Raw genomic sequence first — 57,671 nt, forward strand, 5'->3', positions numbered from 1 at the left:
CAGATGCTGTTCTTCCTACAATGGGTGGTCAAACGGCATTGAACTGCGCGCTTGCACTTGATGAACACGGTATTTTAGAAAAATACAATGTTGAATTGATCGGTGCGACCAAAGACGCGATTGAAAAAGCTGAAGACCGTAAACTGTTTGACATCGCAATGCGTAAAATTGGACTTGAATGTCCTCGCGCTGACGTTGCAGAAAGCATGGAACATGCTTTAGAAATTCAAGCACGTTTCGGTTTTCCTGTAATCATTCGTCCATCATTCACGATGGGTGGTTCAGGTGGCGGTATTGCGTATAACAAAGAAGAATTCATCGAAATTTGTGAACGCGGTTTCGACCTTTCTCCAACTAAACAGTTATTGATTGATGAATCTTTAATTGGTTGGAAAGAGTACGAAATGGAAGTTGTTCGTGACAAAAACGACAACTGTATCATTGTTTGTGCGATTGAAAACTTCGACCCAATGGGCGTGCACACAGGTGACTCAATCACTGTTGCCCCTGCGCAAACATTGACGGACAAAGAATATCAAATCATGCGTAATGCATCGATTGCTGTTCTTCGTGAGATCGGTGTTGAAACGGGTGGTTCAAACGTTCAGTTCGGTATTAACCCGAAAGATGGTCGTATGGTTGTAATCGAGATGAACCCTCGTGTTTCTCGTTCATCTGCACTTGCATCTAAAGCAACTGGTTTCCCGATTGCAAAAATCGCAGCAAAATTGGCAGTTGGTTACACACTTGATGAGCTTAAAAATGACATCACTGGCGGTGTAACACCTGCGTCATTCGAACCAGCAATCGACTATGTTGTGACCAAAATTCCACGTTTCAACTTTGAGAAATTCCCTCAAGCTGAACCTGTATTGACCACACAGATGAAATCTGTGGGTGAAGTGATGGCAATTGGCCGTAACTTCCAAGAATCAGTACAAAAAGCACTTCGTGGTCTTGAAGTTGGCGTTTGTGGTTTTGACGAACAAATCGCTGTAGGTACAGAAGGCGCGAAAGATAAGATCTTAAAAGAACTTAAAGTTCCAGGTCCTGAGCGTATTTGGTATGTTGCTGATGCCTTCCGTCACGGCTTTAGCCTTGATGACGTGTTTGAAGCAACCAAGATTGACCGTTGGTTCTTGATTCAGATCGAAGACATCATCAAAACTGAAGCTCAAGTAAAAGCTTTAGGCTTTGGCGACTTGACTGCTGACAATATCCGTTCATTCAAACGTAAAGGTTTATCTGACCTTCGCATTGCGAACTTGATGGGTATTTCACAAAAACAATTCCGTAAGCACCGTTGGAACTTGGGCGTTTACCCAGTTTACAAACGTGTTGATACCTGTGCAGCAGAATTCGAATCTGGCACTGCCTACATGTACTCAACTTACGATGAAGAATGTGAAGCAAATCCTTCAGCGAAAGACAAGATCATGGTGATTGGCGGTGGTCCAAACCGTATCGGCCAAGGTATCGAATTTGACTACTGCTGTGTACACGCTGCGCTTGCAATGCGTGATGACGGTTATGAAACAATCATGGTGAACTGTAACCCTGAAACTGTTTCTACCGACTATGACACTTCAGATCGTTTGTACTTCGAACCAATTACTTTGGAAGATGTCCTTGAAATCGTACGTACTGAAAAGCCAAAAGGCATTATCGTACAGTACGGTGGTCAAACTCCGCTTAAATTGGCTCGTGCTTTAGAAGAAGCAGGTGCACCAATTATTGGTACATCTCCAGATGCGATTGACCGTGCAGAAGACCGTGAACGTTTCCAGCAAATGATTCAACGCCTGCAATTACGTCAACCAAACAACAGCATCGTAAAATCTGCTGAAGAAGGTATTTCTGAAGCTGCGAAAGTGGGTTATCCGCTAGTTGTTCGTCCATCTTATGTATTGGGTGGTCGTGCAATGGAAATCGTATATAACGAAGATGAGTTAAAACGCTACCTTCGTGAAGCGGTTCAAGCCTCTAACGAAGCGCCTGTACTTCTTGACCATTTCTTGGATTCAGCCATCGAAGTTGACGTTGACTGCGTATCTGACGGTAAAGATGTGGTGATTGGCGGGATCATGCAGCACATCGAACAAGCGGGTATTCACTCTGGTGACTCTGCATGTTCGATTCCTCCATACTCGCTTTCTCAAGAAATCCAAGACGAAATGCGCCGTCAAACTGTTGCTATGGCGAAAGAGCTTGGCGTTATCGGTTTAATGAACGTACAGTTTGCGGTTAAAGGCAACGACATTTACATTCTTGAAGTGAACCCACGTGCATCACGTACTGTTCCTTTCGTATCTAAATGTATTGGTGAATCTTTAGCGAAAGTTGCTGCACGTTGTATGGCAGGTCAGTCTTTAGAATCTCAAGGTTTCACCAAAGAGATTATTCCGACTCACTTTGCTGTTAAAGAAGCGGTATTCCCATTTGCAAAATTCCCTGGTGTTGACCCAATGCTTGGACCTGAGATGAAATCTACAGGGGAAGTGATGGGTGTTGGTAAATCATTTGGTGAAGCATTCTATAAAGCTGTTTTAGGCTCAAATGAACGTTTACCAGGCTTACCAACAGAAGGCGAAGTTAAACATGCATTCTTGTCTGTTCGTGATTCAGACAAAGAACACGTGGTTGATATTGCCAAACGCCTTGCTGACTATGGTTTCAAACTGGTTGCAACTTCTGGTACGCACAAAGTATTGAGCGATGCGGGTGTTGAATGCGAACGCGTAAATAAAGTAACCGAAGGGCGTCCACACATTGTAGACCGCTTGAAAAATGGTGAAATACACCTTATTGTCAATACCACTGAGGGCAAACGTGCTCAGTATGACTCAGCTATGATTCGTCGTGCTGCTCTACAAGGTAAAGTGTACTACACAACCACCATTAACGGTGCTGAAGCAGTTTGCCAAGCCTTTGCGATTCAATTACCAATGGATGTATATCGCTTGCAAGATTTGCAAAACTAATTCCTAATCCAATAAGTCCCGTCACCTTATTGGTGGCGGGACTTTTATTTTTTTTAAACGGTATAATCCCATTTCATTTCGAGGGACTAAAATGCAACGTTATCCAATGACGCCTGAGGGCAAAGCAGCTTTAGAGAAAGAATTACAGCATTTAAAAACTGTTGAGCGTCCACGTATTATTCAAGCCATTGCTGAAGCACGTGAACATGGTGACTTAAAAGAAAATGCTGAGTATCACGCTGCTCGTGAACAGCAAGGTTTCTGTGAAGGTCGTATTCAGGACATCGAAGGCAAGCTTGGTGCATGCCAAGTGATTGATGTGAATGATCTTGAGCAGAATGGCCGCGTTGTATTTGGGGTAACAGTGACCATTGAAAACCTTGATACTGAAGAACGCAAAACCTATAAAATCGTAGGTGATGATGAAGCAGATTTCAAAATTAATAAAATCTCGGTCAATTCACCAATCGCACGTGGACTTTTAGGTAAAAATGACGGCGATGAAGCAAAAATCGTCACACCACAAGGTGAAGTCGAATACGAAATTGTAAAAGTAGAATATCTATAAAAATTAAGGAAGTACAATGTACTTCCTTTTTTTAGCTCACTGCTTCGGCATAAACTTCATAAGCTGCATCGAAAGTATTGACATGCAAGGGTACAAGCTCTGCTAAAGGCTGATAACCTCCCGCTAAAACAAACATCAGGGGAAGATTATTTTGTTTTGCCAAAGAAAAAACTAAATAATCTCGCTGCTTAAGTAATTCAGTTGTAAACCAAGCCGAACCAAAACGATCATTTTGATGACAATCCATCCCTGCCTGATAAATAATCAGATCTGCCCCCCAAGCAATCGCATTATTAAAACCCTGCTGAATCGCTTTGGCATATTGTTCAAATGAACCTTCCGCTTTATCAATATGATGCGTCAGACTACGATCATGGTGTGCGCAGCCAAAAGGAATCCCAAAAATACTATAATTAAATAAGTTCGTTAATCTCAAGGTAAATTCCGCAGTGCCATTCCCGCCATGCTGATCACAATCAAGGATAAAAATTTTCTTTTTCGGAAAGTGCTGTGCCACCAAAGCCAGACCATTAAACGTGCAATATGCCAAACCACGCTCATACACAGCATGATGGAAACCTTGTGCAATATTGGCAGAGATTCCATCTTGGAAAGCCAGTTCTGCTGCTGCTAACTGCCCTCCCTGAACACTCAACACGGCATCACGTAGTTGCTCATTCCAAGGTTTAAACCCTTGCGCACTTGCAAGCGGTTTTTCACCTTGTATAAATGCCTCAACATAATTAGGCTCATGCAATTTTTTGAGCAAATCCACATCGACCAATTCAGGTTCAACCAACTCAATATAGCTCTTGCCGTGTAAAACCTCAGCAACAGCAGTTAGTTTTTCCATGCTATTAGTGTGTGTCTTGGCATAATACCGCGAGGAATAACACACACGGATCTTTTTAAGCATCATCTAAATTTGCTCATTTGCAATATCAACCAATTGAGACAATCTGGTTGTTTCTGGACTAAAAAGGTTATTGTCAATTTGCTGTTTAAAATGTGTTGTGAATGTTCTTTGTCGATTTTCAGGACTCACCGCCAATGTAGTTAATCTTAAAAACCAAAACTTTACAGCATCCACAGGAATGACGTGCCCTCTCACCTTTTGGTTTGGGCGTTTATTTTCAATCTGTTCAAGATCATAGTCTAAAGAGAATAAACTGCCTGCGGGAAGGCAAACACCATTCATGAGTACAGGGGCCAGACTGATACAAGAATGGTTATCTCCCATATTCATTTTTTCTAACAGAATGGGGCAATTATTATGATCAACAAAAATATTGATCGACCCCTGACGTAAAATACGATGGTGAGCAATCTGTAAAAAGAAATCCTCCGCCATTGGACAAGACCCCACTTTAGGCTTGTCTTGAGAACATGTCAGTTCCACATATTCATGTTGCTGATTATTTTTCGGCAAAACAATATCCGCGATTAAACGACAGATCAGTTTACTTTCCTCTAGCACTGCATTTTCATGAATCTGACGCAAGTTCTGCTGAAACTGGGTTTCCTGAAATAATAAATTCGTAGCCGCATTTCCATCGGCGTGATGCGTGTTCAGATAGTTTTTAACTTCAGGAGATTCATCCAGATTTCTCCAGTCATCTAGTTCTAAACCCTGTTGTTTTAAAATCGGAAACTTTGCTTTTAAGTTAGAAACTTTATAATCGCTAAAAATTCGATAATCCTTATTGTCCTCACTCTCTCTTGGCTCATTGATGAACTCTGCCAGTAATCGTGTGGCCTGCGTATAACCACAACCCCGACGCTCACTTTGATGACTAAAATGCTCATTGAGCATTTCAGTTAATTTTCCTGAGAGTGGAATCAGCTTTTCTTTAAACAGCGTAACAACTTCGTGATCTTGTTCTTGCATGACTTATCATTATTTTTAAATATTTCCCTTGTTGTATCATATCGTTCCGTGAGTGAAAAGCACTTCACGTGATACAACTTAACTTTTGTCTTTTATAGTACCCACTGATATTGACTCAGTTTAATTCGCCCCTGAATCACCATAACACCTTCATCAATTAAGCGCTGAGCCTGAATATTTTCACCATGTTCATTCATTTGATTTAAGCTAATTTTCCCTTGTGAATTAATCACTCGATGCCAAGGCATATCGCTATTTCCATCAAGATTTTGCAAAACTTTTCCAACCAAACGTGCATGGCGCGGTAGTCCAGCCATTTTAGCAACTTGCCCATAGGTCGCCACTTTGCCATACGGAATGCTGGCAACAACTTCCAAAATTTGGCGATATAACTCAACTTGCATAAATGCCTCATATTAAAAAGCCATCTGGACGATGGCTTGAATATTTAGAAATTTCGCGGATTTTCCAACTGGTTACGCTCAGTCATTTTGCTTGGATCATGCAATGCAGCCACACCATCATCCGCCTTAACATCGGTAATCTGTTCTGGGTTATAAACGGTAATGGTTTCATTGCCGTTTGCATCTTCCCCCACAATATACTTGATTCCCTTACGATTCATTTTATGGCATACACGCTGATACCAACCTTTAAAACCATCTGTTTCTTCATGCGGATTATAGTAAAAAGCATTCATGACCGCAGGTAAACCTAACCCACAGACTAGACCTGATGATAGTACCGTAATAAACGTATAACCAATTAATATACTGCTATATGGACTTAATGCTGGATGGTTGGCAACAGCCAGAATTAATGCCAGTGATAAACCACCACGCACCCCACCCCAACTTAAAATCGTTAGACTGCCATTGTAGCTATTCTTACGAAAGCTTGGGAAAAAGGCAAAAGACAGGAAGTTTGCAGCGAAACGGGAAATATGCAGAACAATAAAGGCAATAATGCCACCCAAAATCATGCTGGCATTGAGATCTAAAATAAACAGTTCCAGACCAATTAAGGTAAACAGGAATGAGTTAATAATGCCTTCTACTGTATGCCAGAAATGATTAATTTCACGTGTCGAACTTTCAGGCAAAATATCTTGCCAACGATTTCCGACAATCAAACCGCCAATCACACAGGCGATCGGTGCAGATGCATGGGCAAACAAAGCCACCAAATAAGAACCACAAGCCAACAATGCTGTGGTCAAAATCAAAGATTCTGGTTCATGTTTTCCACGAAGTAATCGCAAAATAAATTGACCAAAAGCCCAGCCAATTAATACCGCAACGATAATCTCGTAAAAGAGTGCATCCAATGTGCCAATTAAATTAAAGTTCTTGCCTTGAATCACATTCAACAAGGTCATAAACACGGCAATACACATGGCATCATTAAATAGCGATTCGCCTTCAAGCTTCACAATCAAATGATGTGGTGCACGAACAGAACTCAATACACCTTTAATCCCAATCGGGTCAGTTGCACCTAAAGCAGAACCAAGCAATAACAACACCACAATAGGAACTGGATGTCCGACCAAGATTTGAAAACCAAAAAGCATTCCACCAAATAATAAAGCACATAACACCAAGGAAATACTGGCAAGAATGCTGATGGGTTTCCAATGGTTACGTAAATCAGAAATCTTAAATTTCAGCGCTGACGACGTTAAAATAAAACAAATCACACCGTTAATTAAAAAATCATAAAAGTCGATGTGACGAACTGCATTCTGAATGTTATGAATATTAATCGTGATAAAGTTATTACCACTGAGCAGGCTTGCACCCCATTGTAAAATAAAGACAAAAATGGCTGATACAATTGGCACACCAATCGCCTGAGGGAAACCTAAAACACGTTTATTGAAAATTGTAGTGGCAATAGATAGGGCAAAAACGACTGTGAAAACTTGTAAAATAAAATAGCTACCCATAAACACCCTACTGACAAATAATGTTGTTTTACATAAATAAAAGCTCTACGACGAAAAAATACGTCAGATGTATTTTACAATTTTTTGGACTTTTTTTCGATAAAAATTTCAGTAAAAACTTAAAGAATGAAATTTTTAACTCAATTTAGATTAAATAATGAAATAAAAATTATATTTATAGATTTTCTTTATTCATACTACATCAGTATATAAACATATCTATTGTTTACGATGCTGTTTCAAAAACTTCCAGACCGCCTCTGTCGAATCAAACTGATTTGCATCTTCAGCCTCTACCCACGTATGCCCTTCCTCTTTCAATAGATAAACCTGGAGATCTGCTTTACAAGATTTGTAAGACCAGACTTCAAACTGTTTAGAATCCGATTGTGTTTTCGACTGACACTGATTTGTTTTTTGCCAACGCTCTAGGGTTTGATTTAACGACAAAAATGGCTGGGCTTGCGCACGAGCAACAAATCTCATCTGACTCATTCCACCCTCTATAGGTACAACACGATCTTTCAAACCATGCACAATCAGTAAAGGCATACTAGCTGGAGGTTGTTCCTGTCCCACAAACATGGCAGCAGAAACAACAGCCGCAGCTGCAAATGGCGTTTTCTTCTGAGCAATCAATTGATAGGTCAGCATTCCCCCGTTTGAGAAACCGACCATATAAATACGATGTGAATTAACTGGATATTGCAGTTGTGCAACCTGTAGAACCGACTGAAAAAAGCAGCGTCAGCACTTTGCTGTTGTTGAGCTTGACCACAACATCCACCAGCATTCCAAGTAGCCGCTTGTGCATTGGGCGCAATGACAATCAAACCTTCGCGTTCAGCTACACTTTGCCAACGCTTAAGCATACGTGAAGCATTGCCACCACCTCCATGTAAAACCAACACCAAAGGTGCAGGCTGCTGCTGATGATGTGCATCAAGTACAAGATATTCTCGTTCAATACCTTGTATCTGTAAATGCCGTTCAACTGGCTGTTGCGCCATGACCTCAGAGGAACCCCAAAAACCGAAACAGATCAACAGCAGAGTGACCCAACGCATAAGGGTATACCTCTTATAAGCTTTGCTGAAACGTATCACAGGCTGATAAGTCCTGTGCATGTAAGCCCTGCTGGAACCATTTAATCCGTTGCTGACTTGTCCCGTGAGTGAAGCTGTCAGGAACAATTTGCCCTTGGCTACGCTTTTGCAGATAGTCATCACCAATTTTTTCAGCAGCATCAACTGCTTCCTCAACATCGCCTTGTTGCAAGAAGTGTGTTCGCTGATTGTTATATTTTGCCCAAATACCAGCAAAACAGTCAGCTTGTAACTCTTGTTTGACTGAAAGCTGATTCGACTGTTTTTGACTCATCTGTTGGCGCTGTGCGTAAACCTTTTCAGAAATACCTAACAGGTTTTGAACATGATGACCCACTTCATGCGCAATCACATAAGCCATCGCAAAATCTCCAGCCTGATCCTGCCTTGAGAGCTGAGTACTGTTTTTCTCACCAGAAACCCCCAACTGTTGACGCATTTCAACAAAGAAATCTGTATCTAGATAGATACTCCGGTCTGAAGGACAATAAAAAGGCCCCATCGCAGATTGCCCAGTCCCACAGGCTGTTGGTGTAGACTGACGATAAAGCACCAATTTAGCAGGGGTATATTGTAGACCTTGCTGCTTGAAAATGACTTTCCAGGTATCTTCCGTATCAGCAAGGACAGTAGACACAAATTGTTTTGCTTCTTGTTGCTCGGCTGTTGGATTTTGGATGGTTTGAGAAGAAGCTGGCTGCTGCTGTGTAGTCAATTGCTTGGTTACCTGATACGCCTGCTGCGGATCTGCACCAAAGAATTTCCATGCCACAAATGCAACCACGAGTCCCAGAATACTGATTCCACCCGTTTTCGCTGCCCCACCACCACGACGGTCTTCTACATTGTCACTTTCTCGACGTCCTTTCCATTCCATAGCAACACCTTTTATTTAATTTGCACGACGAAAAATCTTGCTGATTACGGTCATTGCCACAAGGACAATCACTCCAGCAATCATGCCGATACCAAAATTGAGTAGCATAGGAGTAATGCTTCCCAAAATTTGTCCAACAGTTGGGATCACTTCAGCCTGATTCATTGCATGTTCAGTAAAATGATGGGCAAAAGGAACCGCATGACTGATAATGCCACCACCCACCAAAAACATGGCAATAGTCCCAACAACAGTCAATGTTTTCATCAACCTTGGAGCAAATGCCAATAGCAGATTTCCTATATACTGTTTTGCCGCTTGCTCTTTTTGAGTCAAATACAAACCCAGATCATCAATTTTAACGATTACAGCAACCAATCCATAAACCCCAAGCGTCATGGTAAAAGCAATCAAACTCATCACAATAATTTTATCTAGGAGAGGAGCTGTCGCGACAGTTCCAAGTGTAATCACCACAATTTCAGCAGATAAGATAAAATCAGTACGAATTGCACCTTTAATCTTATCTCTTTCATAAGTGACAAGATCTTCTGGTAATTCTGGAATTTCACTGACATCAGTATGTTTTTTGGTTTGCAAAGTATGCAAGACCTTTTCCACACCTTCATAACATAAAAATAAACCACCCAACACCAAAAGTGGATTAATAATCCAAGGTGCAAAAATACTGACAATCAGGGCCACTGGCACCAAAATACATTTATTGAGCAATGAGCCCTTTGTCACAGCCCAAACAACTGGAAGCTCTCGTTCTGCCTTTACCCCTGACACTTGTTGTGCATTCAGTGCAAGGTCATCCCCTAAAACACCCGCTGTTTTTTGTGCTGCTGTTTTACTCATTAAAGCAACATCATCTAATAAAGTTGCAATATCATCTAATAGTAGTAATAAGCTACTTGCCATAAGTGGTCCGATATAAATTATTTTCTTGCATTGTAAAGTGTTTTTAAGATGCAAATCTAACAATCTTGATGAATTGCCTGACTTTGGCATAAGACATCACTTCGCTTATGCCTTACAATAACTGCATTTTTGAAAAACGATCAAAGCACAGCGTTTAGGATATCCCATGACAACAGCAGATCAACGCCCAATTATTTTGACTGGTGACCGCCCAACTGGACAACTCCATTTAGGTCACTTTGTTGGTTCACTTCGCTCACGTGTTGGTTTACAAGACACACATCATCAACACATTTTATTAGCTGATGCACAAGCATTGACTGACAATGCCGATAACTTTGAAAAAGTTCGTCGTAATGTCATTGAAGTTGCGACAGATTATCTAGCAGTCGGTATCGACCCGACTAAAACAACGATTTGTGTTCAGTCTCATTTATCTGCTTTAAATGAACTGACCATGCTGTATTTAAACTTCGTGACTGTGGCACGTTTAGAACGTAATCCAACCATCAAATCTGAAATTCAGATGCGTGGTTTTGAGCGTGATATTCCCGCAGGTTTCTTATGCTACCCAGTGGCTCAAGCTGCCGACATCACTGCATTTAAAGCGACAGTTGTTCCTGTGGGTGAAGATCAAATCCCCATGATCGAACAAACCAATGAAATTGTTCGTCGTGTAAACCGCCAAATTGGCCGTGATTTACTCCCAGAATGTAAAGCATTGCTATCAAATGTTGGTCGTTTACCTGGATTTGACGGGAAAGCTAAAATGTCAAAATCTTTGGGTAACACCATTGTGTTAAATGCGACAGACAAGGACATTAAAAAAGCTGTTAATGCAATGTATACAGATCCAAATCACTTGCGCATTGAAGATCCAGGTCAAGTTGAAGGCAATGTGGTGTTTACTTATTTAGATGCCTTCGATCCAAACAAAGAAGAGTTAGAGGAGTTGAAAGCATACTATCGTCGCGGCGGTTTAGGTGATGGTACGGTGAAAAAACGTCTTGAAGGTATTCTAAAAGATTTGATCGCTCCAATTCGTGAACGCCGTAACGAGTTATCTAAAGATCCTGACTATATTATGGATGTTTTGAAAGCAGGTACTCAAAAGTGTCAAGTGATTACCCAAAACACTTTAGATGAAGTGAAAGATGGCCTTGGAATGTTCCGTTTCTGAGCAAAATGTCAGAAAAACCATCCCAAAAGTGACCATTTTTGTTAATTTCAAACAAAACGTGCAACAAATAGTGTCGTTTTTTTACGTTATTTAACACTTAGTCTATATAAAAGCCTATTAATTTAGTCTGCTTTTTTATATACTAACTCTATAGCGTTTAGTTGTTACAACTAAATGACATTTCTCCATTTTACGGAACTGTTTTCAGTTTTTCGTTGTTCTACGCAGTGGTCACCCCAACCATTGCGTATTTTTTTGTCTAAAAATCCTCAAAAAAAATCAAGTTTCCACTTTCATGAAAACTTGATTTTTAAACTTTAGAGAAATTACAACTTAAACCAATTTTTTCTCTTTTAAGACTTCCAGCATGGTCGCACCAATTTCTGCAGGACTACGTGTATAAGCCATACCTGCGCGCTCAAATGCCATAAATTTCTCTTCCGCAGTCCCTTTACCACCAGAAATAATCGCGCCTGCATGCCCCATACGTTTACCTTTTGGTGCTGTCACTCCTGCAATATAACCAACAACAGGCTTAGTCACATTGGACTGGATATATTCAGCAGCTTCTTCCTCGGCCGTTCCACCAATTTCACCAATCATAATAATGGCATCGGTATCTGGATCATCTTGGAAAAGTTTTAAAGCATCAATTTGATTCATACCTGGAATCGGATCTCCTCCAATCCCAATACAAGTCGACTGCCCAAGTCCTAATTTTGTGGTTTGAGACACTGCTTCATAGGTCAAAGTACCTGAGCGTGAGATAATACCAATCCGCCCAGCTTGATGAATATGACCTGGCATAATCCCAATTTTACATTGGTCAGGTGTAATAATACCTGGACAGTTTGGCCCAATCAGACGTGTATTCTGACCACATGTTTCCAAATAGCGTTTTGCTTTTAACATATCCAGAGTTGGAACACCTTCCGTGATCACCACAATCAAACCAATCCCTGTATCAATTGCTTCAATTACAGAATCTAATACATAAGGTGCAGGGACATAAATGACTGAAGCATCTGCCTGAGTCTCATTCACAGCATCTTGCATGGTATTAAATACAGGTAGGTCTAAATGTGTTTGCCCACCTTTACCTGGTGTGACACCACCCACCACTTTCGTTCCGTAATTTAAGGCTTGTACCGAATGGAAAGTTCCGTTTTTTCCTGTGAAGCCTTGCACTAAAACTTTTGTATCTTTATTGATTAATACGCTCATGCTGAAATTCCTTAATTATTGTTATGCTGTAATGTTGCAACGACTTTTTGTGCTGCATCGGCCAAACCATTTGCAGAAATAAGTGTCAATCCAGATTCATCCAGAATTTTTGCACCCAACTCAGCATTATTTCCTTCTAAACGTACAACAACTGGAATATTGACATGGACTTCTTGAACAGCTGCAATAATTGCTTCAGCAATCATGTCACAACGTACAATTCCCCCAAAAATATTGATTAGAACTGCTTCAACCGAACTATCGGCCAAAATAATCTTAAATGCTTCGATCACGCGTTCTTTAGTTGCACCACCACCCACATCAAGGAAATTCGCAGGTTTCCCACCATAAAGCTGGATAATATCCATGGTCGCCATTGCTAGGCCTGCGCCATTGACCATACAACCAATATTCCCTTCGAGAGCAACATAGTTTAGATCATGCTCAGAAGCTTTAAGCTCTCTCTCATTTTCCTGTGTCTTATCTCTCAGTGCAGCAATATGAGGAAGTCGAAATAATGCGTTTGAATCAATACCAATTTTGGCATCGACACATAAAATTTCACCATTTTCACGGATTGATAGCGGGTTAATTTCAAACAATGCAAAATCATTTTCGGTAAATGCACGATAAGCACCTTGCATTAACTTCGTAAAACTATCAATTTGTTCTTCAGACAACTTTAAAGCATAACCCACTTGACGAGCTTGAAATGGCAACAAACCCACTAAAGGGTCAATACTAATTTTAATGATCTTTTCAGGTGTTTCTTCTGCAACTTTTTCAATTTCAACACCACCTTCAGTCGATGCCATAAACGTCACGCGACGTGATGAACGATCAACAACTGCCCCTAAATACAATTCACGCTGTACAGGATAAACATCCTCACAAACCAAAACACTATTTACAGGTTGACCCAAGGCATCCGTTTGATAGGTCACCAACCTCGTTCCTAAAATCTCACCAGCATATTCAGCAGCTTCATCTTTGGATTTTACAACTTTTACGCCACCAGCCTTACCACGCCCACCTGCATGGACTTGGGCTTTCATGACTGCAAACTTTCCAGCAAGTTTTTTATATGCAGCCACAGCTTCATCAGGTGTAGTCGCTAAAATTCCTTCTTGAACAGGTAAACCATATTGTTTGAGTAAAGCTTTTGCCTGATATTCGTGTAAATTCATTCTCGTACCTTTTTACTTATTACATTCACTTATTTTTAAAATCCATCTCGATGAGCGAGCTACAACAGCATCATGCTGAAGTCTAATTGTAGTTGTATTAGAAATTTGTCCTGAACTCAACTCTTTACTACAAATTAAACATAATTCTCAAAAATATCGCAAAATTTGGTATTTTTTATATAAATAAAAATACAATTTACTAACCATTAGTATTTATTTATCAATATCTTAAAATAAAAAGAGCGACCAAAATGATCGCTCTTTTTCAATTAAATTATTTAACTAATCTAATTATTTACGCTTACGCTGAATCGCATGAATTGCACGACCATCAACAGCAAGTGCAGCTTCATGTACAACTTCAGAGAATGTTGGGTGACCAAAAGTCATTAACTGAAGATCTTCAACAGAAGATACAAACTCAAGTGCGATCATACCTTGGTGAACGATATCAGACGCAGCAGGTCCAATCACGTGCATACCCAATAAGCGGTCAGTTTTTGCATCCGCAACAAACTTCACGAAACCTGCATTTTCACCAGCAGCCATTGCACGGCCATTTGCAGCGAAACCAAATTGACCAGTTTTAACTTCATGGCCTTTTTCTTTCGCTTGCTCTTCTGTTAAACCTACCCATGCCGCTTCAGGGTGTGTATAGATTACAGAAATGATGGTGTCATAGTTCACTTGTGCAGCATGACCATGAATACGTTCAACAGCCATTACGCCTTCTTCCATTGCTTTATGCGCAAGCATTGGACCACGTACCAAGTCACCAATTGCATATACACCTTCAACAGAAGTTGCACACCAATCGTTCACTTCAACCAAACCACGTTCAGTCAATTTAATGCCTGAATCATCAGCCAATAAACCTTCCGCATAAGCACGACGACCAACACAAACGATTAATTTATCGAAAGTTTGAGTTTTTTCTTCGCCACCTTGCGTGTATTTAACTGTAACTTCACGGCCATTTACTTCAGTGCCAGCTACTTTAGCGCCAACACGAATATCTAAACCTTGTTTAGTTAATACTTTTTGGTATTCTTTAGCCAATGCTTTATCAGCCATTGGTAAGAATGCATCCATTGCTTCAAATACAACAACTTCAGCACCTAGACGACGCCATACTGAACCAAGTTCTAAACCAATTACGCCAGCACCAATAACACCTAAACGCTTAGGAACTTCTTGGAATTCTAAAGCACCAGTTGAATCAACAATAATATCTTGATCAACAGGAGCTACAGGAATATTTACAGGCACAGAACCAGTTGCAAGAATCACATATTTTGGCTCTAAAATTTGAGTTTCACCTTCATGAGAAACAAACTCAACTTTTTTACCAGCAAGTAATTTACCAGTCCCTTTTAACCATTCGATACCGTTACCTTTAAGAAGGCCGTCGATACCCATCGTTAATTGATTGACGATTTTATCTTTACGATCAAGAAGTTTAGCCAAGTCAAACTTCACTTCACCTGTTGTAATACCGTGATCATCTAAATGATGAACTGTATCTTCATAGCGGTGAGATGAGTCAAGCAATGCTTTAGAAGGAATACAACCCACGTTTAAGCAAGTACCACCTAAAGATGGCTTACCTTTGTGAATACGTTTTTCGATACACGCAACTTTAAAACCCAACTGAGCAGCACGAATTGCCGCTTCATAGCCACCTGGGCCACCACCAATTACAACAAGATCAAATTGTTGAGACATGTTTATCTCCAAATACAGGCTAAGAGGGTCACTCTAAGCCTGTTATTTTTATTCTATAAATTAAAGGTCAAGGATTAATTTAGCTGGTTCTTCTAACAATTCTTTGATTGTTACCAAGAAACCTACTGCTTCTTTACCATCGATCATACGATGGTCATAAGAAAGCGCTAAATACATCATTGGCAAGATTTCAACTTGACCATTCACCGCCATAGGACGTTCTTGGATTTTGTGCATACCCAAGATACCTGTTTGCGGCTGGTTCAAAATTGGAGTTGAAAGCAATGAACCGAATGTACCACCGTTAGTAATGGTGAATGTACCGCCAGTCATGTCTTCGATGCCCAATTTGCCATCACGTGCTTTATACGCATAATCACGGATGCCATTTTCAACTTCGGCATAGCTCATACGGTCTGTATCACGAAGTACAGGAACCACTAGACCACGTTCTGAAGATACGGCAACACCGATGTCATAGTAACCGTGATAAACGATGTCATCGCCATCAATTGATGCATTCACTGCTGGGTAGCGTTTTAATGCTTCTGTAGCAGCTTTAACAAAGAAAGACATAAAGCCTAAACGCGCACCGTGACGTTTTTCAAAGATGTCTTTGTATTGCTTACGCATTTCCATGACTGGTTTCATGTTCACTTCGTTAAACGTTGTCAACATTGCAGTTTGTTGAGTTGCTGCAAGCAAACGTTCAGCTACACGTTTACGCAAGCGAGTCATTGGAACGCGTTTTTCAATACGTTCACCAACAGCCACGCTTAACGGTGTTACGTTAGCAGCAGCTGGTTTAGTTTGGTGATTCACAACATCTTCTTTCGTAATGCGACCACCACGACCTGTACCTGCCACATCAGCTGCAGCAATACCTGTTTCGTTTAATGCTTTACGTACTGCTGGTGCTTGATCTTGAACTGCTTGAGCACGTTCAACCACAGGCGCAGCACCTGCTTGTGTGTTTGCAGCCGCTTGTTCTACTTTTTCTTCGCTTTGAACAGCTTCAGTCGCTGCAGCGCCAGAAACAGCACCTTCTTGGAATTGAGCAATCACTTCGCTAGAAAGAACGGTCTCACCTTCACCTTTCACAATTGCAACTAAGCTACCATCAGCAGGTGCAACAACTTCCAATACAACTTTATCGGTTTCAATATCACAGATCACTTCGTCACGTGATACTGCTTCGCCCACTTTTTTATGCCAAGTTGCAATTGTTCCGTCTGCTACAGACTCTGGGAATACCGGAGCTTTAATTTCGGTTGCCATTATACTAGTCTCTCCTGATGATTAAGCTTCAATCGCAAGCGCGTCTTGAATTAATTTAGCTTGTTGTTTTGCATGCAAATATGGTGAACCACATGCTGGGGCTGCAGAAGCGTCACGACCTGCGAAGCTAATGCGTGCTTGTTTGCCTACATTTGACACTGAGTCATATAAAAATGGGGCAATAAAGTGCCATGCACCTTGGTTCTTCGGCTCTTCTTGACACCAAACAACGTCTTTTGCGTTTGGATATGCATTAAGAACTTCAGCAATACGTTGTTCTGGGTATGGGTACAATTGTTCTACACGTACAATTGCAACATTTTTCAATTCAGCTTCACGACGTTTTTCAAGCAAGTCGTAATACACTTTACCACCACAGAACACAATGCGATTCACATCTGCTTTGTTGATTTGATCAACTTCATCAATCACAGTTTGGAATTGACCATTCGCCAATTCATCTAGATTAGATACTGCAAGTTTATGACGAAGCAATGATTTTGGTGACATTACGATCAATGGCTTACGAATTGGGCGTACAGCCTGACGACGTAATGCATGATAAATCTGAGCAGGCGTTGTCGGTGTAATCACTTGCATATTGTCTTCTGCACAAAGCTGCAAATAACGCTCTAAACGTGCAGATGAGTGCTCAGGACCTTGACCTTCAAAGCCATGTGGTAACAACATGGTTAAACCACAAACACGTTCCCATTTGGTTTCGCCAGATGCGATAAACTGGTCAATCACCACCTGTGCACAGTTTGCGAAGTCACCAAACTGAGCTTCCCAAACGATCAAACTATTTGGCAATGTAGTTGCATAACCATATTCAAATGCCAAAACAGCTTCTTCAGAAAGCAGTGAATCCCAAAGTGCAAAACGCGGTTGGTTTTCTTTGATGTTACAAAGCGGAATGTAAACTGCGCCATCTTTTTGGCTATGTAGTTTAGCGTGACGGTGTGAGAATGTACCACGACCAACGTCTTCACCACTAATACGTACCAAGAAACCTTCATCTACCAAAGTGGCATAAGCGAGAGTTTCAGCCGCCCCCCAGTTTAGAGGAACTTCACCAGTTTGCATTTTCAAACGTTCGTCAATCACTTTAGAGACTTGACGTTGCATTTCAAAACCTTCTGGAAGCTCACGCATTTTGGTACCTAACGCTTTTAAGCGGTCGATATCAAATGAAGTATCCCAGTTGTCTGTGTAATCATGGCCCAAGTACGGTGTCCAATCCACAAACATTTTTGTATTTGGCTCAAGTACTAGTGCATTCGCAACATGGTTACCTGCTTCTAAATCAGCACGGTAGTCTTCAACCATTTTGTCCGCTTCAGCGCGATCCAAGATTTTTTGTTGAACCAATTGATCAGCATAAAGCGTACGAGTCGTCGCTTTTTTGTTAATCACTTGATACATCATTGGTTGAGTTGCAGATGGCTCATCTGCTTCGTTGTGACCACGACGACGGTAACAGAACAAGTCAATCACAACATCTTTACGGAATGTATGGCGGAAATCATGCGCAAGTTGTGCCACAAATACAACAGCTTCAGGGTCATCACCATTTACATGGAAGATTGGTGCCTGAACCATTTTTGCGATGTCAGTACAGTATTCTGTAGAACGCGCATCACGTGGATCAGAAGTTGTGAAACCAACTTGGTTGTTCACTACAATGTGAACTGTACCACCAACGGTATAACCGCGGGTTTGTGACATTTGGAAAGTTTCCATGTTCACGCCTTGACCTGCAAATGCAGCATCACCGTGAACGATCACCGGTAACACATCATCACCACCAATGTCTTTACGACGTACTTGGCGTGCACGAACAGAACCTTCAACTACAGGCCCAACGATTTCTAAGTGCGATGGGTTAAATGCCAATGCCAAGTGGACTTCACCACCTGGAGTCATTACATTTGATGAGAAACCTTGGTGATATTTAACGTCACCAGAACCTTTTTTGTTGAGGGCTTTACCTTCAAACTCACCAAAAAGGTCTGCTGGGTTTTTACCCATAATATTCACAAGCAAGTTCAAGCGACCGCGGTGTGGCATACCAATAACCACTTCTTTACAGCTCACTGTACCTGCACGTTGAATCAGCTCATTCACCATTGGAATGAAGGTTTCACCACCTTCCAGACCAAAGCGTTTCGCACCTACATATTTATTACCAAGGAATTTTTCTAAACCTTCAGCGGCGGTCAAACGCTCTAAGAAATGTTTCTTTTGCTCTGCCGTAAAGCTAAATTGACCACGCTCACCTTCAAGGCGCTGTTGAATCCAACGCTTCTCTACTGTGTCTACAATGTGCATATATTCAGCACCGATAGACCCACAGTAAATTGCTTGCATGGTGTCAACCATTTCACCAAGAGTTGCTTCATCTTTACCAATCGCCAGATTACCTGTGTTAAATACAGTATCTAAGTCAGATTTGGTCAACCCATGTGCATTTAATTCTAAATCTGGAACGTCTTCACGCTTAGCCAAACCTAATGGGTCCAACTTCGCTTTTTGGTGTCCGCGGTTGCGGTAAGCAGCAATAAGTTGCAAAACACCGATTTGGCGTTTTTCATGCTCAGTACTTACAGTGCTTTGAACAACAGACTGTACACGGTTTGAATTACGACCAAGTAATAAAAATTGTTCACGCACAGTTCCGTGTGGTTGGTCGCCTTTTGGGAATTTATCGAAATATTGACGCCAGTCTTCACTGACAGAGGATGGAGAAGTTAGGTACTGCTCGTATAGTTCTTCAATATACGCTGCACTATCAGCGGAAAGTTCAGTATCGAGACGCAGTGCGTCAGCAACTTCTTGCATTTGTGGACCCATTTCCTATTGCAAAAATATTACAGATTACTCAGTGAAGCAATCCATGATCAATAATGTCAGATTGGTAAACATGACATCATGCCCAATGACTTTCATCATCAGGAATATTTACGCTTATAAAATAGATATAACCTATTTTATAAGCACAATAAACCATAACACCCATACCTGGCATTATCGTTCATCATATACCCGACTGGAAGTCGAGCAATTTTTTGCAAATCGTCTTAGATAAAGATAAATTCACGATTTAGCTTTTCTAAAACATTTACGCGTTTTTAAATCACCATCATTTTCTCACATAATGAAAATAATAGCTCTTTTTTTTCATTATTTTTTTCAATATGGTGACTTGCTAAATGCTAACATGTTCTCCGAAATGATTTAATTTTTTTCCCACATACCCCCCATAAATCATAAAAATATATAAATACAAAACAAGTATATATGTTGATCAATCTATCAAAAATAATCCTTACATTTCCCCAACCAAACACATAAAAAAAAGCGCACATTAAATAATGTGCGCTTTCTATACATATAATTAGCCCGCTTGGTCTAACAACATGCTACGAATGTGACCAATTGCCTTAGTCGGGTTCAAACCTTTAGGACAAACAGAAACACAGTTCATAATACCTTTACAGCGAAATAGACTAAATGGGTCATCTAAACGAGCCAAACGATCTTGAGTTGCTGTATCACGCGAATCAATAATGAAACGGTATGCATTCAACAATGCTGAAGGACCCAAGAATTTATCTGGGTTCCACCAGAATGATGGGCATGAAGTTGAACAACATGCACATAAAATACATTCATACAAACCATCTAAATGTTCACGCTCTTCAGGAGACTGCAAACGTTCTTTTGGCGGTGCTGGCTGACTATTAATAAGGAATGGCTGAATCTTGTTATATTGATCATAGAATTGGTTCATATCAACAACCAAATCTTTAATCACAGGCAAACCTGGTAGTGGACGAATCACAATTTTTTCAGGTAAATCGTTCAAATTCCACAAACAAGCCAAACCATTTTTACCGTTGATATTCACACCATCTGAACCACAGATCCCTTCACGACAAGAACGACGGAAAGTTAGTGTTTCATCTTGAACTTTCAAAGCAAGCAAAGCATCAAGCAACATACGGTGCTTATCTGTCAATTCAAGCTTAAAAGTTTGCATGTACGGTGCTTTATCCTTATCAGGATCATAGCGGTAGATTTCGAATGTACGAGTACCTCTACTCATCTTTATACTCCCGATTAGAATGTACGTGGTTTTGGTGGAATAGCATCAACAGTAAGCGGTTTATAGCGTACTGGTTTGTATTCCAAATGGTTGTCAGATGAATACCACAAAGTATGCTTCATCCAGTTATCATCACGACGACCATATGGATATTCAGGATGATCTGGCGGTAACTCATAATCAACAACCGTATGTGCACCACGACATTCTTTACGTGCAGCTGCAGAAATCAAGGTCGCTTTTGCAACTTCATACAAGTTTTCAACTTCAAGCGCTTCAACACGAGCTGTGTTAAATACTTTCGATTTGTCTTTCAAATGAATGTTACGAACACGTGACTCAATCGCAAGAATTTGTTTTACGCCTTCATCAAGCAATGCCTGAGTACGGAATACACCTGCGTGATCTTGAACGATATCACGAATTGCATCAGCAACGTCTTGTGCATTCTCACCCGTTGTTGAATCATCCAACTTACGAACACGTGCTAACGTGTTTACAAGTACATCAGTTGGTAGTGGAGCATACTCATCGCCATGATGTTTAGTTACATAGTCAATGATATGTTCACCAGCAGCCTTACCAAACACAACCAAGTCAAGTAACGAGTTTGTACCTAAGCGGTTTGCACCATGCACAGACACACAAGAACATTCACCAATCGCATAAAAACCTTTAACTGGTTTTACAAAGTTACGCTGGTTATTAGCATGATAAGTTTCAGTCGCTTTGTCATATGCAGCTTCAAGCCCTTCAGCAGTCGCTACTTCAGGAAGCACAACCTGACCATGCATGTTCGTTGGAATACCACCCATTTGGTAATGGATTGTTGGTACAACTGGAATCGGCTCTTTGGTGATGTCCACGTTCGCGAATTTTTTACCAATCTCAAATACAGATGGTAAACGCTTCATGATGGTATCTACACCCAAGTGAGTCATATCTAGCAAGATATAATCACCTTTAGGGCCACAACCACGTCCTTCTTTAATTTCTTGGTCCATAGAACGTGAAACGAAGTCACGTGGTGCCAAGTCTTTTAAAGTTGGTGCATAGCGTTCCATGAATGGTTCGCCATCTTTGTTACGAAGAATCGCACCTTCACCACGGCAACCTTCCGTCAAAAGAACGCCCGCGCCAGCCACACCTGTTGGGTGGAACTGCCAGAATTCCATATCTTGTAATGGAATACCAGCACGCGCAGCCATACCTAAGCCGTCACCAGTGTTGATATAAGCATTTGTTGATGCACGGTATACACGACCCGCACCACCAGTAGCAAACAATGTTGCTTTTGCTTGGAATACTGCAATGTTACCTGTTTCTTGGTCAATTGCCGTCACACCAAGCACATCACCTTCTTCATTACGGATTAAGTCAAGCGCAATCCATTCAACAAAGAATTGAGTACCCATTTTCACGTTGCTTTGATAAAGCGTATGTAAAAGCGCATGACCTGTACGGTCAGCAGCAGCACATGCACGTGGAACTGGTTTTTCACCATAGTTTGCAGAGTGACCACCAAATGGACGCTGATAGATCGTACCATCTTTGTTACGGTCAAACGGCATACCTAAATGTTCTAACTCATACACAACTTTTGGTGCTTCACGACACATGAATTCAATTGCGTCTTGGTCACCTAACCAGTCAGAACCTTTTACAGTGTCATAAAAGTGGTAGTGCCAGTTATCTTCTTGCATATTACCAAGAGATGCACCGATACCACCCTGCGCCGCAACAGTGTGCGAACGTGTTGGGAATACTTTAGTTAATACCGCAACTTTCAAACCAGCTTGAGCCAGCTGATAAGCAGCACGCATACCAGAACCACCACCACCAACGATAACTGTATCGAAAGTTAGGTTTTGGATATTTGAATAATCTTCTTTAGGGGTTATAGCGCCCATGATTTTTTCCTATCAATTCGCCCAGAAAATCTGGATACCCCAGATTGCATATACAAACACAGCAATAATTACTGCACTCGTTAATACTAGGCGCAAACCTTTAGCAGATGGACCCATCTGACGAGTAGTAACATAGTCTGTAAAGACTTGCCACATACCAATCCAAGCGTGCACAACCAATGATAAAATTGAAAGCAATGAAAGAATTTTCATTGGCAAAGTCATCATAAAGCCAGACCACTGTTCAAAACTAAAGCCGCTATGGAATAGAATCCAACCAAAAATCACGACTGTATAAACAGATAGAATGACCGCACTCACACGTTGGAGAAACCAATCGCGAGAACCTGAACCCGTTAAACCTGTAGCACTTTTCATTAGAATACAATCCATACAAAAGCTGCGATAATTGCTACCACAGATAGAACCAATGAAATTGTAGCTGCAACTCGACCACTTTGTAGTTCTTCATTAAAACCAAGGTCTGCGAGTAAATGTTTAATACCATTAATAAAATGGAAAATTAAACCTGCTACAAAAACCCAAACAATGAATCGTACTAAGAAATTCCCAAATATTTGTTCTTTCACATAAGTAAAGCCTTCTGGCGAAGACAGTGACTTATCTAATATCCATAAAAGTACTGGAACCAACAAAAATACGATGACACCAGATAAACGGTGCAAGATTGATGCAATAGCCACGGGAGAGCGTAAATTAACCGCTAACACCTGCCCCATGGACAAATTGACAGGTCTGTTGCTTTTCACAGCGGGCATCCTGTAAGTAGAAACTCCGTCCGGAGTTTGTTTGATTAATTCGAAGGAAAGCTGGCATCGTTAGGCGAGCAAATACCTAAACTTTTAAACGACACTCGATTATAGAACGCAAACAGACAAAATTCAAACAACCTAAGTGCATGCTATTTCAATATTTTTTCATAAATAAGAATCATTTACAAATATGTAAGGCTTAATATTTCCTGTATTTTTCACTATTTATTTCCTATGTTATTATTTTTATATAAAAAATTTAAAAATTAAAGACAAATACAGTTCATTCATTCAATTTACCACCTACAACCAAAGACCAATATTATGCAAAATAATAAGGAATATTTATTAAATGAAATATACAACCAACTTTTTGCATACCTTTTCACCAATTCCCCTTTAAAAAGTCCAGAATCGAGATAATTTATTAAAAGAATGAGTATTTCGAAAATAAATAATGGTCTGAAACAAACTTTACCAATTTGTCGCTTTTTATCATTGTTATTTTCCATGAGAGTGCGTAATTTGATCTAAATTGAGCTAAATATGTGATGTAGCGCATGGCTTTCCATTTTTTATTATGACTTTTTACCAATAAATGTTTTACTAAATATTTCGAGAGCAAATAACCGTGTTTTATAGGCTTTAATATTTTTTTTGTTCATTTTTTAGACTTCTTTAAGCTTTTTTGCCTCTTTTTTCACACGATTGTTGCAATATGGACTGTATTTTTAAGCACTGCTTGCTGTACATTTATGTCGGGCAAAAGAACGTGCTACCTTTTTGCATGCGTACATCACAAGTTTGGATTAATGCAGCGGTCAAAAGTTAATCCATAAGTATTATTGACATTTTTGTAGTAACGAATAATCTTTGTCCGTGTTCATCCCCCTGATTACGTTCATTAAAATACAATTAATACGTATCAGATCAACATTCACCAGGACAGGAGATCTATTGAATGTCTGAAGCAACTGGCAAGAAAGCCGTTTTAAAACTTGATGGAAAAGAAATTGAATTGCCAATTTACAGCGGTACATTAGGTCCAGACGTTATCGACGTTAAGGACGTATTAGCCGCAGGTCATTTCACTTTTGATCCTGGTTTTATGGCTACCGCTTCTTGTGAATCTAAGATCACATTCATTGATGGTAACAAAGGTATTTTATTACACCGCGGTTACCCAATCGATCAATTAGCGACTAAAGCTGATTATTTAGAAACTTGCTACTTGCTTTTAAATGGTGAATTACCAACGCCAGAACAAAAAGCAGAATTTGATGCAAAAGTTCGCAACCATACTATGGTGCATGACCAAGTAAGCCGTTTCTATAATGGTTTCCGTCGTGATGCTCACCCTATGGCGATTATGGTTGGTGTTGTTGGTGCGTTGTCTGCGTTCTATCACAACAACTTGAACATCGAAGATGTTAATCATCGCGAAATTACAGCTGTTCGCCTGATTGCAAAAATTCCTACACTTGCAGCGTGGAGCTACAAATACACTGTAGGTCAACCATTCATTTACCCACGTAATGATTTAGGTTATGCAGAAAACTTCTTACACATGATGTTTGCTACACCTGCTGACCGTGATTACAAAGTAAATCCAATTCTTGCAAAAGCAATGGATCGTATCTTTACGCTTCATGCTGACCATGAACAAAATGCATCGACTTCAACTGTTCGTTTAGCTGGTTCTACTGGTGCTAACCCGTATGCATGTATTGCTGCTGGTATTTCTGCACTTTGGGGACCTGCGCACGGTGGTGCAAACGAAGCAGTTCTTAAAATGCTCGATGAAATTGGTAGCGTAGAACACGTTGCTGAATTCATGGAAAAAGTGAAACGCAAAGAAGTTAAATTAATGGGCTTCGGTCACCGCGTTTATAAAAACTTTGACCCTCGTGCTAAAGTAATGAAAGAAACTTGCGACGAAGTTCTTAGTGCGCTTGGTATCAATGATCCTCAACTTGAACTTGCGATGGAACTTGAACGTATTGCATTGTCAGATCAATACTTTATTGACCGTAACTTGTATCCAAACGTAGACTTCTACTCAGGTATCATCTTAAAAGCGATCGGTATCCCAACAGAAATGTTTACTGTGATCTTTGCACTTGCACGTACTGTTGGTTGGATCAGCCACTGGTTAGAAATGCACAGCGCTGCTTACAAGATTGGTCGCCCTCGTCAGCTTTACACTGGCGAAACTCAACGCGACATCAATCGCTAATTCCACGAAGGGAAGTAGCAAAACGACAAAAAAGACCGCTTTCGCGGTCTTTTTTAATTGGTCAATTAATATGTGAGATAGCGAACGACAAAGCTTGGATTTTGAATAAAAAGCTTCAATAAGGTCTGCGCTGCACTCGAAGGTTGACGTGTACCTCGCTCCCAACTTTCCAAAGTTCTTACCGAGACACCCAGTATTTGTGCCAATTGCAATTGTGTGATTTGAATCCGCTTGCGTGCCAAAACAATTTGCCGAGCCAATTTCAAATCTTGTATTTGATGAATGGATTGGTTTTGGATATACATTCTTTGCATCCCCACCTATTTTTATAATGTGATTAGAAGTATCGATAACTATTCGTTCTCAACATCACAGGTGGTGCGCGCCCTTGTGGCAATAAAAAGACGCCAACCCAAAATATTTCAAAAAATCGCCTGACATTGTTGACCAACATCAGGATTCTAATTTGAATTCCATCCACAACAGCTTGAATACTAAGCCCCAAAGCAATCGGTAGATGTCCATAAACAAAACAATATAAACAAGTATGCTGTTTTGAGTTGTCCTGCACAGGTAAATGCTGCATACGAGAATGTTCTGCAACATTCATGACCATCACACATGCAGGTTCTATCTGGAACTTTTTCGGCAATAAAGGCTGAGCAAATACTGCGATTTGACACAGGATTGCAAACAGCCCTAAATATGCAAAAGTTAAGCGAAACGTCCCTTTCTTATTGCTGTTTAACCGCGCTTGCTGGCGTATCATGATGCATGTTTGCCATATCTTGCTCACTCATTTTCGACATATCCATATCTTTCATATTGGACATATCATGCTGCATTGAAGATGATGATTCATCTCCTGTTGAACGCCATTGTTGTGAATAGCGGTTGATATCATTACTATCTGAAGCAACGCTGTAATATAAAAATCCTAAGAATACAATGCCTAAGATGACAGCAATAATAACGCCACGCCAGCCATTTGAAATTTTCTTTGGTTGAGAATTTTCCATAAAAAAATACCTTAAATTAAGAGGTGAAAAATCTAGAGAGATTAAAATTTAAAGCTCATGCGTGCCCAATAATTACGCCCAATACTATCAAATTGTGTATCTGCGGCATAACCAAAAACACTGGCTCCTGCTTTGTTCAGATGCTCGGCATAAGCTTTATTAAAGAGATTGTCTACACCCAGAGACAGATCAATTCCCGAGCTCAGATGGTAAGTCGCATTCAGGGCAACTGTGGTAAAGGCCTTACTTGGCCCCATGTCATAACCCACAACATTTCCCTCATATAAGCTATAGCGGTTCTGTTGGGCAACTGAACGGATTAACATTCCCAAGGTATAACGATCTTGGATATAACGTACATTCAAACGCGCTTCTAAAGGTGCAATTTGCGGTAATGGCGTATGATCTGTGGTGTTCTGCCCCCATGCATACATCAAATTTAGATCAGTCTGAACATGCGGCGTAAACTGATAACCTACACCAGCCTCGGCCCCTGCGATTGTTGCATCGACATTGCGAACCGTTGGATAAGACTGTGAACTACTTGGATTGGCGTATTGCATTAAAATAAAATCTTTCACGACACCCGCATAAGCTGACACCCACGTATTCCACTGCCCCTGTTGCCACTGTGTCCCAAGGTCGAGCTGTAAGGTATTCTCGGTTTTTACAGCATCCATGTTATTGATGGTATATGCACCCGAGGTTAACGATGTGCTATATAACTCCCAAAAATCTGGAACACGCTCAACATAGCCCAGACCTGCATAATTTTTTAACCCATAGCTCGGCTGATTATTTTCAATCCGAATAAATGCACTAGGTACAGTTTCAGTACGTTCACTTGGATTGGTAATCACATTGGTTTTTGATGTCGTCATTGCTACGTGATCAAAACGTGCGCCTGTCACCAATTGGTTATCTGCACTCAAATGATAAGTGAATTCACTAAAAGCCCCATAAGACTGATATTTCATATTGCGCATATATGGCTTGTTCATGGTCATCATCGTGCTTTGCATTTTCATATCACCGCCATGATTCCAGTGCTGCGAGTCTACACCGCTGACAATGCTCCATTTACCCCATTCCGTGGTGATTGCCAAACGTGAATTCAGGGTTTGACGGGCAAGCTCCATCGAACTTTTAGTACCCGTATTCACACGGTAACTATAGTTATCCATGACATGATCGTTGTCGGTATAGTCAATTTGCGCTTCAATTTTCTTAACATGTTCAGTCAAGTTTTTCTTTTCGGCATGAAAGCCCAAGCTCTTACGCTTGAATTGTGCTCCATCCATTGAACGACCCGCATATTCAGAATAGCCATCACCTGTGCCTGCATTCAGCTCAAGCCATGTATCATCATCAGGCGTCCAACCCATCGCCACATCGGCAGTCCAGCGCTCCCAAGCTGATGGTACTTTATTGCCATCACCATCTTTATAACTGTTAGATGTAGATCGACTAGTAGTCAGACGTAAGTATTTGGTTTCATCCCCCAAAGTCCCATCAAAGTTCTGATCTAAACGGCCATATGACCCGACCAAAACACTTGCTGTTCCTTGATATGGTTTCTCACTGCTCAATTTAGGTGGTGTACGTTCAAATGAAACTGTCGCTGCTGAACCTGGAGTTGGGTAAAGTACAGTTTCAGGCCCTTTAACAACGGTGATCTTGTCATAAGTTTCTGGTGAAATATAAGAAGTCGGTGCATCCATTCGCGCTGGACAGGCACCCAACTTTTCAGTTCCGTTGGTCAGCATTTTAATACGCGAACCAAACATCCCTCGAAAAGTAACGTCACCATTGGTTCCACCGCTACTAATCGCATTAAATCCCATAATACTTTTGAGATAATCTGCACCATCGGTTGCAGGGACAGGCTGAATCGGTTGTTTTGGGTCTGCAACAACGATCAAGCCATTGGCCTGATTGCCTTTTTCTGCAGTCACCACAATCGGAGCAAGCTGAATTTCATCGGTTGTTACTGATGATGGGGTGGTGGTTTCTTCTGCGTGAGTCAAATTTGAAGCAAGTGCAACTGCAACCGCGAGCGACTGTAAAATAAATTTCGGCTGTGACATGAATTTTCTCTTTTATGCCATAAACAAAATTCCTGAGTCTTTACTCAAGAACATAGCGTTTGTATTTAAAATTTTGTTTAAGCAAAAAGAGGGGGTGCTCGCCCTTGGGGCGTAAGAAAAAGTCGTTGTAAAACAAAATAGATATGTTTAAAGGCTTTTTGGAAAGCAATTAAACGAATCTGCAAGCGTTCAAAAACTTCTTTAATGTCAAGATCAAGAAAAGCAACGACATGTCCATACACTTTACAATAAATACATTCATGATTTGGGTCATGTTGATGTTGCTTATCGTGGGAAGTGGCATGTGCCATGTACATACCTTGCATATGGGACATCTCTGGCATATCCGCCATCGACATTTCCATTGGGGCAGCATTGTTATGAGTGGTTAGCGCTAAAGCATCAGAAATAGTGGCACACACCGGAGAAATCTGAAATTTTTCCGGCAGCAACGCCTGTAAAAATACGGCGACTTGTAACAACATTGCACAAAGTGCAAGTACAAATCCTGTTCTTAACAAATTACTTTGTCTCTGCTTTGGTTTAACCCTAAAAAGTGCAGTTAAAATGATCAACCGCAAGAAAGTCCGAGGCAGTCTACTATATTCTTGGCAGTTTGACCAAAAAATACATCGATGCTTGCCTGAGAAACCAATCCATGAACTGCAAAATATCAGCAGATCATCGCGATTTCTTTTTTTTGATTAAAACAGAGTAAAAATGTTGGTTTTTCTGTATTTCCAGTAGAATTTTTTAATATTTAAGATCAATCCCAGCCATGTTTCGTATATAGTATGACTACTCAAACACCGCCATATATCACTGTTGTATTTTGCATTGTACTGAACAACTAAATTTATAAATCAGCCCAATGCATGCGCCCTATAGGAATAGGATTTTATTTGAATGAAAAATTTTAAAATTGCCCTTGCTCAATTCTCTCCGCATATTGGCAATATTGAAAACAACACCCAAAAAATGATCGAACAGGCCAATCAAGCCAAACAACAACATGCTGACATTATTCTATTTCCAGAACTCAGCATGATTGGCTACCCTGCCGAAGATCTTTTTTTACGTCCAAGTCTAAAAAAACGCACCGAAAATGCTTTTGCTGAACTTCGTGCTGTCAAAGATATTGTGATGGTCTTTGGTTTTGTCCACCATAGTGAAGATGGTCAGCGCTTTAACTCTGCTGCCGTGATGAAAGATGGTGAAATTCTGGGAATTTACAACAAGCAGAATTTGCCAAACTATAGCGTTTTTGATGAGAAACGTTATTTTGCAACTGGCCATCAACACTTAGTTTTTGAATATTTAGAACATAAATTTGGTGTTCTAATCTGTGAAGACATCTGGAGTCTCAACACAGTTCAGCAACTGAGCCAATTGAATGTGGATAGCGTTTTAGTCCTCAACTCATCGCCTTATGAAGTGGGTAAACCGCAACACCGTTTAACCACGATGGCTCACCTTGCAAAAGAGCTGAATCTTAACTTGATCTACAACAACCAAGTGGGTGGTCAGGACGATTTAGTCTTTGATGGTACAAGCTTTGTCATTAACCGTAATGGTGAACTGGCACTTCGTGCTGAGAGCTTCAAAGAAGAAGTTTACTATGTTGAGTTTAATGCTGAACAAGCAGCTTACAACAAGCAAGCTGCTGCGCCTGAACTCGATACAATGGCCGAGATTTATCAAAGCCTGGTCATGGCTACACGTGACTATGTACAGCGCTCAGGGTTCCCTGGTGTTATCTTGGGTTTATCGGGCGGGATTGACTCAGCTTTAACTTTAGCCATTGCAGTAGATGCTTTAGGTGCAGATAAAGTTCAGGCAGTGATGATGCCATATACCTACACATCACAAATCAGTGTGGAAGATGCGGCTGAACAAGCAAAAACGCTTGGCATTACTTTTGGAATCGCGGAAATTCACCCGATTGTAAATAGCTTTATGCAAACGCTCTATCCATTCTTTGGTGATCGCCCTGCCGATGCAACTGAAGAAAATCTTCAAGCACGTGCACGTGGTACTTTGCTGATGGGCTTGTCAAACAAATTTGGCAACCTCGTACTTTCAACAGGCAATAAGTCTGAGTTGGCTGTGGGTTACTGCACACTGTATGGCGATATGGTTGGTGCTTTCGCTGTCCTGAAAGATGTTTATAAAACCATTGTGTTTGAATTGGCAAAATATCGTAACAGCATCAGCGAAACTCCTGTGATTCCTGAGCGTGTGATTACTCGTCCACCTTCAGCAGAACTTCGCCCAGATCAAAAAGACCAAGACTCTTTACCTGCCTATGATGTTCTTGATGCAATCCTTTATGCTTATATCGAAGAAGATAGCAGCCAAGCCGACATTATTGCACGTGGTTTTGAGCAAGAAATGGTTGAGAAAGTCATTCGTCTGGTTGACCGTAATGAATATAAGCGCCGTCAGGGTGCGATTGGCCCACGTATCAGTTCACGTGCATTTAGCCGCGAACGCCGCTACCCAATCGTAAATGGCTGGAAACCTGGCATCTAATCTTTAGAATGCTCTAAAAACCCAAACACACGTTTGGGTTTTTTTATGATTTAAATTTTTTCTAGGCACAAAAAAAGAAACCATGCAAGGATGCATGGTTTATAAAAATGGTGGCTATGACGAGACTTGAACTTGTGACCCCCGCATTATGAGTGCGGTGCTCTAACCAACTGAGCTACATAGCCGTAAACTGTGGGTGCATTATCTACAGATCTATAATGTACGTCAACTCTTTTCCAACCCATCTGATCATCAAATATGCAAAACCCTGTTTTTTGACTATAAATTAGCTTTTTTACCATTAAAGTCCGAATTTTTATCTCATTTAAAAGATGATCTTAAGCCAATATATGAAATTGCCAGTTTGCGGATATATGGGTATTTCAAAGTAGATGAGTCAAAAACATTTTGCCCAACACTAGGTTGGGCAAAATGATCAAAGAAAAAATGTATGCTAAATTCTTATGTCACTGCTCGCTATTTTAAGCACCAGCACACTCAGGTTTTTTTCCACATTCCACTTTATTCAACAACTGCTGCAAATGCTCGACTTCGCATGGCAAACCAACATAATTCTCTGCCAATGTTGCTTGACCAACTTCTGAACCAAGAACATAGTTCAATTCTGCCTGTTTAAGCTTTTTCTCAAATGCAGTATCCGTTTCAAAGTCATGCAAAAGATTAGTCATCCACCAAGAGAAACGTTCCGCTTTCCATACACGCTGTAGACATTTTTCCGAATACTGTTCAATACCTTGTACTGAACCTTGTTGATAGTACTCAATTAAAGCACTTGCCAAATATGCAATATCGGAAGCTGCAAGATTCAAACCCTTCGCCCCTGTTGGTGGCACAATATGGGCAGCATCTCCTGCCAAGAATAATTTACCGAAACGCATAGGCTCAGTCACAAAGCTACGCAAAGGTGCAATACTTTTTTCCAGTGATGCGCCTGTAACCAGTTTCTCACGACTTTCAGGATCTAAACGGCGTTTCAGTTCTTCCCAAAACTGCTCATCTGACCAGTTTTCGACTTTATCGGTCAAGGGTACTTGTAAGTAATAACGACTGCGGGTATTTGAGCGCATACTGCACAGCGCAAAACCACGCTCTGACTGAACATAAATCAGTTCATCCGCTACAGGAGGGACATCAGCCAACAAGCCTAACCAGCCAAAAGGATAAACTTTTTCAAAGGTTTGAATTCGATCTTCAGGAATGCTGGCACGTGACACACCATGATAACCATCACAACCCGCGATAAATTCACATTCGATTTGATACTGCTCACCCTGAAAGTCAAATGTGACTTTCGGAGCATCATCAAAATCATGAATCTGAACATTTTGTGCTTCATAGAATGAATTGAGCTGTGCCTGTTGGCGTGCCTGCATCAAATCTTTGGTCACTTCAGTTTGACCATAAACCGTGACTTGTTTGCCATGGGTCAGTTCAGACAAATCAATACGATGCTTTGTCCCATGTGTGAGGATTTCAATCCCTGAATGCGGTAAGCCATCCCGATTGAGATGCTGATCCACACCAGCGATTTTGAGCAAATCAACAGAAACCTGCTCCAAAATGCCTGCACGAATACGGGCTGCAACATAATCTGCGCTACGTTGTTCCAGCAAAATATGCTCAATGCCTGCTTTATACAACAATTGTCCAAGTAATAGACCCGCAGGGCCTGAACCAATAATCACAACGTGTGTACTGAGTTTTTTCATGATGATATCCCTATCAATTTCATATCCTGAGAATAAGTTAAGCTGTTTTTTTAACTTGCTCTATGCTTAAAATAGGAAAATGACCGATATACAATCAATTTGTCCGAATATCGGACAAATTCACATTAGGATTAGTTTGCCATGGATCAACAGGCAATTCTCCAATCAGCACATGGAGAACAGATTTCACAAGAAGATTACATTGCAGGGTTGGCAAAAGGATTATTGGTACTTGAAGCCTTCGGTGTCGAACGACAACGTCTGAATATCACCCAAATTGCACAACGTACAGGGATTAGCCGTACAGCAGCACGACGTTATGCCAAAACCTTAAAATTTTTAGGTTTTTTAGATACCGATCAACATTATTTCTGGTTAACGCCGAGAGTATTACGTTTCTCAAGTGCTTATCTCAGTTCTGCACATTTACCCAAAGTTGCTCAACCTCTGCTGAATTTACTCAGTGTACAAACCAATCAGACCTTCTCTGTGGTGGTGCTCGATGAACAGGAAGTCGTGCCGATTGCTCGTGGTTTTTTACCGCAAGCTGACAGCTTACGACTCAATCCGTATGGTATGCACTTGGGACATCGTTTGCCTGCACATGCAACATCAACAGGAAAACTACTCTTGGCACATTTAAGTTCAGATGAGCGGCGAGCATGGGTAGAACGTTATGGCTTAAAACGTTTAACTCCATTTAGCATTACCGATGAAGCGACATTTTTGCAGGAACTCGAGAAGATTGCTCAGCAAGATTATTGCATTTCTCAGGAACAGCACGAGCTAGGCATCATTGCGATTGCTGTGCCGATTTTTGATGCTCAAGGTAAAGTGATTGCTGCACTGAATTGTATTGCACAACAACAGCGAGTCGATGAAGCCTATCTTTTAAAAAGCATTTTGCCATTACTCAGACACTGTGCCCAAGAAATTCGCAATATGATCTAAACAAAAAAGCCAGTGATGACACTGGCTTTTTCGATGTGATCTTACCAAATATCGGTATCGATCTTTTTCTTGAATTCTGGATGATTATCTAACTTAAATACAGGCTCTTTCACGCCGCGATTGAGCTGTGAACGATAGTCTTTTAGCATCATACGCAAGAATGGCATCAGTAAGAGAATCGCAATCAAGTTAATGGTTGCCATGATACCCATCGACAAGTCAGCCATTGACCAAACTAATGGAACGCTGGTAATCGCACCGAAGTACACCATAAACAACACCATCAAGCGGAAAATAAACATCACCACACGACTGTTATTGATGAACTGGACGTTACTTTCTGCGTAAGCATAGTTACCTAAAATCGCAGAGTAGCAGAACAAGAACAAAATGAATGCAAGGAAGTCACCACCATAGTGTCCAATCTGGGTTTCTAGTGCATGCTGAGTCAGCTCAACACCTTGCAAGCCAGAATTGGTATAAACACCTGAAATCAAGATGATAAGTGCTGTACTGGTACATACCACGAAAGTATCCACAAACACGCCCAACATTTGAACCAAACCTTGGTTTACAGGATGGTGCACATCAGATGCTGCAGCAGCGTTTGGCGCAGAACCCATACCCGCTTCGTTTGAGAACAAGCCACGTTTAATGCCTTGCATCATTGCCATAGACACCATACTACCGAAGAAACCACCTGCAGCCGCATCAAACTGGAATGCTTTGCTAAAGATCAGATAGAAAATGTGCGGAATAATGTCGTAATTGCTGATACAGATATAAAATGCAATTGCCAGATAAAGCCCAGCTTTAAGCGGTACGAACATTTCAGCAAAATGTGCAATACGCTTGATACCACCAAAAATGGCCATTGCTGTAATGGCAACCAATGCTAAACCGACCCAAGAAATGGTCAGGTTCAAACCACCAAGTGGTAGCACAATATTGGCTTTGTCCCAACCCCAAGCATGTGATGAAGCATCAATCATGGCATTGGCTTGTACCGAGTTAAATACAAAACCGTAAGCCAAAATCATCGCCAAGGCAAAAATAACACCGAACGGTTTGCTCTTTAAGCCTTTAGTGATGTAGTACGCAGGGCCACCACGGAACTGTGCGTTATTTTCATCACGGATTTTAAACAACTGTGCCAACGAGGACTCAACGAATGCTGAACTCATGCCCACCAATGCAGTTACCCACATCCAAAAAACCGCACCTGGTCCACCAATTGCGATCGCCATTGCAACCCCGCCGATGTTACCCACACCAACACGGCTCGCTAAACCTGTTACAAAAGCCTGAAATGGGGTAATCCCATGTTCATCTTCTCCTGGCTGGCGACTTTCTTTCATTACTCGAATACTTTGTAAAAACATTCGAACTTGAACACCACCTGTTACAACGGTATAAATCAAGCCGACCGCAAGTAGTAAAATTACCAAGAAATTCCATAATGGGTCATTAAAGTATGAAACCCACTGCATGAGGAATGCATTTAATTCCGAATTCATTCAAACGTCCTTCTAGATTATACGGGATCACTCGTTCTGGACAATTCAGCCATCCTTCTCCATTTAAGCCGTATGACAAATGGGTATCCATGAAAGTCTAGCTCAATTTCCCCCACAAAGCCTGAGTGATGGTCAGCATGAATGAGTCAGTACTCACCATGAAGCGCCGCAACTAAATTGTGCTTCACAATAGAATTGCTTAGCCCTCAACAAAAAATTTTTGACTGGCACAAATTAAAATCATAAAAAATCTTTAGAAAAGATTAAGAATAAAACAGTATGAAGAATTTTCCACTCTGCAAAATTGCACCAAAAGAAATCTTTTGCACTAAAAAAAACACGATTATACTCATCCCAACCTTAAAACCAACTTATTTTTTTATTTTTGCACCATTTTAGTGATTATTTTTTAAGCGTGTTTTTATCATTATTTAAACAATCAATTCATTTATTTAGTATAGATAAACAACAATTTCTTAAATTTTAAACCTCATGTTCTTTAATTTTCTTTACGACAACAATTATTTAAATTAGACCATTTAGTCCAACAACACAAAAGACAATTATTCGTCAATCATCCATACAAATGATTTGTGCTTTTGCTAGCCACTGCCCTGTTCTATCGTTTATAGTGCTAAAAAAATCATTAACTCATCAGATTACAGGAGTACTTATGAACTTGGAGCAAGTTCGCCACGTCGATGACGCCATTACTTCACGCCATTCAGTACGTGCTTTTCTAGACACCCCTGTTGACCCACAAATCATCCGTGACATTTTAAGCGTTGCTAGTCGTGCACCTTCAGGCACCAATACACAGCCTTGGAAAGTTTATGTCGTTACAGGAAAAAAACGTGATGCCATGGTTGAACGAGTATGTCAGGCTCAACTTGAAGTGAATGAACATCCTGAGCTTGCAGAAAAATATAAAGAAACCTTTGCGTATTATCCTGAAAAATGGATTTCACCATTTATTGACCGTCGCCGTGCCAATGGTTGGGGACTATATGGCTTGTTGAACATTCAACGCGGTGAAAAAGAAAAAATGGCAGCTCAGCAGTTGCGTAATTTCAAACTGTTCGATGCACCTGTCGCCCTTTATTTCACCGTCAATAAAGCAATGGGTATTGGTTCAAAAATGGACATTGCCATGATGATTCAAAATGTGATGGTGGCTGCTAGAGCGCGTGGTTTAGACACTTGCCCACAGGCAGCGTGGAATCATTTTCACCCAATCGTGCTTGAAGAAATTGGTGCACCTGAAGATGAAGAGTTGGTGTGTACTGTGGCTTTGGGTTATGCAGACCCAGACGATATTGTAAATACCTTCATCACTCCGCGTGAACCTGTAGAAAGCTTTAGTGTGTTTATTGAAGAATAAATACAGGGAGTTATAAAAGGTCATCGCGTGATGGCCTTTTTATTTTAAAGATAGATCACTTAAAAACTGGCACTTTGAACTGCGCCCTGAAAATTCAGGCAATCCAAAACTCTTTTTTGCTGGACTTCAGTCAGTTGTGAAATTTCAAACCAACGATATTCGGAATGTTCATCACTCAGTTGAATTTTTGCCTGTTCAGGTAAAGAACAGCGAAAAATAAAAGCATGTGAATTCACTGCTGCGTGATAATACACACCACTCAAATAAGCAATCTCGACATCGCAGCCCAATTCTTCCTGACATTCTCGAAGTAAAGCCTGATGAATGGTTTCTCCGACATCCAAGCCACCACCTGGCAAGCCCCATGCCTGATTCGTATAAGTTGCTTTAAGCAATAAGACTTGCTGGCTGTCATTGGTGATGACTGCATGAGAACTCATGCGATACAAATCCTGAAAACTCACTAAGATGCCTGCTGAACTTTTGCCAAACCAAGGTCAATGTCAGTCATTTTCCAATTCCAGCCATCGCGGGTGAAAATAAACTGCGTATCGGCACCTTGTAGATGTACCACATGAATCACAAAATGATTTAAATCTTGATAACCCGCATGGTACTGCAATTCATTACTTGATTCTGTCGGTGCAGAATCAGATGCCGTATGGCTCATATTGGCCTGCATGACGGTTGAACTTGCATCGGCTTGACTATGTGCGAGTGACTGTGAAAACTGTTTACCCTGTAACAGTAAAATCATGGTTTTAGGCGTCACCACCCGATCCAAAATCGCATTGGTAATTGGTTCACCAATATATTCACCAACCAGATGTCGCCAAGATGGACGCTCTCCCTGATTCAGATCTGCTCCAAACCAACGGGCGTTCATTTGTGGCTTGAGACTTTCTTTCACTGCGTGATAATCAATATATGCAGAGATCTTTTCAGGTTGATTATTTTCATAAGCTTGCTTGAGTTGGTACATCATCCAATATGGCGATGCCAACCATGCCAACACACACATAAACATTGCCACGCCAAGCGCAAGAATAAGCTTTTTCACTGAACAATTGCCCTAGATCTTTTTAGCACTGATGAAAGTCGGCTAATTTAACCGATAATTCGGCGATATGTTGTACAAGCTTTGCTGATTTATGTAGCAATTGCTTTATTTTTCGACAAGGCTAATCTCTTTTTTTGCTCAGTCTTTATTCATTGAGCTGATGAATACATCTTAAGTGCAGAAACATAACAATGGATGGCTGAATTTTTTAGCAAAATCCGCCACAATAGACCGATAGTAAAAAGCCTGATTTTTGAGAAAAAGATGAGTGATTTAGCTTTTGTTCAATACCAACTCAGTGGTGTTGATGCACAGAAATTCCTGCAAGGACAAGTCACCTTGCACGTTGAACGTCTTACCGAACAAACTCCACGCTATACCGCGATTTGCGATTTAAAAGGTCGTATCCAGTTTGGTCTATGGCTCAACAAGTTAGATGCTGAAAATTTTGAATTGGTGGTTACACAAGACCAGAGTGATGAATTTGCCAAACATATTAAAAAATATGGTGCATTTTCTAAAATGACGCTGACTGTTGTTGGTGAAGTTTATCCAACCCTGACAGCTGATTCGACCAGCTTTGCAGCAGAAGTTACAGATATCCAAGCATGGCAACAACAAGCCATCGCACAGGGTCAAGCCTACATTTGCCAAGCCACGGCACATGAGTTTCAACCACAAGAACTACGTTTACATCAGCGTGAAGGCGTACATTACGATAAAGGCTGCTATATCGGTCAAGAGATCGTGGCACGCTTATGGTTTAAAGCAAAACCTAAACACTGGTTGCATTTAGTTGAAAGCACTGGCGATGTGCCTGCTGTTGCAAGCAAACCTCATGCTGACGTTGAAGTTGTGAATAGTGTTGCTACTACAACAGGTTTCCAAGCTTTGGTGGTTGCAAAACCTGCTGCACTGGCAGAACTGGGCTGGACAGTACTCGATTTACCTGAGCCATTAAATGGGGATGTTGCTCGCCCTCAATAAAATTCTATTTAACTTTGGGCAAATCAATACTTTGCCCAAAGTACTGTATTCAAAAATCACACAAATTACGCTCGTTTTTTTCTCATATTTTATAGACAATAAGTCACATTTCACTTAACACACATCGAGTTACTTTATGAAAAAACTCATTGCCGCATTTGGATTAAGTCTAATGACAATGGGGCTAGCACATGCTGATATTGCAACGCTAAAAACCAATTTACAAAAAAATTATCCAGACATTACCCCACAATCCATTCAACCTACACCTGTAAAAGATATTTACGAAGTGTATATGGATGGTCAAATCGTCTATACCAATGACGAAGCACGCTATTTCTTTATTGGTAACTTGGTTGACTTAAAAAATAAAGTCAGCCTGACCGAAGAGCGTATGCAGGAACTCAATAAAATTGATGTCAAAACATTACCGCTAAATCAAGCGATTAAACATGTAAAAGGCAATGGCAAACGTGTGATGTATGTGTTCAGTGATCCTGATTGTCCATACTGTCATGCTTTGGAAGAAGAACTGAAGCAAGTTGATAACGTCACGATTTATTTATTCTTGTATCCATTAAAAAATTTGCATCCAAATGCAGAAGCGATGGCGCAAAAAATCTGGTGTTCAAAAGACAAATACAGCGCATGGGAAAACTACGTACTCGATCGCAAACAACCAAATGGTAAAGAAGGTTGTGCCACCCCTGTACAGAAAAACCTAGCATTGGGTGAAAAACTCAATATTGATGGGACGCCAACGTTCTTCTTAAAAGATGGTCAGCGTATTTCGGGTGCACGTAGTGCCGATGAAATTAATAAATTACTGGATTCAGTTCAGTAATTTAAAGCACCTCAGCATAGAACTGAGGTGCATTTTTAATGATTATTGATCGTCTAACGATTCATCACGCTGAGCAAAACGGCTCGCCAAAATACCACACACAATCAATTGAATTTGATGAAACAACATCAAAGGCAACAAGATCAGACCAATCGGCTGTCCTGCAAAAATAATCTTGGCCATTGGCACACCACTCGCCAACGTCTTTTTAGACCCACAAAACAAAATTGCAATCTGGTCTTTCTTTTTAAAGCCCAAAGCACGGCTCGAATAGTGAATCAGCACCATTACAATTGCCAGTAAAACACCACACACCACAAACAAACTCAACAATGTTTCAACCGAAACCTGATGCCAGATTCCTTCAATGACTGCTTCACTGAAAGCCGCATAGACCACCATCAAAATTGAGCCTTGATCGACAACTTTAACCATCGAACCGTGTTTTTTAATGAGGGGAAAGAGTTTTGACCGGCAAATTTGCCCCAAAATAAATGGCACCAGTAACAAGGACACAATATTGAGCACCGCATTCGATGAACCTGCATGATGCTGTGACAACGACTGACTAATAAAAATACTGACTAAAAACGGCGTAATAAACATACCAAATATATTGGATGCAGAAGCGCTACATAACGCAGCAGGCACATTCCCTTTTGCAATTGAAGTAAAGGCAATTGAGGATTGCACAGTCGATGGTAACAATGCCAAATATAAAACACCTAGATAGAGTTGATGCCCTAATAATGGCTCAATCACGGGTTTAAGCAATAAACCGAGTATTGGAAATAAAATAAAGGTTGCTGTGAAAATACACAGATGCAAACGCCAATGCGTTAAGCCATCCATCACCGCCTGACGAGATAACTTGGCACCATGTAAAAAGAACAATAATGCAATCGCAAAATTGGTCAGTTGACCGAAGATTGTAGCTGCTTGACCATGAATCGGCACAATACTGGCTAAGATCACCATGCTAATGATCATCAGGCTAAAATTATCGGGTAAAAAACGTGGTCGAGCCATTACTGTTCCTTTTGGTCTATTCGCCACAATCATTTTTTGCGAAATAGATAAATTTCAAATGAATTTTCATGTATTCAAAAGAGATATTTTTAATGAGACGACTTTGCATTATGACGAAGCCCTCTGAAAAATCACTTAAAAATATGCGAAGCATAGTAAACCAAGCGCATTTCTTTGGTCAATCTACCACCAGAAAGCGATCAGTATACTGATTCCTATAAACCCCAAAATCGTACTTAACATCAGTGCAGCAATCGCTCGTTGTTCCAAACCATAGACTTGTCCTAAAAGACCAAACACGATTGGCATGGGTAAAGCGGCAATCAAAGTCGCTGCATGTTGCATTTCAAGTGTGACCGAAGCTTGTGGCATCAAAAAGAATAGACTGAAAATAATGCTCGGCATCAAGATCGTTTTCAGCAATGCAAGTATGGCTGTCTGTCTATCTAAAGCCTTCAAGCTTAATGTGACCAAGCTTCCACCAATCACGAACAGTGCAAGTGGCGGTGCAGTCTTGCCTAATACATTTAATAAATCATCTAGCCGTGCTGGGAGTTTGATTTGAAAAATCACCGCGATCATGGAGAGTACAATAGCAATGACCAGGGGATTTTTAATCAAACTCGTACATGATTTTATTAACATGGAAGATGTACGGTTTTGGACTTGTAAGCCTGCTTCAGCTAACAGCAAAACCATGGTAATCATAACCAGATTTTCAATCATCAAGGTCAATGATAAATACACGACCGCATGCAGTGGCATGATTAAAGGTAAGATTGCACTTCCTATTAATCCTGTATTGGACATCGCTCCACCCATCGACATGACTGCCGACTGAGTCAGACTATATCGAAAATGATGTTTGTAAATCCAATAGGCCAAACCATAAACCAACAGCGAGCCACCCGCATAAGCAAATAAATAAGGCGGCAACCAAATTTCGTGAAGGTTTTTACTGGCTAATGCATGCAAGATCAGAGCTGGTAGCGCGATTTTAATCACATAACTGCCTAAACCCTTAATTTGCTCAATGGTGAGCAAGCCCAACTTGACACTGCAATACCCTGCGCCCATGAGCAAAAACATAGGCAGTAAGATATCAAAAATCAAGACATCATCACCTGAATGCTAGATTACGTTATTAGATTTCAAAGACATGAAATAGGTTTTTAAAGCCATGTGGCTGGCAACGCAAATATTGTGGTGCAATCTGAATACTCTCACCCAAAGATGCAGCCACATGCCACGGCCAGCGTGGGTCATATAATATCGCACGAGCAACCGCAATCGCATCTGCCTGATGATGACGCACAATCAATTCAGCTTGCTGTGCTTCGGTAATCAATCCCACCGCAATGACAGGAATCTGGACGTGTTGTTTAATTTCTTCAGCAAAAGGAACCTGATAGTTCGGTTCAATATCAATCTGCTGCTTTTCATGCAAACCACCGCTTGAAACATGCACATAAGCTGCGCCCACTTTTTCAAGTTGCTTGGCAAGCTCTACACTCGATTCTAGTGTCCAGCTAGCATCTGCTTGTGATTCCATCCAGTCGGTTGCAGAAAGACGTACGCCAACGGGGAATCCTTGTGGTACAACTTCCAAAACTTCAGCAAGCACTTCAAGAGTCAAACGCATGCGATTTTCCAAGCTGCCGCCATATTGGTCTTCACGCTGATTCGACAATGGTGACAAGAACTGATGCAACAAATAACCATGAGCTGCATGAAGTTCAATCAAATCAAAACCTGCATCAACAGCACGCTGCGCTGCTGCAACAAAGTCCTGTTTCACTACCTGAATTTCTTCTATTGTCAAAGCATGTGGTGCAAGGTCTTTTTCAGCAAATCCCACTGTACTTGGTGCAACAGTTTGCCAACCATGCGCATGTTCAGGTGCAAATTGCCCACGACCTAACCAAGGTTTATCGGTTGAAGCTTTACGACCTGCGTGTGCCAACTGCACACCAAACGGCATTGGAGAAAGTGTTTTCACTTTTTGAAGTAATGTCTTAATTTGATCGCGTTGTTGATCATTCCACAAACCGAGATCCGCATAACTAATCCGACCTTCAGCCTGTACAGCCGTTGCTTCAACAATACATAAGCCTGCACCTGACAACGCATAACTTGCCCATTGTTGCTCATGCCAATAAGTCACTTCACCTACGTCAGTCGCAGAATATTGACACATGGGTGCAACGATAATTCGGTTGTTTAGTGCAAGATCACCAAACTGAATTGATTCAAATAATTTTGACATTTAAAAAACTGCTCCCCTGTTTCATTAAAATTGTTTGGTAATACTTAGACCTGCGCTCCAATTGCGCCCTTCTGCTGGTTCAAAATACCGTCCATTGCCATCATTCACAATCACTGAACCAATATAATTTCGGTCAAATAAATTATCGACACGGGCATAAGTATTGATTGCCCAGTCCTGCATTTTCCACTTGTAACCAACATCTATGGCCGCAACGGTATAGCTTGGTGCTGCATCAGAGTTTGCATCATTGACATAGATTTTATCCATATAATGTGCTTCAACACCTGCAAAAGCCCCAGTTTCAGGCTGCCAAGCTAAACGTGCAAAAGCCTGATTTTTTGCAATGCCTGGAATTGAATTCCCTTTTTTGACCGTTCCAGATGATGAGGTGAAATCTGCATCAAAGGTTGCATCTAAGTAGCTGTAACTGGCCTGCGCTTTTAAATCTCGCCACAGATTTTTATTCCATGAAAACTCAATACCTTTACGCTGAGTTTGATCAACATTTTGATAAGTTGCCCGACCATTCACCGTTGCATACGACACAATGTCATTTTTAGTGTTAATTTGGAAGGCTGCCAAGGTGAAATATCCCCAAGGATTTTCAGACTTCAAACCCACTTCATAGTTATCACTGCTTGAAGGTTTTAAATCAAAGTTAAACCCTGCTGCCCCATCTGGTCGATAAGCCATTTCGGTAAACGTTGGGGTTTCAAAACCTTTGGCATAACTGGCATAAGCCAACAATTCAGGTAAAATCTGCCAGCTTAAAGTCGCTGAAGGCAAGGTTTTAGCATATTCCGTTTTACCGCTATCATCACCATTACTTAAATAATGGTCATCTGACTTGTAATGCACATTGCTGTAACGAACACCTGTATCTAAACGCCAAGTCGGTAAAAACTGCCAAGATGCTTGCAAGTATGGATCAATATTCCACAAGGTATTGTCTTCATTACGGCGTAAATTGCCTTTGACACCATAGTTGCCTGCAGCATCATAGTTTTCATAACCTTTCCGGTCTTCATCCATTGCATCGAGCGCAACACCCGCACTAATTCGGGTATTTGGCAGTAAATCTTTGCCTGTCCAACGGAAATCAGCACCATAATAATTACGATCAAAATCAATCACACCACCAGCCTGATTCACATTGGCCTGAGTCGATTTTGGAATTGACTGGTACTGCGTCACATGTCGATTTCCAATATAGGTCATGGCATACAGTTCATTGTGATCATCTAAGGGTTTTGTCCACGTCACCCCTGTTTGAGTTTGTTCAATTTCTTTACGGGTGTTATAAGTGTCCGCATTACTCACGGCTTGTTTTGGGTTTTGCTCCCATAAAGCACGTGTCAGCCCCATCGGGTCATCGGCATTAATCTTAACGTAGTTGGTTACCCAGTTAATTTTACTGCCATCGCTCAAATTCCATGTCAGCTTGGCATTATTCAGCACTTTGTCCGCAGCACTATGATCACGATAACCATCGGTATTAAAGTAAGATGAACTAATCACATAACTCGGTTCATTTTCCGCATGTGCGCCACCTTGCAGCACAATTGAGCTATTGCTGCGTTGGTCACTTCCCCCTGCATATCCCATGGTTACTGAGTCTCGACCCTGACCTTCTTTGGTCGTTGCCAAAATTGCACCGCCTGACGAGTTACCATATAAAGATGAGAATGGGCCTGTGAGAACCTCTAAATGGTCGAGGCTTTTTAAATCAATATTGGAAGTTTGTCCCTGACCATCAGGCATGGTGGCAGGAATACCATCGACATATAAACGAATACCACGCACACCAAAGGTCGAGCGTGCACCAAAACCTCGCATGGAAAGTTGCAAATCTTGCGCGTAATTTTCACGGTTATTCAGCTGTAAACTTGGAATTCCCTTCACCACTTCGGTCAGGTTCACACCAATATTCTCCTGCTGCTTTGGCGCGTCTACACGAAAAATCGAAGCTGGCGTTTTCGCATAACTGGTACCCGTATGGGTTGCCTCCACTTTAATAGTGGGCAAATCCTGTACTGCCGAATCATCTTCAGCATAAAGACTTTGACAAATACAGGCTGTGAGCAACAACAGCGTGCTTTTTACCGTCACATGAACATGCAGATTACGCATTATTTACATCCTAAATCTTATGGAGGGAGAGCAATGGTGGGCATTCAAAAGTTCAAGCAAAAATAGGCTTGTGGAGTGCCAAAAGTCAGTAACCTGACAAATTGATGTTCAAAATCATAAAAATATAGGGGCTATTGTAGTAATGCATTTCACTGAACACAAGTTGCGGATATACCTGTTTCAGTGTGCGTGCTAAAGTATGGGTTTGATCGTTGTTGTTACTATCCCGTTATGCCTGAATTACCCGAAGTCGAAACCACCAAAAATAGTCTAGCACCCTTGCTGCATCAAACTGTTCAAGCTGTTCGCGTGCGTCAACCTCAATTACGCTGGGTAATTCCGCAAGATGTTGACAAATTACAAGGTCAAAAACTGATTGGGTTACAACGACGTTCCAAATATATACTGGCCGAGTTTGAACACGACACCATGTTATGGCATTTGGGGATGTCGGGCAGTTTTCGGATTTGTAAGGCGCAAGATGAACTGCGTAAACATGATCATTTCATTCTGGATTTTGGGGAACATCAGCTACGCTACCATGACCCACGCCGCTTCGGTTGCATCGTCTGGCTCAATGCAGATTCGCAGCATAAGCTGCTTGACCCACTTGGGCCTGAGCCACTAACAGACGCATTTAATGCAGCGTACCTGACTGACAAGCTCAAATCCAAGCAAGTTGGTATCAAAGTTGCACTTATGGATAATCATATCGTGGTAGGTGTAGGCAATATCTACGCAACCGAAAGCCTGTTTAATTTAGGCATTCACCCTGCCCAGCCTGCTTCAAGTTTAAGTCCACAACAGGTTGAAGCACTGGTTGTTGAAATTAAACGTATTTTAAGTTTTGCTATTGGTCTTGGTGGTTCAACCTTACGAGACTATACCAATGCGATGGGGGAAAATGGCTACTTTCAACAAACCTTACTCGCCTATGGGCGTGCTGGCGAAATGTGCGTTAACTGTGAAACAACTCTAGAAAATATCAAGCTGGGTCAGCGTGCCAGTGTCTTCTGTCCGCAGTGCCAGCCACTTAAAAAAATAGAAAAACAAAACGGTTAGGAGGCTAAAACTATGCAAACTGCAATCGTACGACATATTTTGGTGAAAGATAAAACACTGGCTGAACAGCTCAAGAAAAAGATTCAGTCGGGTGCAGACTTTTCCAAAATTGCCAAAGAGTACTCAACTTGTAATTCTGCCAAGCGTGGTGGTGAGCTGGGTGAAGTTAAAAAAGGACAGCTTGTGCCTGTCATTGATAAACTGGTCTTTAGCGCAGCCGAAAGAATCTTACACGGGCCAATCAAAAGCCAGTTTGGCTTTCATTTGCTTGAAATTAAGTTTCGGATGGACTTCTAAATTAGTAAGATGCCAAATACAGATTTGGCATCTTACTTCACTTTCAACCCTGCTCAGATTTGGCAGTCGGGTGCATCTGGTAAATCCATGCTTGGACTATATCACCTGACTCCAATTCCACATCCACAATAACGCGCTGATATTGAAAACCTTCAAAATCATCGAGCATCTGCCAGTGATGCGCCAGTTCCTCACTCGAAAATAATAATCCCTCGACTTGTGCTGCTTGAGCATCAATGACCAACGCGGGCAAGCCTTCATCAGGCCCCCAATCTAACGTATGCACCACCCCACACACATAAGCTTTTTGCCACTCGCCATCCAGATCACCCAAAATATGTTGATTGGGTTGTCCTGGGCGCAACGTACCATACGCAAATAATCGATTCATGAAAGTATCCAATCAAAAAATAACGCTGATCATCAAATAGAGTTTTTTTGATAGTACCTAGATTTTTTTATACTCGCCATATTCAACATAATATGAGCTGTTATATTGAATAAATATTTTGCATAAATTCTTTGTCTTCATCTTGCATGACATGGAATACATTTCAATTCTACTTAGCATGAGACATAAAAAATTCCAAGCAATCAAAAGTGAAGTCGTAAAGTTACCGATACTGAGAAGTAGCATCAAAACATAAGTTACAGATAAAGTTACTATTATTTTTCCAACTTCATATCGATATGTGGAATGTCATCTTCCAAATACATCGCCGAGGTCGCTATAAATCCATGCTGCTGATAGAATTTAGACAAGTGCTCTTGAGCACCAATTTCAATCGACTCTTTAGGCCACAACTGATCACATGCACCTAAAGCCTCTTGTACCAGTAGATGCCCTAAACCACCTCCACGATGACCTTTTGCAATCGCCACACGACCAATACTGACTGAAGGGTAACTCACTCCCTTTGGCAATAAGCGTGCGCAGGCGATTAACGTGTCGCCTTGATAACCCAATAAGTGGTAAACATCTTGAAGGTGATCTTTGCCATCCAGTTCTGGATAAGGACATTTTTGCTCAACCACAAACACATCAACTCTCAGTTTAAGGAGTTGATAGAGCTGCATTGTGCTGAGTTGGGAAAATAATTTGAGTTGCCAAGTCATCATTCTATTGCTGTTATGCTATGGATGAACTCTGAAATGTAGCAAGGTTTGGGAATATGAGCATTAACAATTGTTAATTCTGGCTACGCTTTTTGATACGACTTAGACTAATCGAAGTAATGCCGAGGTAAGCCGCAATTTGATAATCGTTGAGGCGCTCTAGCAAGTTGGGATACTGTTGGCAGAACAGCTCATAGCGCTCTTCAGGAGTATAAATCAGCATAAAGCGTTCTTTGTTTTCCTTATACATCAGTTGCGTTTCAAGCAGCTTGAGATAAATACTGTGCTTTTGCGTACGCCATGTTCTTAATGTTTCAATAGGTAGAGACAAAATAGAGCACTGAGTAAGAGATTCGAGCTGGTAAGGTGAAGGTTGTTGATTGATTAGGCTTTCAAAACCAATGATCCAATCACTTTCCCAATAAAACTGTTTGCTAAACTCCTTACCCTTGTCCGTCAGATAAACAGCATGACAGATTCCCTCGCGTACAAAGAAAATTTCTTTTGCAACTTCACCCTGACGGAGCAAGATATGCCGCGTCGGTAATTCAATTTGTTTTGCTGAATGCCTTAGTTGCTCGATCTCTAGTTGAGTAAAGTCATTTTGTTGTAATTGTTGCTGGAAAGCGTCAAACATAATGTGTGGTATCTAGGTCAGTTTCTTTAGCTAGTCTTTTGGAAATGTTGAATCATAATAATCAACTGACCAAAACAATGAAGATGAAACAGCATCATGCAGAGACAATGTGAATGGCCGTACCCGTTCTTTGTTCTGCTCAAGTAAAGAATCTTAGTAACAGACCTGAACCAGGTTAAACGGCTTGAGCATTTACTCTAATGCCCCTACTGTGCTTACTCATCCTATCTGACTCACTTGTATGGATGTGATGATTTAACGATAACGATCTATTTTCATTAGGCGAAATAAAAGATCTAATGAATAGATCTTTTATTTACTGCCAAGTACGATTAATCGCACTTAAGTACAGCGTTAATGATTAACGACGTCTATAATCTTTAGGATTCATGGGTTGACTGTGTTTCCATAAACCACGTTTACGCTTTTTGGCATCATCCTGCAATTCATTGAGGTATTTTAAGCGTTTTGAATGCCTTACATAATCTGCATAAACCCATGCAATCCCATCTTTAATCAAGGTTTCACTGACACTTTCACACCCTAAATAAATATCTGCAACAACTCTGCCGTAACGATCTTTATCTGCAACATTGAGTGTAACGATTCGTCTGTGCAGCATTTTTTTAAGATATTTCTGTGCATCAATGCCAAATTGTTGTTTAGATTCAGGTGCATCAACATAGGCTAAGCGCATTCTTTTACGTTGCCAGAAATAAAATATACGCCGACAGTCAATCGTATCACCATCAATAATCGCCAGCACCCGACAGCGATACTTACGACCTTTTTTAAATGGATTCAAGACTTTTCTTAAATAGGCATTCAGCCTTTTAACAGCAATCCAGAGCATCCATAGCGCAATAACAGCAAAAATCCACGGTAACCATTTTATCCAATGTTCAAAAGCAATCATCATCTATTCAATATATCAAGGAAACATCTGCCATCATTGCGAGTCAGTAACACACTCAAATGGGCATAAAAAAAGGGGTAAATATACCCCCTTTTTCAATTAAAACAATTATTTCTTTTTCAGCTCATCACGAATTTCACGTAACAACTGAATATCTTCTGGCGTTGCAACAGGTGCTGGAGCAGCCTCTGCTTCCTGTTTACGACGCAATCGATTAATTAATTTGACCATGATAAATACAACCCACGCCAAAATAATAAAGTTAATAAGAATAGTGAGGAAGTTACCGTAGGTTAAAACATTGACGCCTGCCTTTTGCAATTCTGCTAAAGATTGCAGGTTATTTGGATTATTACCCAACACGATAAATTTCTGGGTAAAGTCGACACCACCGCCAGTGATTGCCGTGATAATCGGCATAATGATGTCTTTGACTAATGAATCAACAATTTTACCAAATGCGCCACCGATGATCACACCGACAGCCAAATCAATCATGTTACCCTTGACCGCAAACTCGCGAAACTCTTTTAAAATACTCATGGATGAGAACTCCAGTGGTTATTTACGTTGTTATTTATTCGGTGACAATTGACCGAGTGAAATCATGTAATGTGCTATTTAATTTAGCAATTTTAATGAAAAAATCTTGAATATTCACGGTATTACAACAAAAATCTTCTCTATGTACTCACCTTGTATACAGATTCATTTTCTCAAAACAATAAAGCCACCCGATTGGGTGGCTTTATCTTTACGACTCAGAGCAATTAGCTACGAGAAGCACGTTTACGTTCATTTTCAGTCAAGAATTTCTTACGAATACGAACTGATTTAGGTGTAACTTCAACTAATTCATCATCTTCAATAAATTCTAAAGCTTGTTCAAGCGTGAATTTAACTGCAGGTGTTAACGTTAATGCTTCATCTGTACCAGATGCACGCATGTTGGTTAATTGTTTTGCTTTAGTTGGGTTTACAACCATGTCGTCTGAACGAGAGTTCATACCCACGATCATACCTTCGTAAACTTCTAACTGTGGTTCAGCAAATAGACGACCACGGTCTTGTAGAGTGAACAATGCAAATGCCAAGCAAGTACCGTTAACCATAGAGATCAACACACCGTTTTGACGTTTCGCAACTGTACCCTGTTTTGCAGGACCATAATGCGAGAAGCTTGAAGTCATGATCCCTGTACCAGAAGTCATGGTCAAGAATTCAGAACGGAAACCGATCAAACCACGTGAAGGAACAGTTGCTTCAATACGGATACGACCTTTGCCGTCAACTTCCATATTGGTTAACTCGCCTTTACGGTTACCCATTTGTTCCATTACAGAACCTTGATGTTGTTCTTCAACATCAAATGTTACGTTTTCGTACGGTTCTTGGATTTCGCCATCCACTTCACGCATGATCACTTGTGGACGAGAAACACCCATCTCGAAGCCTTCACGACGCATGTTTTCAATTAAAACTGAAAGGTGAAGTTCACCACGACCAGAAACTTTGAAACGGTCTGGACTGTCAGTGTCTTCTACACGAAGTGCTACGTTGTGAATCAGTTCACGTTCAAGACGTTCACGGATGTTACGTGAAGTCACGAATTTACCTTCTTTACCAGCAAACGGTGAGTTGTTGACTTGGAATGTCATCGAAACTGTAGGTTCATCTACAGACAATGCAGGTAATGCTTCAACATTTTTCGGATCACAAATGGTGTCTGAAATGTTCAGTGCATCGATACCTGTAATACATACAATGTCGCCGGCTGATGCTGAATCAACATCAATACGCTCTAAACCGTGGTAACCCATGATTTTCAAGATACGGCCGTTACGTGTGTTGCCGTCTTTGTCAATCACAGTCACAGGTGTATTGGTTTTTACTGAACCACGTTGAATACGACCAACACCGATAACACCAACGAAGCTGTTATAGTCAAGTGAAGAAATCTGCATTTGGAATGGACCATCAACATCAACTGCTGGTGGTTCAACGATGTCAACAATTGTTTCGAACAACGGAGTCATGTCTTCCGCTAATTCTTCTGGTGCAGGACCAGCAACACCGCGTAAGCCTGAAGCATAAACGATTGGGAAGTCTAACTGTTCGTCAGTTGCACCCAAGTTATCAAACAAGTCAAATACTTGGTCGATTACCCAGTCACAACGCGCGCTTGGTTTGTCAACTTTGTTGATAATCACGATTGGCTTCAAACCACGAGCAAACGCTTTTTGCGTTACGAAACGAGTTTGTGGCATTGGACCTTCTTGTGCATCGACAAGAAGCAATACGCAGTCAACCATAGACAATACACGTTCTACTTCACCACCGAAGTCGGCATGTCCCGGGGTGTCCACGATGTTGATACGGTAAGTTGTATCTGTACGTTTGTCCAACCAAGTGATAGCAGTGTTTTTTGCAAGAATGGTAATACCACGCTCAGATTCAAGCGCATTCGAATCCATTACACGCTCAATCTCGCCCGCGCGATCACCAAGAGCACCTGATTGTTGTAAAAGTTTGTCTACAAGAGTCGTCTTACCATGATCGACGTGCGCAATGATGGCAATGTTACGGAGAGTTTTGATATCTGACATGTAAATTCGATACGCCTAAAGTTTGAGGGCAAATTATACAGAAAAAATATAGATTTTAGTAGTGACAGTTTCTTGACAGCAGCATTTTTTTCATCGGTCAAACCGATTTTTAGTTTGTAAAGGGATGTAACTCGATTAGAATAGCCGCATCTTGCTTAGTATATTCCCCAAAATTCCATGTCGGATTTAGATCACTCACCCCATTCCCACTCTCAACCCGATTTATTGTTAGGGCTTGATGACAAGCCAAAACCGCTCATTGCATTCTTTGCTGCCTTACAACATCTTCTTGCGATTCTTGTCCCGATTTTAACGCCTGGTTTACTGATTTGTGGTGCTTTAAAAGTTCCTGCCCATGAAACCACCATGATTTTATCGATGTCTTTGGTGATCTCAGGGATTGCAACGTTCTTGCAATCGAAAAAGGTTGGCCCATTGGGTGCAGGCTTACTGATTGTTCAAGGTACAAGCTTTAACTTCATTGGCCCGATCATGGCGATTGGCAGCATGATGATTGCCAATGGTACGCCTTATCAGCAGGTTATGGCTGCGATTTTTGGTGTGGTGATTGCGGGCGCATTTATTGAAATGGGTGTATCACGTATTTTACCGTGGGTTAGAAAACTGATCACTCCACTCGTCACAGGTGTCGTTGTCCTGATGATTGGTCTGACTTTAATTAAAGAAGGTCTGATCAGTATGGGTGGCGGTTATGGTGCGATGGCAAATGGGACATTCGCCAACAGCGATAACCTGATCATGTCGAGTGTCGTCCTTGCAATTATCATCGTGCTCAACCGCATTCCTGTGGTGTGGATTAGAAGCTCAGCGATTCTACTGGCTTTGGTGATTGGCTATATTTTGGCGGGTTTTATGGGTCATCTGGATTTCACGGCATTCCAGCAAGCCCCCGTTTTTCAGTTACCAACACCGCTGCATTTTGGGATCAGTTTTGACTGGTCATTGTTTTTACCGTTTGCCTTTATTTACTTGGTCACTTCACTTGAAGCGATTGGTGACATTACTGCAACCAGTAAAATTTCCAAACAGCCTGTGACTGGCGAAACGTGGATGCAGCGTATTAAAGGCGGTGTACTGGTGAATGGTTTTAACTCACTGATTGCAGGGATTTTCAATACTTTCCCAAGTTCGGTGTTTGCCCAAAATAATGGCGTGATTCAATTGACAGGTGTCGCAAGCCGCTATGTCGGGATTTGGATTGCAGCATTGTTGGTTCTACTCGGTTTATTCCCAAAAATTGCAGGCGTTGTACAGGCTGTCCCTGAAGCCGTACTCGGTGGTGCAGTCATGGTGATGTTTGGCGCAGTCGCTGCATCGGGCATTAATATTTTGGCAGGAATTAAACTGGATCGTCGCGCCTTGCTGATTATTGCAATTTCTTTAGCACTTGGTCTTGGCGTTGCACAAGTTCCTGATTTCTTAAAGCATATGCCTGAACTTATGCGAAATATCTTCAGTTCTGGTGTGGCGACAGGTGGTATTGCTGCACTGTTATTGAATTTAATTTTGCCTGAACAGTCAGAGCAGTAATTTTTTAAAACAATGTCCAATCCCTGTTGCGGATTGGACATTTTTATTTTTGTAGGGTGTCATCATGGATCCTCGAAGTGAAGTCGTCTTGCGTCAACAAGACCAACTCAAAGGTCGTGTGTTATTTATTCATGCACCTCAAGATCAATTGCTCACTGAACTCAAAGACAGTGTAGAGGGTTGTATCTGGATATGGAATTTTGCTGATCATCAAGCGCATTTGGCACAAGGTTTAGACAGCCATTTTTCGATTGAATTTCCAGCGCAGACTTTTGATCAGGTTGTGATTTTTGTTCCCAAATCCAAAGAGTTGCTGAATTATATTATTCATCAAGTCGCCAGTCATATGCAGATTGGACAATCCATTTTCTTGGTGGGTGAGAAAAAAGGTGGCGTAGAACGTGCAGCCAAACAGCTCCAAGCTTATGGCAAAACACTCAAACTCGACAGCGCTCGTCATTGCCAATTCTGGCAACTGGTTTTACAACAACAAGAAACACTTAAACCACTAGAAGTATGGCTGAAAACCTATGACATTCAAGTTGGTGAACAACAACTTAAAATCTGCGCCCTGCCTGGGGTGTTTAGTCAAGATCATTTGGATGTCGGAACAGCCGTACTTTTGCCATACCTCAACCAAGTAAAATCGGGTAAACTCGCCGACTTTGGCTGCGGTGCAGGCATTATTAGCTGCTATTTGGCAAAGCTGAATCCACTGAATGTGATCCATGCGCTTGATGTCGATGCATTTGCATTAAAGTCGACAGCATTGACCTGTCAGCATAATGCGATTCCCGAATCACAAGTGCAAACCCATGCGGTCACAGGCATTCAGGATGCCCCGACAGATTTAGATGCTTTAGTGAGTAATCCGCCATTTCATCAGGGTATTCACACGTCTTATACCGTCAGTGAAGATTTGTGCAAACAGACCAAGCGTCACTTGCAAGCGCAAGGCGAGCTCTGGATTGTAGCCAACCGTTTTTTAAATTATCCGACTTTAATTGAGCAGCATTTCGGGCATTGCGACACGAAAGCTGATCAACAAGGCTTTAAGGTGTTATATGCCTGTGCAACTGCAAACAGACAAGGAAACTAGATGAGCGAAATGAATGAACATGCGCACTTACAACGCAGGTTAGGTGCTCGCCATCTGAATATGATCGCGATTGGTGGTTCAATCGGAACAGGGTTGTTTTTAGCTTCAGGCTCAACCATTAGTACCGCAGGACCTGGAGGCGCATTATTGGCCTATGTCCTGATTGGGATTATGATTTACTTTTTAATGACCAGTCTCGGTGAACTTGCCACACACAATCCAACTTCAGGTGCATTTTTTACCTATGGTAATAAGTACGTTGAAGAAGGTTTTGGTTTCGCACTCGGCTGGAACTACTGGTACAACTGGGCAATTACTGTTGCATTTGAACTGGTTGCAGCACAGTGGATCATGGCATTCTGGTTCCCTGAAATTCCAGGTTACTGGTGGAGCTTATTGTTCCTGATCATTATTTTTGCGATCAATGCCATGTCCGTAAAAGGTTTTGGTGAAAGTGAATTTGTCTTCTCACTGGTCAAAGTGGTTGCCATCATCATCTTTATTTTGATTGGTCTTGCCACGATTTTAAAAGTAATGCTGACACCCAATGCCCTGCCATTTGCCAACTGGACGCATAAAGATGCGCCATTTGTTGGTGGATTCCAAGCCATGATTGGCGTTGCGATGATTGCTGGTTTCTCATTCCAAGGTACTGAAATGGTAGGGGTTGCTGCGGGTGAATCCAAAGATCCTCAAAAAACTATTCCTTTAGCCATCAAACAGATTTTCTGGCGTATCTTACTATTTTACGTTGTGTGTATTTTCATCATTGGGACACTCATCGCTTATGATGACCCACGTCTAATTCAAGCAGCAAGCAGTAACAATATTGCCCTTTCGCCATTCACGTTACTATATGAAAAAGCTGGTTTTGCCTTTGCTGCAGGTCTGATGAATGCGGTTATTTTGACAGCAATTTTATCTGCGGGTAACTCTGGGATGTACTCATCGACCCGTATGCTGTGGGACATGGCGAAAGAAGGTCGTGCACCGCGTTGGTTTGCTGAACTCGATAGTCGTGGCGTGCCGATGCGTGCGCTTTATGCCACCACTGCAATTGCTGCATTATCATTGCTCACCAGTTTTATGGGTAAACAGGAAATCTACAACTGGCTACTGAATATGTCAGGCATGTGTGGTTTTATTGTCTGGTTAGGTATTGCGATTTCACATTACCGTTTCCGTAAAGGTTATATCGCACAAGGCTACAAATTAGAAAATTTAGCATACCGTGCTAAATTCTTCCCTTTTGCGCCTTGGTTTGCTTTTATTCTGTGTTCAATCATTATCTTAGGGCAAAACTATCAGGCTTTGCTTGGAGAAAAAATTGACTGGTTAAGCCTCCTTGCAACCTATATTACCTTGCCATTATTTTTGGTGGTTTGGCTCAGTTACAAGTGGATTTACAAGACCAAACTCATCCCTTACGACAAGATGGATGTTAAACCAATGCAGGATGATGATTAATTCTTCGCTTGACATTTGATTTTTTAGGATTATTATTTCGCCGATATTGAATTTCGGCACTATCCTCACAGGATAGACTTTATTGAGGAGGACATCATGCCAGTACTAGCGAGCTTAAAACACTAATCGATTTGGCACGATGTCGTCTCACGGACAGGTGTACAAATCTCATCTGTCCGAATGCAAAAACCTAGCATTCGCTAGGTTTTTTTATACCTAAAATTCGGACAAAAACAAAAATAACTTGAGAATCATCTAAATGAGCATTCAAAAAATTTTAAATGCTGAGGGGCACTTTGGCGTGCCTGTGAAAATTTTCACCCAAGACATCGATCACGACAGTATCGAACAGCTCAGCAAAATGGCACAACTACAATTTATTCACTCACACATTGCAGTTATGCCCGATGTCCATGTTGGTAAAGGCGCCACCGTGGGCAGCGTAATTCCAACCAAGCACGCGATTATTCCTGCTGCGGTTGGGGTAGATATTGGCTGTGGCATGAACGCCATTCGCCTGAATCTAAAAGCCCATCAGCTACCCGATAATTTATCGCCATTACGCCATGCAATTGAACGTAAAGTGCCTGTTGGTTTTAACATGCATAAGCAAGTGAAAGCGAAGGCATCCACGCTGACACCACTTGAGAAACGCTTACAACCCATTTTACTTAAACATTCAGGCTTGGTGCGTATGCTTCGACAGTTTGATGCCACATGGCAAAAACAGCTAGGCACTCTCGGTGGCGGCAATCACTTTATTGAGTTATGCCTCGATGAAAATCAGGATGTCTGGATCATGCTGCACTCGGGTAGCCGTGGTTTGGGCAATGTAATCGGCACTTATTTCATTGAACTAGCCAAGAAAGAAGCGCAGCATCGTTTCGGACATGTTCCAGACAAAGACTTGAGCTATTTTGCAGAAGGTTCGGCCAGTTTTGATGATTATGTTGAAGCGGTGGAATGGGCACAAAGTTATGCCTATGAAAACCGACGTGAAATGATGCGCCTCATTTTAGAAGCGATTCGTCCAATTTTACCGTCATTTCAGATGACCAAAGAAGCGATTAACTGCCATCACAATTATGTCAGTCAGGAGAATCACTTTGGAGAAAATGTCTTTGTGACACGTAAAGGTGCGATTCGTGCGGGTGAAGATGAGCTCGGGATTATCCCTGGTTCAATGGGTGCCCATTCTTACATTGTACGAGGTAAAGGTAATCCTGAGTCCTTTTGTTCTTGCTCACATGGTGCAGGTCGGAAAATGAGTCGTAGTAAAGCCAAGCTTTTATTTAATCAGCAAGACCTAATTGAACAAACAATAGGTATTGAATGTCGTAAAGACACTGATGTGATTGATGAAATTCCAAGTGCGTATAAAGATATCGACCAAGTTATTGCTTATCAAAGTGACTTGATTGAAGTGGTACACACCTTAAAACAAATCTTATGTATTAAAGGTTAAATAATG

Annotated in this window: 52 protein-coding genes and 1 tRNA gene (2 of these 53 running past the window's edge); 16 read left to right on the plus strand and 37 right to left on the minus strand. The window is 41.1% G+C overall.

Annotated elements, in window-relative coordinates; translation table 11 throughout:
- Together carB and greA are read left to right on the plus strand one after the other, a co-directional pair.
- On the plus strand, positions 1-2,981 hold the 3' portion of the coding sequence (carB, locus tag C1A47_RS04880) for a carbamoyl-phosphate synthase large subunit (protein WP_111892966.1). Its footprint begins 247 nt before the window's first position; 2,981 of the gene's 3,228 nt are visible here — the last part of the coding sequence; its start codon lies beyond the left edge, outside the window; its stop codon occupies positions 2,979-2,981.
- Positions 2,982-3,072: 91 nt separating this feature from the next.
- Positions 3,073-3,549, plus strand: a complete 477-nt coding sequence (gene greA / locus C1A47_RS04885; RefSeq protein WP_111892968.1) for a transcription elongation factor GreA — start codon at positions 3,073-3,075, stop codon at positions 3,547-3,549.
- 31 nt (positions 3,550-3,580) lie between these two features.
- On the opposite strand, the gene C1A47_RS04890 is transcribed toward greA, so the two are convergent.
- The 8 genes from C1A47_RS04890 to C1A47_RS04920 all read right to left on the minus strand — a co-directional run bounded on the left by C1A47_RS04890 (position 3,581) and on the right by C1A47_RS04920 (position 10,292).
- Complete coding sequence (locus C1A47_RS04890) at positions 3,581-4,465, minus strand: histone deacetylase (protein WP_111893107.1); 885 nt, start codon at positions 4,463-4,465, stop codon at positions 3,581-3,583.
- 3 nt (positions 4,466-4,468) lie between these two features.
- Positions 4,469-5,437 carry a phytochelatin synthase family protein gene (locus tag C1A47_RS04895; RefSeq protein ID WP_111892970.1) on the minus strand — a complete coding sequence of 323 codons (969 nt, stop codon included), beginning with the start codon at positions 5,435-5,437 and terminating at the stop codon, positions 4,469-4,471.
- Between the two features lie 92 nt (positions 5,438-5,529).
- On the minus strand, positions 5,530-5,841 hold the full coding sequence (locus C1A47_RS04900) for an MGMT family protein (RefSeq protein ID WP_111892972.1): 312 nt from the start codon (positions 5,839-5,841) through the stop codon (positions 5,530-5,532).
- A 44-nt stretch (positions 5,842-5,885) separates the two neighbouring features.
- Positions 5,886-7,385: a cation:proton antiporter gene (locus C1A47_RS04905; protein WP_111892974.1), complete on the minus strand. Its 1,500-nt coding sequence runs from the start codon at positions 7,383-7,385 to the stop codon at positions 5,886-5,888.
- Positions 7,386-7,604: 219 nt separating this feature from the next.
- Positions 7,605-8,063 carry a hypothetical protein gene (locus C1A47_RS17825; protein ID WP_264756256.1) on the minus strand — a complete coding sequence of 153 codons (459 nt, stop codon included), beginning with the start codon at positions 8,061-8,063 and terminating at the stop codon, positions 7,605-7,607.
- Positions 8,033-8,452 (minus strand): hypothetical protein, encoded by a 420-nt coding sequence (locus C1A47_RS17830; protein ID WP_227539732.1) that lies wholly within the window; start codon positions 8,450-8,452, stop codon positions 8,033-8,035. The genes C1A47_RS17825 and C1A47_RS17830 overlap by 31 nt, the downstream gene beginning before the upstream one ends.
- A 13-nt stretch (positions 8,453-8,465) precedes the next feature.
- Positions 8,466-9,368: a neutral zinc metallopeptidase gene (locus C1A47_RS04915; protein WP_111892976.1), complete on the minus strand. Its 903-nt coding sequence runs from the start codon at positions 9,366-9,368 to the stop codon at positions 8,466-8,468.
- Between the two features lie 15 nt (positions 9,369-9,383).
- Positions 9,384-10,292 carry a DUF808 domain-containing protein gene (locus tag C1A47_RS04920; protein ID WP_111892978.1) on the minus strand — a complete coding sequence of 303 codons (909 nt, stop codon included), beginning with the start codon at positions 10,290-10,292 and terminating at the stop codon, positions 9,384-9,386.
- A 166-nt stretch (positions 10,293-10,458) separates the two neighbouring features.
- Between C1A47_RS04920 and trpS the strand changes: the two genes are divergently transcribed.
- Positions 10,459-11,472, plus strand: coding sequence for a tryptophan--tRNA ligase (gene trpS / locus C1A47_RS04925; protein ID WP_111892980.1), 1,014 nt, complete (start codon positions 10,459-10,461; stop codon positions 11,470-11,472).
- A 333-nt stretch (positions 11,473-11,805) separates the two neighbouring features.
- Here trpS and sucD read toward each other — a convergent pair whose 3' ends face one another.
- The 9 genes from sucD to sdhC all read right to left on the minus strand — a co-directional run bounded on the left by sucD (position 11,806) and on the right by sdhC (position 23,683).
- Complete coding sequence (gene sucD, locus C1A47_RS04930; RefSeq protein ID WP_111892982.1) at positions 11,806-12,696, minus strand: succinate--CoA ligase subunit alpha; 891 nt, start codon at positions 12,694-12,696, stop codon at positions 11,806-11,808.
- An 11-nt stretch (positions 12,697-12,707) separates the two neighbouring features.
- The gene (sucC, locus tag C1A47_RS04935) at positions 12,708-13,883 is read right to left on the minus strand and encodes an ADP-forming succinate--CoA ligase subunit beta (RefSeq protein ID WP_111892984.1); all 1,176 of its coding nucleotides are present in this window, start codon (positions 13,881-13,883) and stop codon (positions 12,708-12,710) included.
- 291 nt (positions 13,884-14,174) lie between these two features.
- Entirely contained in the window at positions 14,175-15,608 is a 1,434-nt protein-coding gene (lpdA, locus tag C1A47_RS04940; protein ID WP_111892986.1) for a dihydrolipoyl dehydrogenase, read from the minus strand.
- Positions 15,609-15,668: 60 nt separating this feature from the next.
- Positions 15,669-16,886: a 2-oxoglutarate dehydrogenase complex dihydrolipoyllysine-residue succinyltransferase gene (gene odhB / locus C1A47_RS04945; RefSeq protein WP_111892988.1), complete on the minus strand. Its 1,218-nt coding sequence runs from the start codon at positions 16,884-16,886 to the stop codon at positions 15,669-15,671.
- Between the two features lie 21 nt (positions 16,887-16,907).
- On the minus strand, positions 16,908-19,727 hold the full coding sequence (locus C1A47_RS04950) for a 2-oxoglutarate dehydrogenase E1 component (RefSeq protein WP_111893109.1): 2,820 nt from the start codon (positions 19,725-19,727) through the stop codon (positions 16,908-16,910).
- Between the two features lie 556 nt (positions 19,728-20,283).
- Positions 20,284-20,994, minus strand: coding sequence for a succinate dehydrogenase iron-sulfur subunit (locus C1A47_RS04955; RefSeq protein WP_111892989.1), 711 nt, complete (start codon positions 20,992-20,994; stop codon positions 20,284-20,286).
- A gap of 14 nt (positions 20,995-21,008) precedes the next feature.
- Positions 21,009-22,904 carry a succinate dehydrogenase flavoprotein subunit gene (sdhA, locus tag C1A47_RS04960; protein ID WP_111892990.1) on the minus strand — a complete coding sequence of 632 codons (1,896 nt, stop codon included), beginning with the start codon at positions 22,902-22,904 and terminating at the stop codon, positions 21,009-21,011.
- Between the two features lie 12 nt (positions 22,905-22,916).
- On the minus strand, positions 22,917-23,282 hold the full coding sequence (gene sdhD, locus C1A47_RS04965) for a succinate dehydrogenase, hydrophobic membrane anchor protein (protein ID WP_111892991.1): 366 nt from the start codon (positions 23,280-23,282) through the stop codon (positions 22,917-22,919).
- The gene (gene sdhC, locus C1A47_RS04970; protein ID WP_151708724.1) at positions 23,282-23,683 is read right to left on the minus strand and encodes a succinate dehydrogenase, cytochrome b556 subunit; all 402 of its coding nucleotides are present in this window, start codon (positions 23,681-23,683) and stop codon (positions 23,282-23,284) included. Before sdhC ends, sdhD begins: the two co-directional genes overlap by 1 nt.
- Positions 23,684-24,638: 955 nt before the next feature.
- On the opposite strand from sdhC, the gene gltA reads away from it, so the two are divergent.
- Entirely contained in the window at positions 24,639-25,913 is a 1,275-nt protein-coding gene (gltA, locus tag C1A47_RS04975) for a citrate synthase (protein ID WP_111892993.1), read from the plus strand.
- 65 nt (positions 25,914-25,978) lie between these two features.
- On the opposite strand, the gene C1A47_RS04980 is transcribed toward gltA, so the two are convergent.
- The 5 genes from C1A47_RS04980 to C1A47_RS05000 form a co-directional block, all read right to left on the minus strand.
- Positions 25,979-26,218, minus strand: a complete 240-nt coding sequence (locus tag C1A47_RS04980) for a helix-turn-helix domain-containing protein (RefSeq protein WP_111892994.1) — start codon at positions 26,216-26,218, stop codon at positions 25,979-25,981.
- Positions 26,219-26,250: 32 nt separating this feature from the next.
- The gene (locus tag C1A47_RS04985; RefSeq protein ID WP_111892995.1) at positions 26,251-26,682 is read right to left on the minus strand and encodes a DUF2946 domain-containing protein; all 432 of its coding nucleotides are present in this window, start codon (positions 26,680-26,682) and stop codon (positions 26,251-26,253) included.
- The gene (locus C1A47_RS04990; RefSeq protein WP_111892996.1) at positions 26,648-26,932 is read right to left on the minus strand and encodes a hypothetical protein; all 285 of its coding nucleotides are present in this window, start codon (positions 26,930-26,932) and stop codon (positions 26,648-26,650) included. Before C1A47_RS04990 ends, C1A47_RS04985 begins: the two co-directional genes overlap by 35 nt.
- 41 nt (positions 26,933-26,973) lie before the next feature.
- Positions 26,974-29,019, minus strand: coding sequence for a TonB-dependent copper receptor (locus C1A47_RS04995; protein WP_111892997.1), 2,046 nt, complete (start codon positions 29,017-29,019; stop codon positions 26,974-26,976).
- Between the two features lie 77 nt (positions 29,020-29,096).
- Positions 29,097-29,540, minus strand: coding sequence for a DUF2946 family protein (locus tag C1A47_RS05000; RefSeq protein WP_264756257.1), 444 nt, complete (start codon positions 29,538-29,540; stop codon positions 29,097-29,099).
- Positions 29,541-29,925: 385 nt separating this feature from the next.
- On the opposite strand from C1A47_RS05000, the gene C1A47_RS05005 reads away from it, so the two are divergent.
- Positions 29,926-31,551 carry an NAD+ synthase gene (locus C1A47_RS05005; protein ID WP_111892999.1) on the plus strand — a complete coding sequence of 542 codons (1,626 nt, stop codon included), beginning with the start codon at positions 29,926-29,928 and terminating at the stop codon, positions 31,549-31,551.
- 108 nt (positions 31,552-31,659) lie between these two features.
- Here the strand turns inward: C1A47_RS05005 and C1A47_RS05010 are convergent.
- A tRNA-Met gene (locus C1A47_RS05010) sits at positions 31,660-31,736 on the minus strand.
- Positions 31,737-32,033: 297 nt separating this feature from the next.
- A complete protein-coding gene (gene pobA / locus C1A47_RS05015; protein ID WP_111893001.1) occupies positions 32,034-33,281 on the minus strand; it encodes a 4-hydroxybenzoate 3-monooxygenase in 1,248 nt (415 codons plus the stop codon).
- Positions 33,282-33,422: 141 nt separating this feature from the next.
- On the opposite strand from pobA, the gene C1A47_RS05020 reads away from it, so the two are divergent.
- Complete coding sequence (locus C1A47_RS05020) at positions 33,423-34,232, plus strand: IclR family transcriptional regulator C-terminal domain-containing protein (RefSeq protein WP_111893003.1); 810 nt, start codon at positions 33,423-33,425, stop codon at positions 34,230-34,232.
- A 41-nt stretch (positions 34,233-34,273) separates the two neighbouring features.
- Here the strand turns inward: C1A47_RS05020 and C1A47_RS05025 are convergent, their stop codons facing one another.
- Positions 34,274-35,749: an alanine/glycine:cation symporter family protein gene (locus C1A47_RS05025; RefSeq protein ID WP_111893005.1), complete on the minus strand. Its 1,476-nt coding sequence runs from the start codon at positions 35,747-35,749 to the stop codon at positions 34,274-34,276.
- A 673-nt stretch (positions 35,750-36,422) separates the two neighbouring features.
- Between C1A47_RS05025 and C1A47_RS05030 the strand changes: the two genes are divergently transcribed.
- Complete coding sequence (locus tag C1A47_RS05030) at positions 36,423-37,130, plus strand: nitroreductase (RefSeq protein WP_111893007.1); 708 nt, start codon at positions 36,423-36,425, stop codon at positions 37,128-37,130.
- A 59-nt stretch (positions 37,131-37,189) separates the two neighbouring features.
- Here C1A47_RS05030 and C1A47_RS05035 read toward each other — a convergent pair whose 3' ends face one another.
- Positions 37,190-37,594 (minus strand): NUDIX hydrolase, encoded by a 405-nt coding sequence (locus C1A47_RS05035; protein ID WP_111893009.1) that lies wholly within the window; start codon positions 37,592-37,594, stop codon positions 37,190-37,192.
- Complete coding sequence (locus C1A47_RS05040) at positions 37,594-38,190, minus strand: DUF2939 domain-containing protein (RefSeq protein ID WP_111893011.1); 597 nt, start codon at positions 38,188-38,190, stop codon at positions 37,594-37,596. Before C1A47_RS05040 ends, C1A47_RS05035 begins: the two co-directional genes overlap by 1 nt.
- 264 nt (positions 38,191-38,454) lie before the next feature.
- Here C1A47_RS05040 and C1A47_RS05045 point away from each other — a divergent pair, with 264 nt between their 5' ends.
- Entirely contained in the window at positions 38,455-39,177 is a 723-nt protein-coding gene (locus tag C1A47_RS05045) for a YgfZ/GcvT domain-containing protein (RefSeq protein ID WP_111893013.1), read from the plus strand.
- A gap of 136 nt (positions 39,178-39,313) precedes the next feature.
- A complete protein-coding gene (locus tag C1A47_RS05050; RefSeq protein ID WP_111893015.1) occupies positions 39,314-40,021 on the plus strand; it encodes a DsbC family protein in 708 nt (235 codons plus the stop codon).
- Between the two features lie 42 nt (positions 40,022-40,063).
- Here the strand turns inward: C1A47_RS05050 and C1A47_RS05055 are convergent, their stop codons facing one another.
- The 4 genes from C1A47_RS05055 to C1A47_RS05070 all read right to left on the minus strand — a co-directional run bounded on the left by C1A47_RS05055 (position 40,064) and on the right by C1A47_RS05070 (position 45,449).
- The gene (locus tag C1A47_RS05055; RefSeq protein ID WP_111893017.1) at positions 40,064-41,050 is read right to left on the minus strand and encodes a bile acid:sodium symporter family protein; all 987 of its coding nucleotides are present in this window, start codon (positions 41,048-41,050) and stop codon (positions 40,064-40,066) included.
- 183 nt (positions 41,051-41,233) lie between these two features.
- The gene (locus tag C1A47_RS05060; protein ID WP_111893019.1) at positions 41,234-42,163 is read right to left on the minus strand and encodes an AEC family transporter; all 930 of its coding nucleotides are present in this window, start codon (positions 42,161-42,163) and stop codon (positions 41,234-41,236) included.
- Positions 42,164-42,194: 31 nt separating this feature from the next.
- Positions 42,195-43,316 carry an NADH:flavin oxidoreductase/NADH oxidase gene (locus C1A47_RS05065; RefSeq protein ID WP_111893021.1) on the minus strand — a complete coding sequence of 374 codons (1,122 nt, stop codon included), beginning with the start codon at positions 43,314-43,316 and terminating at the stop codon, positions 42,195-42,197.
- 24 nt (positions 43,317-43,340) lie between these two features.
- Positions 43,341-45,449, minus strand: coding sequence for a TonB-dependent receptor (locus C1A47_RS05070; protein ID WP_111893023.1), 2,109 nt, complete (start codon positions 45,447-45,449; stop codon positions 43,341-43,343).
- A gap of 231 nt (positions 45,450-45,680) precedes the next feature.
- Between C1A47_RS05070 and mutM the strand changes: the two genes are divergently transcribed.
- The gene (mutM, locus tag C1A47_RS05075; RefSeq protein WP_111893025.1) at positions 45,681-46,511 is read left to right on the plus strand and encodes a bifunctional DNA-formamidopyrimidine glycosylase/DNA-(apurinic or apyrimidinic site) lyase; all 831 of its coding nucleotides are present in this window, start codon (positions 45,681-45,683) and stop codon (positions 46,509-46,511) included.
- Positions 46,512-46,523: 12 nt separating this feature from the next.
- Positions 46,524-46,808 (plus strand): peptidylprolyl isomerase, encoded by a 285-nt coding sequence (locus tag C1A47_RS05080; RefSeq protein ID WP_111893027.1) that lies wholly within the window; start codon positions 46,524-46,526, stop codon positions 46,806-46,808.
- A 43-nt stretch (positions 46,809-46,851) separates the two neighbouring features.
- Here the strand turns inward: C1A47_RS05080 and C1A47_RS05085 are convergent, their stop codons facing one another.
- From C1A47_RS05085 to typA, 6 genes are all read right to left on the minus strand, one after another.
- Positions 46,852-47,199, minus strand: coding sequence for a gamma-glutamylcyclotransferase family protein (locus tag C1A47_RS05085; protein ID WP_111893029.1), 348 nt, complete (start codon positions 47,197-47,199; stop codon positions 46,852-46,854).
- Between the two features lie 275 nt (positions 47,200-47,474).
- Positions 47,475-47,927 carry a GNAT family N-acetyltransferase gene (locus tag C1A47_RS05090; RefSeq protein WP_111893031.1) on the minus strand — a complete coding sequence of 151 codons (453 nt, stop codon included), beginning with the start codon at positions 47,925-47,927 and terminating at the stop codon, positions 47,475-47,477.
- Positions 47,928-47,997: 70 nt separating this feature from the next.
- The gene (locus tag C1A47_RS05095; protein ID WP_111893033.1) at positions 47,998-48,561 is read right to left on the minus strand and encodes a Crp/Fnr family transcriptional regulator; all 564 of its coding nucleotides are present in this window, start codon (positions 48,559-48,561) and stop codon (positions 47,998-48,000) included.
- Between the two features lie 361 nt (positions 48,562-48,922).
- The gene (locus C1A47_RS05100; RefSeq protein WP_111893035.1) at positions 48,923-49,480 is read right to left on the minus strand and encodes a thermonuclease family protein; all 558 of its coding nucleotides are present in this window, start codon (positions 49,478-49,480) and stop codon (positions 48,923-48,925) included.
- A gap of 105 nt (positions 49,481-49,585) precedes the next feature.
- The gene (mscL, locus tag C1A47_RS05105; RefSeq protein WP_111893037.1) at positions 49,586-50,020 is read right to left on the minus strand and encodes a large conductance mechanosensitive channel protein MscL; all 435 of its coding nucleotides are present in this window, start codon (positions 50,018-50,020) and stop codon (positions 49,586-49,588) included.
- Between the two features lie 227 nt (positions 50,021-50,247).
- Positions 50,248-52,083 carry a translational GTPase TypA gene (gene typA, locus C1A47_RS05110; RefSeq protein ID WP_111893039.1) on the minus strand — a complete coding sequence of 612 codons (1,836 nt, stop codon included), beginning with the start codon at positions 52,081-52,083 and terminating at the stop codon, positions 50,248-50,250.
- Positions 52,084-52,260: 177 nt separating this feature from the next.
- On the opposite strand from typA, the gene C1A47_RS05115 reads away from it, so the two are divergent.
- The 5 genes from C1A47_RS05115 to C1A47_RS17730 all read left to right on the plus strand — a co-directional run.
- The gene (locus tag C1A47_RS05115; protein ID WP_111893041.1) at positions 52,261-53,634 is read left to right on the plus strand and encodes a uracil-xanthine permease family protein; all 1,374 of its coding nucleotides are present in this window, start codon (positions 52,261-52,263) and stop codon (positions 53,632-53,634) included.
- 64 nt (positions 53,635-53,698) lie between these two features.
- Entirely contained in the window at positions 53,699-54,733 is a 1,035-nt protein-coding gene (locus C1A47_RS05120; RefSeq protein WP_111893043.1) for a methyltransferase, read from the plus strand.
- Positions 54,734-56,200, plus strand: a complete 1,467-nt coding sequence (locus C1A47_RS05125) for an amino acid permease (protein ID WP_111893045.1) — start codon at positions 54,734-54,736, stop codon at positions 56,198-56,200.
- A 259-nt stretch (positions 56,201-56,459) separates the two neighbouring features.
- On the plus strand, positions 56,460-57,665 hold the full coding sequence (locus C1A47_RS05130; protein WP_111893047.1) for an RtcB family protein: 1,206 nt from the start codon (positions 56,460-56,462) through the stop codon (positions 57,663-57,665).
- A gap of 3 nt (positions 57,666-57,668) precedes the next feature.
- On the plus strand, positions 57,669-57,671 hold the 5' end (the start) of the coding sequence (locus tag C1A47_RS17730) for a hypothetical protein (RefSeq protein WP_171294331.1). The gene runs 159 nt beyond the window's last position; only the first 3 of its 162 coding nucleotides appear in the window; its start codon is at positions 57,669-57,671; its stop codon lies beyond the right edge, outside the window.

The sequence above is a fragment of the Acinetobacter sp. MB5 genome, from assembly GCF_003261585.1.
Lineage (GTDB): Bacteria > Pseudomonadota > Gammaproteobacteria > Pseudomonadales > Moraxellaceae > Acinetobacter.

What these genes read in the sequence shown, in the direction of transcription:
- greA (WP_111892968.1), top strand. Translation starts at nt 3,073, where the DNA reads ATGCAACGTTATCCAATGACGCCTGAGGGCAAAGCAGCTTTAGAGAAA.
- C1A47_RS04890 (WP_111893107.1), bottom strand. Translation starts at nt 4,465, where the DNA reads ATGCTTAAAAAGATCCGTGTGTGTTATTCCTCGCGGTATTATGCCAAG.
- C1A47_RS04895 (WP_111892970.1), bottom strand. Translation starts at nt 5,437, where the DNA reads ATGCAAGAACAAGATCACGAAGTTGTTACGCTGTTTAAAGAAAAGCTG.
- C1A47_RS04900 (WP_111892972.1), bottom strand. Translation starts at nt 5,841, where the DNA reads ATGCAAGTTGAGTTATATCGCCAAATTTTGGAAGTTGTTGCCAGCATT.
- C1A47_RS04905 (WP_111892974.1), bottom strand. Translation starts at nt 7,385, where the DNA reads ATGGGTAGCTATTTTATTTTACAAGTTTTCACAGTCGTTTTTGCCCTA.
- C1A47_RS17825 (WP_264756256.1), bottom strand. Translation starts at nt 8,063, where the DNA reads ATGGTCGGTTTCTCAAACGGGGGAATGCTGACCTATCAATTGATTGCT.
- C1A47_RS17830 (WP_227539732.1), bottom strand. Translation starts at nt 8,452, where the DNA reads ATGCGTTGGGTCACTCTGCTGTTGATCTGTTTCGGTTTTTGGGGTTCC.
- C1A47_RS04915 (WP_111892976.1), bottom strand. Translation starts at nt 9,368, where the DNA reads ATGGAATGGAAAGGACGTCGAGAAAGTGACAATGTAGAAGACCGTCGT.
- C1A47_RS04920 (WP_111892978.1), bottom strand. Translation starts at nt 10,292, where the DNA reads ATGGCAAGTAGCTTATTACTACTATTAGATGATATTGCAACTTTATTA.
- trpS (WP_111892980.1), top strand. Translation starts at nt 10,459, where the DNA reads ATGACAACAGCAGATCAACGCCCAATTATTTTGACTGGTGACCGCCCA.
- sucD (WP_111892982.1), bottom strand. Translation starts at nt 12,696, where the DNA reads ATGAGCGTATTAATCAATAAAGATACAAAAGTTTTAGTGCAAGGCTTC.
- sucC (WP_111892984.1), bottom strand. Translation starts at nt 13,883, where the DNA reads ATGAATTTACACGAATATCAGGCAAAAGCTTTACTCAAACAATATGGT.
- lpdA (WP_111892986.1), bottom strand. Translation starts at nt 15,608, where the DNA reads ATGTCTCAACAATTTGATCTTGTTGTAATTGGTGGTGGCCCAGGTGGC.
- odhB (WP_111892988.1), bottom strand. Translation starts at nt 16,886, where the DNA reads ATGGCAACCGAAATTAAAGCTCCGGTATTCCCAGAGTCTGTAGCAGAC.
- C1A47_RS04950 (WP_111893109.1), bottom strand. Translation starts at nt 19,727, where the DNA reads ATGCAAGAAGTTGCTGACGCACTGCGTCTCGATACTGAACTTTCCGCT.
- C1A47_RS04955 (WP_111892989.1), bottom strand. Translation starts at nt 20,994, where the DNA reads ATGAGTAGAGGTACTCGTACATTCGAAATCTACCGCTATGATCCTGAT.
- sdhA (WP_111892990.1), bottom strand. Translation starts at nt 22,904, where the DNA reads ATGGGCGCTATAACCCCTAAAGAAGATTATTCAAATATCCAAAACCTA.
- sdhD (WP_111892991.1), bottom strand. Translation starts at nt 23,282, where the DNA reads ATGAAAAGTGCTACAGGTTTAACGGGTTCAGGTTCTCGCGATTGGTTT.
- sdhC (WP_151708724.1), bottom strand. Translation starts at nt 23,683, where the DNA reads ATGCCCGCTGTGAAAAGCAACAGACCTGTCAATTTGTCCATGGGGCAG.
- gltA (WP_111892993.1), top strand. Translation starts at nt 24,639, where the DNA reads ATGTCTGAAGCAACTGGCAAGAAAGCCGTTTTAAAACTTGATGGAAAA.
- C1A47_RS04980 (WP_111892994.1), bottom strand. Translation starts at nt 26,218, where the DNA reads ATGTATATCCAAAACCAATCCATTCATCAAATACAAGATTTGAAATTG.
- C1A47_RS04985 (WP_111892995.1), bottom strand. Translation starts at nt 26,682, where the DNA reads ATGATACGCCAGCAAGCGCGGTTAAACAGCAATAAGAAAGGGACGTTT.
- C1A47_RS04990 (WP_111892996.1), bottom strand. Translation starts at nt 26,932, where the DNA reads ATGGAAAATTCTCAACCAAAGAAAATTTCAAATGGCTGGCGTGGCGTT.
- C1A47_RS04995 (WP_111892997.1), bottom strand. Translation starts at nt 29,019, where the DNA reads ATGTCACAGCCGAAATTTATTTTACAGTCGCTCGCGGTTGCAGTTGCA.
- C1A47_RS05005 (WP_111892999.1), top strand. Translation starts at nt 29,926, where the DNA reads ATGAAAAATTTTAAAATTGCCCTTGCTCAATTCTCTCCGCATATTGGC.
- pobA (WP_111893001.1), bottom strand. Translation starts at nt 33,281, where the DNA reads ATGAAAAAACTCAGTACACACGTTGTGATTATTGGTTCAGGCCCTGCG.
- C1A47_RS05020 (WP_111893003.1), top strand. Translation starts at nt 33,423, where the DNA reads ATGGATCAACAGGCAATTCTCCAATCAGCACATGGAGAACAGATTTCA.
- C1A47_RS05025 (WP_111893005.1), bottom strand. Translation starts at nt 35,749, where the DNA reads ATGAATTCGGAATTAAATGCATTCCTCATGCAGTGGGTTTCATACTTT.
- C1A47_RS05030 (WP_111893007.1), top strand. Translation starts at nt 36,423, where the DNA reads ATGAACTTGGAGCAAGTTCGCCACGTCGATGACGCCATTACTTCACGC.
- C1A47_RS05045 (WP_111893013.1), top strand. Translation starts at nt 38,455, where the DNA reads ATGAGTGATTTAGCTTTTGTTCAATACCAACTCAGTGGTGTTGATGCA.
- C1A47_RS05050 (WP_111893015.1), top strand. Translation starts at nt 39,314, where the DNA reads ATGAAAAAACTCATTGCCGCATTTGGATTAAGTCTAATGACAATGGGG.
- C1A47_RS05055 (WP_111893017.1), bottom strand. Translation starts at nt 41,050, where the DNA reads ATGGCTCGACCACGTTTTTTACCCGATAATTTTAGCCTGATGATCATT.
- C1A47_RS05065 (WP_111893021.1), bottom strand. Translation starts at nt 43,316, where the DNA reads ATGTCAAAATTATTTGAATCAATTCAGTTTGGTGATCTTGCACTAAAC.
- C1A47_RS05070 (WP_111893023.1), bottom strand. Translation starts at nt 45,449, where the DNA reads ATGCGTAATCTGCATGTTCATGTGACGGTAAAAAGCACGCTGTTGTTG.
- mutM (WP_111893025.1), top strand. Translation starts at nt 45,681, where the DNA reads ATGCCTGAATTACCCGAAGTCGAAACCACCAAAAATAGTCTAGCACCC.
- C1A47_RS05080 (WP_111893027.1), top strand. Translation starts at nt 46,524, where the DNA reads ATGCAAACTGCAATCGTACGACATATTTTGGTGAAAGATAAAACACTG.
- C1A47_RS05085 (WP_111893029.1), bottom strand. Translation starts at nt 47,199, where the DNA reads ATGAATCGATTATTTGCGTATGGTACGTTGCGCCCAGGACAACCCAAT.
- C1A47_RS05090 (WP_111893031.1), bottom strand. Translation starts at nt 47,927, where the DNA reads ATGATGACTTGGCAACTCAAATTATTTTCCCAACTCAGCACAATGCAG.
- C1A47_RS05095 (WP_111893033.1), bottom strand. Translation starts at nt 48,561, where the DNA reads ATGTTTGACGCTTTCCAGCAACAATTACAACAAAATGACTTTACTCAA.
- C1A47_RS05100 (WP_111893035.1), bottom strand. Translation starts at nt 49,480, where the DNA reads ATGATGATTGCTTTTGAACATTGGATAAAATGGTTACCGTGGATTTTT.
- mscL (WP_111893037.1), bottom strand. Translation starts at nt 50,020, where the DNA reads ATGAGTATTTTAAAAGAGTTTCGCGAGTTTGCGGTCAAGGGTAACATG.
- typA (WP_111893039.1), bottom strand. Translation starts at nt 52,083, where the DNA reads ATGTCAGATATCAAAACTCTCCGTAACATTGCCATCATTGCGCACGTC.
- C1A47_RS05115 (WP_111893041.1), top strand. Translation starts at nt 52,261, where the DNA reads ATGTCGGATTTAGATCACTCACCCCATTCCCACTCTCAACCCGATTTA.
- C1A47_RS05120 (WP_111893043.1), top strand. Translation starts at nt 53,699, where the DNA reads ATGGATCCTCGAAGTGAAGTCGTCTTGCGTCAACAAGACCAACTCAAA.
- C1A47_RS05125 (WP_111893045.1), top strand. Translation starts at nt 54,734, where the DNA reads ATGAGCGAAATGAATGAACATGCGCACTTACAACGCAGGTTAGGTGCT.
- C1A47_RS05130 (WP_111893047.1), top strand. Translation starts at nt 56,460, where the DNA reads ATGAGCATTCAAAAAATTTTAAATGCTGAGGGGCACTTTGGCGTGCCT.